Source organism: Synechococcus sp. CS-197, from assembly GCF_025128215.1.
Taxonomy (GTDB): Bacteria; Cyanobacteriota; Cyanobacteriia; order PCC-6307; family Cyanobiaceae; genus Synechococcus_C.
On the sequence record NZ_JAHLZC010000021.1, the window covers coordinates 382,291 to 427,328 of the forward strand.

The window sequence follows — 45,038 nt, forward strand, 5'->3', positions numbered from 1 at the left end:
AATAACTGGATCGACCTGAAGTACGAGGAGGTGCAGCAGCTGCGTCAGCGTCCACACCCCCACGAGTTCACCATGTACTACGACGCCTGAACCCAGGCTTCAGCGGTGCCGCAGCTGGGCGATGGCGCTGTCATGGAGATGCTTCTCGTGCAGTCTCCGACGCGCCCACACTTTCTGCTGAGCAGCGGCACTGCGTCGTTCCACTGGCTGTGGATGGTCATGCTGCACAAGGGTTGCCTGTGTGCGTGCAACCTCATGGGCATGGCGATCAGCCCAGATCATGTACTCAGCGGCTGCGCGCTGACGCCTCTCCAGAACGTTGTTGGAATAATCCAGGCTGAATGCGGCAGCTTGCGTTTGTTGTCCCATCCCGTGCGCTCCGTCTCAACGGATTAATTCTGTAGCAACAGCTACCATTTTTTCTTGTTCTTCACAGTTCTTTCCCTGGAGGCCCGAGCCACGGCCACGGCGAGCCTCAGGATCGGCTGAAATAAACCTGCTTGATCAGGCTCTTTCGCATGGCGCCCAGCTTCACCGAGATCGCGTATCGGACCCTTCAGCAGGGTCGGAGCCTCGCTGGGCTGGTGCACAAGGAGTTGAGCACCAAGGTGATGGAAGTGGTGGCACCGGACGTCGTTCCGCAGACCGAACCCGTTCCGACTGAAATGATGGCAGCTCTCCGCCAGTCGCTCAACACGCTCCACGACCGCGACTGGCTGGACGCTGAAGAAGGTCTGTACCCGCAATCGCTTCTCTTTGATATTCCATGGCTGGACTGGGCTGAGCGCTATCCCCGTGTCTGGCTCGATCTTCCTTCCAATTGGGCCCGTCGCAGAGCTAGAGACGTCCAGGATTTACCAGATCTGTCGGATCGCGACTTCTATCCCGACTACTACCTCCAGAATTTTCACCATCAAACGGATGGTTACCTGTCAGATCACTCAGCGGAGCTCTACGACCTGCAGGTTGACATTCTGTTCAACGGCGCCGCCGATGCCATGCGCCGCAGAATCCTTCCCGCCTTGCTGGATGGCTTGAAGCACTTCTCCAACCGCTCCCAGGCCAATCTGCGCATCCTCGATGTCGCCACCGGAACGGGGCGCACACTCCACCAGATTCGTGCTGCACTTCCCCAAGCCACCCTTGTCGGGGTGGATTTGTCTGAGGCTTACCTGCGTCAAGCCAACCGTTGGCTGAACCAAGGGCGATGCAGCCTCGTGCAGCTCGTGCAAGGCAATGCTGAACGCATGCCCTTTGATCAAGGCGGTTTTCAAGCCTTGACCTGTGTGTTCTTGATGCATGAATTGCCCGCTGATGCCAGGCAAGCCGTTTTGCAGGACTGCTACCGCCTTCTCGAACCCGGCGGTGTGCTCGTTCTCGCCGACTCTGTGCAATTGAAGGATTCGCCCCAGTTCGATGTGGCTATGGACAATTTCCGGCGGGTGTTCCATGAGCCTTACTACCGCGATTACATCAGTGATGACATCGATCAGCGGCTTCTGGATGCTGGATTCTGCAACGTGCAAGCCGAATCTCATTTCATGGCCCGCGTTTGGAGTGCCACCAAACCCGACTCCGGCACGAAGTGATTCCCTGACAGACGGCCTTGCGTTGGGGGTGGAACCCCATAAGGTGCAAACACTTGAATGTCCGCCGATGACGAATCCGTTCAGGATCCGCTGGTTGCAAGGCTGGACTTTTCAGCTGGTGCTCATGGAAGGCAAGGTGCAGGTCGAAGCCCATGGCTTCGGTATTTGCCTGAGAACTGCAGTGCATCCTGGTGAAAGTCCCAGATCCGCGGCAGATCGCCTTGTCCTTGCTGAAGACCGCCGGCGTCGAGCGCTGCACCAAGCCTGGATCAAAGGCCAGATGCTTCCAGACAGCAGTGCCTCGGAACTTCCTCCCCTTGATGGAGCTCAGCCTGAACCCCCCGATTCGTTGGTGGTTGTCCAGCAGTCTCCTGTCGCAGCCTGATTCAGCTTCGCCCTAGCCACCACCCGATCAGAAGCCCTGGTCCACCCCAGCGCAGGGCTTTCCAAAGGAGTTGTCCCCGTTCCGGGATGAACAGCCATTGCAAGGCTGCAGGGTCTGCTTCGATGCACTGCTGAATCAAACGGCGCTGCTGCTTCCGCCGTTTTGATCTGCGATCCGAACCCTCCCAGGTTTTGGGCTGCAACCCTGCAAGCCCACCCAACTGGTGGAGATAACGCTGATGAAACCGCCCCGGTTTGGTCACCGTCGTTATGCGTTGTTCATTCAGATTAGAAAGGGTTCGCGTAGATATCGGCGTGACTGTGAATCTCTGGCCTGACGGTGCGGTGGAGCAAGCCAAAGCGTTGCATCAATCGCTGACTATTGGGGATCGGGAGTGGCACAAGCTCAAGTCCAATGCGGATCGTCGGGGAGCCGAGCTTCTTGCAGCAGCACTCACCCAGCTTCTACAGGATGGTGAGAAGCGCGATGTGGAAGCGATGACCGAGCAAGCGTTGGGATGGATCAGACGAGAACTGAAAGATCCTGGTTGCCCCCATCGCTGAGCGTTCCTGCAGGCTGTCCTGGACGGCGACAGGCCAGCTGCACGCGATTGCCCCGCGAGCTCCAGCGAATGTCATCAAAACATTGATGCATCAAGAACAAGCCACGTCCATGGTTGGCATCGAGCTGTTCAGGCAAACAAGCGAGCCGTGCAGAACCAGGCAAACCCTTGCCCTCATCTTGAATCTGCCAAATCAACCAATTGGGAGTGAGAATCCGCCGGATGCGCAAACATTTGCCGGGGTCACCGGCATTGCCATGACGCACGGCATTCACGATCGCTTCTTGCAACCCAAGCTGAAGCCTGCAGGAGGTTTCCTGGCAATCCACCGGTTCAAGCAGCAACTCCAAAAGAGGACTCAGCTGCAGCGTGGAGGGGAGGATGAAATCAGCCCACCGAAAGATGGGTCGATAGCGGCTGAGCATTCGGACTGAACCATCCTGCTTCGACCATAACGAGGGGAGTCGGCCCTGCCAAACACAAGCGCTCCCGTGAACTCCCAGGGGTTCATCCCCTTGGCTGAAGACCTGGATGGGACAGCAGCGCGTCCATCAACCGCACACCACGGAGTTGATTGACCAAGGGCATGTGCCCTTCCGGTGCCTCCATGGACCATTGGAATGCACCTGGATAACGGGTCCAGGCGCCATCGATTTTCCAGCCGATCCGAGGCCAGAGCCTGTCGTAGCGACCGTCCAAAGCCTTCAGGAGTCGTGCTTGAACAGTGAATCCGAAACGACCCTGCGAGTAGGCGACCCAGAGACGATCCAACGTGCACAGATCGACTCCCTCCATGGGGGGGACCTCGCTGAAATACACGTAACCGCGCTTCACGGCCTGCTCTCCGGCCAACTCACGCAGCACACAGCTGGTCAAACGATCAGCCTCTTCGAAGTCCTCGTCCAGCAACGCCTGCTGCATGGCGCTGTAATCAATGCCTCGCGCTGATGGCGTCTCGAACCAGCCACCCGCAGAAATGCCCGGAATCTGAGCCAAAGCGTCGGGCTGATGTCGGCGCAAAACCTGCAGAATCCACCCGGCGGCCCAATCGTCACCACTGGCTTGATAAGGCTTCAGAGCTTCAGATCCAACAGAAGCCAGGGCATCGGCTGCTTTCTCCAAGGCAACCGCTGTGGTGCGCCGCTGCCGGGCTGACCCGCTAGCGAGGCGTTCGAGGAGCTTGTCGATGCTGAGATCTTGAGCTGGAGTTCTTCCGGAGAGCATGTCGTCCTGCCGGCTCGACAGGGTCGGCGTTGGCCCACTATGTCAGGCATGGGCATCACGACCGCAGCCAGTGTCGAGACATTCCGAGCAGCGGCAGGTCCGCTGGTTGACGTTCGCACCCCTCAAGAGTTCCGTCAGGGACATTGGCCAGGCGCCATCAACATTCCACTTTTCACAGACGAGCAGCGCCATGACGTTGGCCTGACCTACAAGCAGCAGGGTCGCCATGCCGCCATTCAACTCGGATTGGCCCTTTGCGGCCCACGCCTTGCTGATCTCTCGGAGACCCTCACGCAGACCGCTGGTGGCGAGGCACAACCGTTGCGCCTCTACTGCTGGCGCGGCGGGATGCGCTCCAACAGCATGGCCTGGCTGGCGGGCCTGCGTGATCATCCGGTGTCCTTACTGGAAGGCGGATACAAGCGCTACCGGCAGTGGGTGCTGCAGAGCTTTGAGAGTCCTTGGCCCCTCATGGTGCTTGGAGGACGGACAGGCACCGGCAAGACGGATCTGCTTCTGGAGCTGGAGAGCCTGAACGTGGCCGTGGTGGACCTCGAAGGACTGGCCCATCACCGAGGTAGCAGCTTCGGCAATCTCGGTCTGCCTGAGCAACCAAGCACGGAGCATTACGAGAATCGACTGGCAGAGATCCTTGAAGAGCATGCGCGCCGGCGAGCCTCGGAAATCTGGCTCGAAGCCGAAAGTTCTCAGGTGGGCCGCTGCAGAATTCCCAGGGCCCTGTTTCAGCAGATGCAGATGGCCCCTGTTCTTGAGATCCGCCGTAGTGATCAGGAGCGGGTGGATCGTCTCGTGGATGTGTACGCCGTGCACGACGCAACCGCACTGCGGGAGGCGACTGAACGAATCCAGCGACGCCTTGGACCTCAGCGCACCCGGGAGGCCCTTTTGGCGATCGACCAACAGCGCTGGAGCGATGCCTGCATGGCGATGCTCGCGTACTACGACAGCTGCTACGACCGAGAGCTGGAACGCAAGCCAGCCTTGAGAACCATTGACCTGGAGGGAGTGGATCCCAAAGGAGCAGCCAAACTTCTGGTTGAAGAAGGCATCGTGAGAGCCATGGTCTGCTCTTAAGATCGCGTCTTGCGCGGACGATCGATCCATGGCAGACGGCGACAAGGCAGCGATTCAGTTTTTCCGCGGTACAGATGAACCCGTCGTACCTGATATTCGACTCACCCGCAGCCGTGATGGACGGACCGGCCAGGCCACATTCATTTTTGAGCAGCCTGAGGCACTGGCTCCGGAAACGTTGGGCAATATCGCCGGAATGTGGATGGTGGATGAGGAAGGTGAATTGGTGACCCGTGAGGTCAATGGCAAGTTCGTGAACGGCAAGCCCTCAGCTCTGGAGGCCACCTACACCTGGAAAACAGAGCAGGATTTTGAACGCTTCATGCGTTTTGCTGAACGCTATGCCGAAACCAAAGGACTGGGTTATTCCAATAACTCGGGTAACAATGAGGGTGCCGACGAAGCGTCTGAAGGGTGAAATTTCAGCACTGGCTCGGGTTTGCAGCATTGCTGATTTCCGGGCTACTGCTCTGGAGCCTTCGCGACGTCCTGATTCACCTGTTCGCGGGTGTTGTGCTGGCAATGGCTCTCTGCACGTTGGTGGGGGCTCTGCGTGAGCGCTGGACCTTGCCCAGGCCTCTGGCGCTTCTGGTGTGCTTGCTCGGGTTGGCGTCGGTGGTGGCCATCGCCGTGGCCGTGATTCTTCCTCCGTTTTTCAGCCAGTTTCAGCAGCTCCTGATCCAACTCCCCACTGCCGCCAGGGAACTGCAGCAGATCATCACCGGATGGATCAGTTCGGCTTCAATGCTTGTTTACGGCCAGAACACACAGCCGGCGATCACCCCATCGGATCTCTCCAATGGCCTCTCAGCGCTCCCAAGCGGCTCCGCGCTCGCTTCTGGTGTGTCCGGGAGTCTGAAGGGATTGCTCGGATTGGCAGGCAACCTCGGCAACGGTCTTGTTCAGCTGTTGTTCGTGTTCGCCGTGACTCTGATGGTGAGCATCCAGCCAATGGCGTACCGCGAGGTGGGTATTCAGCTGGTGCCTTCGTTCTATCGACGCAGAGCAAGAACCATTCTTCTCCAGTGCGGCGATGCCCTCAGCAGCTGGATGATCGGCGTGTTGATCAGCTCCTTCTGCGTTGCCGTGCTTGCTGGCATCGGACTGACGCTGCTCGGCGTGAAATTGGTTGTGGCGAATGCACTCCTGGCAGGGCTGCTGAATGTGATTCCCAACGTGGGCCCCACACTCAGCACGGTGTTTCCAATGTCTGTTGCCCTGGTGGATGCCCCTTGGAAAGCACTTGCTGTTCTGGTGCTCTACGTGGTGATTCAGAACGTTGAAAGCTATGTGATCACCCCATCAGTGATGCAGCACCAGGTGAATCTCCTGCCTGGTCTCACACTCACAGCTCAATTCATCTTCACCGTGCTGTTCGGCCCCCTGGGGCTTCTGATGGCGCTGCCGCTTGCCGTTGTACTGCAGGTGCTGATCCGTGAAATCGTGATTCACGACCTTCTCGACCCCTGGAAAAAGCGACGGGTTAACGCATGAGTCCCCGTAACCTTCTGGCAGCCCTCACCCTGGTGGTGCTGGCCCTGCTGGTCTGGCAGTTGCGCTGGGTTCTGTTGGTCCTCTTCGGTGCTGTGGTTCTGGCCGTCGCCCTGGACGTCCCAGTGCACGGGCTGATCAAACGCTTCAAGATCCAGCGCCCCTTGGCACTCCTGGTTGTGGTGCTGGCGCTGATGGTTGGTGGACTGGTGGTCATCCGCCTGCTTCTTCCAGAGCTGATCACGCAGTTCGGACAGCTCACATCTCTTCTGCCAAGCCTTCTTGGCAAAATTCGCACGATTCTGGCCAGCCAGCCTCAACTGGCGGAACTGAATCAAACCATTCCTGACCAGATCAGTTGGGACAAAGTTCAACCTGTGGGATCCCAGCTGCTGGGATTCGCCGGAGGAGCGGCCAATGGTGTCATCCAGGTTCTGCTGATGAGCCTGCTTGCAGTTCTCCTTGCACTCGATCCCCAGGCCCATCGGGGCATGCTGATCGCTGCAACACCGAGGCCCGCAAGGGCCGCAATGGCTGAAGTGCTCAATTCCTGCAGGGCCGCTCTCGGAGGTTGGCTGGCAGGCATGACCCTGTCGGCGACCGCCGTGTTTCTTCTGACCTGGGCCGGTCTAGCAGCACTGAAGGTGCCATTGGCTCTGCTCAGCGCCTTGCTCTGCGGTGTGCTCACCTTCGTTCCCACGATCGGTCCGACCGCTGCCACCTTGCTCCCCCTGGGGATCGCTCTGCTGATCTCCCCAGCACTGATGGTGCAGGTGCTCGTCCTGCGGTTGGTGATTCAGAACCTCGAAGCCTTCCTGCTCACACCCCTGCTTCTGCGCCGAACGGTGAATCTGTTGCCAACGGTGGCGCTTACGTCCCAGCTCAGCCTGGGCGCGTTGCTGGGTCTTCCTGGGGTGTTACTCGCACTCCCTCTCGTTGTTGTGCTTCAAGTGGGCATGCAGCAGGTCGTGGTTCAGCGAATCATGGATCGCTGGACTTAGAAACGTGTGCTCCCCGCAGCTCCAGTGCTGCGGGGACGCCTCTCGGGTTGATTGCGGAGAGTTCGTTTAAGAGGGCTATGGAGACGTTCGCGGAACCACGATCAACCGCCGTATTGCCATCCCGTTGGTCCCAGTTCAAGAGCAGGGGCATCGCGATGCAGCACTGAAGACTTCACTTCCCCAATGAACACTGTGTGATCACCATGGGCGAGCTGGCCAACCAGCTCACACTCCACGCCCCCTAAGCCATCGTTGAGGATCGGTAAGCCAAGAGGCCCAAGCTCATAAGGTGCTGCTTCAAAGCGGCCACCCACGGCTGCCTGGGGCTTGAAGAACACAGCAGCCAGATCCTTCTGGTCGCTGGCGAGCACGTTGAGTGAAAAACGGCCTGTGCGCTGAATCATTCCGTTGCTGGTGCTGTCTGCTTTGACAGCCATCACCACGAGGGGTGGCTCAAAGGACCCCTGGGTGACCCAGCTCGCCGTGAATCCATTCACCACATCTCCCTCGGCAACTCCGCAAATGAAGAGTCCATGGGGAATTTTGCGTAGCAGCGTTTTCTTGGCCTCGAGATCAAGAGTCATGGCTGTCCCTCCGTTCTGTCTGAAACCACCCTAGGGGGAGCAAATTCACTGCTTAACGGCAGACGGGTGAGTTATCCGCACTGAACTGCTAGCTTTCCGCTTCATTCAGGCTCAAGTGTTGGAGAGGCCCTCCTCCCTCGTTGTATTCGCGACAGTGGCGGGAAGTGCCGTGATTGGACTCCTCCTCTACGCCGGTCTCTTCTACGCCAACGCCCGACGCTCAACATCCGGGCCTGACGCTGAGACAGTCCTCCCTGACTATCCCTCCAAGGAAGCTGCCCAGGCCGAATCCGAACGCTGGATTATGGAGGGTGGAGACATCGTCGTGAGAACGACACAACGGACCCGCCGGTCCGTCCCTCTGAGCAAGCAGGAGCGGCTCAAATTGGAAATGCTTGCCGATGAGCGCCGTCGCGCGCGCATCGAAGCGGACTATGCCGAATGCCTCGACTCAGCTGACAACGACCTAGCCAAAGAACTCTGCTCATTCCAACAGAGCAGCGAACCGGCCCAAGGTTTAACATCTGCCAGCGATGGCGGCAAGATTCCCAAAACAAAGATCATTGAAGATGTTGATGTAGTCACCAACAAAGAGCCAAGGAGAACATGCACATTTGTCGAAGATTACCGTCGATTCAATTGTGTCGAACTGGCCATTGATCGAGACGAAGTAATTGATGCCTCTCAGAAAGATTCTTTAGAAATAAAAACCTACAAGCAATTCAGATACTAATTTTTTCGAGCAATCGTTCGCGCGGTGAGGTGAGTCCAGCGCGATTATTCGACAGATCGATGTTGGATTCGGGTGCGTCGATAATGGAACCAGAGAGATGGTTGAAGCATGAGCACAACCACCGCAAGCGTGTGCTGTCGAATGGTGTAGATCAGGGCTGTCAACGTGATGTGATCCAGAAGCAGCCGGAGTTCGATCCGTAGATCGAGGAAAGCCAGGATCAGGAGTAACAGTGGAACCCACTGCTGAGACGGCTCTCGCTGGCCTTTTGTCACCTCAGGCACTGGCCTGGGCACCGCTACGCGAGGGCCAGAGGCTCAGCAGCGACGGGGCCAAGGCGATGCTGGACCAGCTACCCACCACAACACCGAGAGCCAGGGCGACCGCGAACCAATAGAGGGTTGACCCCCCAAAAAGAATCAGAGCAATGAGAGGCAGCAAGGTGGTTCCACTGGTGTACAGCGTGCGCGTCAGCGTTGCGGATACAGCACGGTCCACTTGCACCGTCAAAGGAAGATCACCGTCCTCTCGCTGACGTTCGCGAATGCGATCGAACACCACCACGGTGTCATTCACCGAATAGCCCGCAATCGTTAGCAGAGCAACAGCAAACAGACTGTCAACCTCAAGCCCCGTGAGCAGTCCAAGCCAAGCGAAGACGCCGCAAACAATCACAATGTCGTGAGCGAGTGCCACAAGGGCCAAAAACGCAAAGCGGCGGTCGTAGCGGATTGTGATGTAAAGAGCAATCCCTGTAAAAGCAACCAGAAGCGAAATCAAGCTGCTGCGCAGCAACTGAACGCCCAGACTGGGTCCAATCGTGTCGACCGATTGGCCTCCAGCTTCAAGGGGCCCGGCAACGGGTTCAAGAGCCTGGATCACCGCCTGACCCTGGGATGCCGTTAAAGCTGGCATGCGCAGAACAACCGACTGGCCACGATCAAGAAGCTGAACCCTTGCAGTGTCCAGATTGGGAGCCCGACGGCCCGGTTCCACAGGCAGCTGAAGGGAGGTCAGCGTGTTGTTGATGGAGCTGACGCTCAGATCAGGACAGGCATCCGCACAGCGGCGCTCCAACTGAATCTTGGTCCCACCAGTGAAATCAAGCCCAGGTTTGAGGGGGGAACGGATCTGGGGGTTGGTCCAGCTCAGGGCAATGCCAGACACGCTCAACAGAACCACCAGCACTGAGATCCACCAAACCTGCCGCCTGCGACTCGTGAGTGGCAGGCGAAGAGAACGATCCGGATTGAGGTTGGAATTGGCCATGGCTCAGGCGGCAGACGTCGGAAGTTGCCCGGCGGGCAGAAAATTAGTGGGTTTACGCAGACCCTGATAACTCATCAGGAAACGCAGAAGGGTGCGCGTGCAGGTGAGGGCCGTGAACAGGCTGAGAACAACACCGATGCCGAGGGTGGCCGCAAAACCTTTCACCAGGCCAGTGCCAAGAAAAAACAGCGCCCCACAACTAATCAAGGTTGTGATGTGACCATCGAGGATCGACGAAACGGCCTCTTTGAAGCCGTTATCGATGGAACGGATCAACGTGTTGCCTCGCCGCAACTCGTCCTTGATTCGCTCAAAAATCAAAACGTTGGCGTCCACCGCCATGCCGATGCTGAGGATGAACCCCGCGATCCCCGGAAGCGTGAGTGTGACTGGGATGAGGGCATAGGCCGCCAGGTTGAACAGGGCGTAAAGGCCGAGAGCCATCACGGCCACAAGGCCGGCAAGGCGATAGGTCACCACCATGAACACACCGACCAGGAGAAGACCTGACAAGGCAGCGATCAGGCTGCGCCGTACGTTTTCGGCACCAAGGGTGGGGCCAATGGTGCGGACCTCAAGGATCTCCACAGGCAGCGGCAAGGAACCACCGCGAAGCTGAACTTCGAGGTCTCTGGCTTCCTCAGCAGTGAAATTGCCAGTGATTGTGGCGGCTCCACCAGCGATTCCAGCGGCCTTGAACTCAGGCCCCACACTGGCTTCACTGATCGGACGTCCATCGAGAACGATGCCAAGGAGTCGATCGGTTCCGGCAATGGATTGGGTGAGCTTGGCGAAGCGATCTCCGCCTTCAGCATTGAACCCCAAGGTGACCTCCCATCCGGTCGAGTTCTGGCGTTGCTGACGCCCTGCTGTAACCAGATCTTTGCCTGTGAGAGCCGCAGGTTCAAAACGATCGACGATCTCAGCATTGGTGCGCTCGAGCAGCTGCTCCAACTGCTCCTTTTCACTGCTGGCGCTTCCGTCAAGGCCAAGGGCCTCTTGAACCTTGGCCAGTTCTTCGGAATCGATGGAAGCGTCATCGGTTTCGGATGACTCAGCCTTGGCAGCCAACACACTCCTGAGCTGGGCGCGGAGCTGCAGAAGGCTGCGCATCTCTTCTTCAGTGCCAGGTTTCTGCGCCCTGAACTCAAGCAGCGCCGTGCTGCCGAGAACACGGGCAGCACGGCTTGGATCGGTCACTCCCGGCAACTGCAGAAGCAACTGGTCGTCCCCGACGGTTTGCAGGGTGGATTCAGCCACACCCAAGCCGTTGACGCGACGCTCCAGCACAAGCTTCACCGCATCCAGTTGTTCAGGCTTGATCGCAGTGATCGCCCCAGCGGGTTGCACTTCCAGAGTGAGTTGGCTGCCGCCGCGCAAATCAAGACCGAGTTGCAGAGGGAAGCTGGTCAGAACAGACGCTGCCGCGATCGTCAGCGCGAGAATGAGGGCAAACCAGCCCTGTTGGCGGGCCATCGATCAGAGCCCCTGACGAACGATGGTCTGGGCTGCCTCAACGATCTGATGGGGCTGAATGATCGTGAGGTTCTCGAGATTGCCGTTGTATGGCGTTGGGATGTCTTGGCTCGACAGGCGAATCGGCCTGGCGTCGAGATCATCGAAACAGTGCTCGGTGATCAGTGCGATCAACTCGGCTCCGATACCGCCGGTCTTCATGCACTCCTCCACCACGATCACGCGATGGGTCTTGCGAATCGACCGGGCGATCGTCTCCATGTCGAAGGGCTTGAGGCTGATCAGATCAATCAGTTCCGCATTGATCCCATCGGCATCAAGCTGTTCCACAGCCTTGAGGCAATGGTGGCGCATGCGTGAGTAGGTGAGAATCGTGACGTCGCTCCCTTCCTTCACGAGGTCGGCCTGATCAAGGGCGCAGGTGTAATCGCCTGCTGGGAGCTCCTCGCTGAGGTTGTAGAGGAGCACGTGCTCAAAAAACAGCACGGGGTTGTTGTCGCGGATCGCGGCTTTCATCAACCCCTTGGCGTTGGTCGGGGTGCTGCAAGCCACGATCTTGATGCCTGGCACAGCGTGGAAGTAAGCCTCAAGACGCTGGCTGTGTTCGGCTCCAAGCTGGCGACCCACACCACCGGGCCCGCGAACCACTGTGGGGATCGTGAAATTGCCTCCACTGGTGTAGCGCAGCATCCCCATGTTGTTGGAGATCTGATTGAAGGCGAGGAGCAGAAACCCCATGTTCATGCCTTCAACAATCGGCCGAAGACCCGTCATGGCTGCTCCGACGGCCATGCCCGTGAAACTGTTTTCAGCGATTGGGGTGTCCAACACCCGGAGTTCGCCGTACTTCTCGTAAAGATCCTTGGTGACCTTGTAGGAGCCGCCGTACTGGCCGACGTCCTCACCCATCACACACACATGGGGATCCCGAGCCATTTCTTCATCGATGGCTTCACGAAGTGCATTGAAGAGAAGCGTCCCTGCCACGGCGTTGCTGCAATCCCGGCCATGCCGGCGTCAGCGGCCAAGCTATCTCAATCCAGGCAACTTCACCCTCCGGCCGCGAAAGTGGTCAGCAGGAGCACGGACAAAAGCAAGCCGGGAGACAGCAGCAGAATCAGCTGACCAAGATCGTGAAGGGTCATCGAAAGACCTGTTCTCCACCGACGCTAGGCAGCGTCACCATCGGGTCTTGTGAAAAGACTGCGAAGAAACACCAGGAAAAGGCCAAGGCCGATGAACGCGAAACTGAACGTGGCCAGAAAACACATTCCCGTGAACAAGGTCTTCAACGCTGAAGCAATGCTCTGGGCGATGGCATTGCTGAACGAGGGGGGATGGGCCGCGAAATAAGCCACCATCCCCTTGCTGAGACCAAGGCTGAGCCAGGCCAGCAGGAGACTGGTGAGTGACCCAGAGAGAAAACTCAATGGCCCCTTGCGGGGTCCGGGTTCAACCACCGACTCAGAACTGTTGTTGATGGACGATTGGGCCTGTTCGGCCGGCTGGCGCTCGGTCATGCCATCAGCTTGACCCCGTGGGGGATCAACGAGCAACTCCAACTGCGTAAACCCAACTGATCCAATTGGGTCTGCACCTGGTCCTTGGCACGATCCGCCTCACCCCGGTTGTGAAACAGCGCAAAACAACTGGGCCCCGAACCGCTCATCGCCGCCTGAAGGCAGTTTGGTAAGGACGCAAGACACTGCAACGCATCGCGCACAGAGGGCGTGAGGGGCTCCACCACGGTTTGGAGATCGTTGCGCAATGGCGGCGCCTCCCCACCGAGGGGATGCAGCCACTGCGCCGCCCTGAGCGCTTCACGACGTGCTTCAAATGCAGCTTCATCTTGGAGATAGGTGCTGCCACGTTGGCGGCGGCACTCGCTGTACGCCCAGGGAGTCGACACACTCACGTCGGGATCTTTCACAAGAAGAATCCCTAGCTGAGCCTCCAAAGGCGGCAGAGGTTCCAGTCGTTCACCGCGTCCAAAGCACAGTTGTGTCCCACCGGCAACGCAAAACGGCATATCAGAGCCCAGCTCAGCAGCAAAACGCTCCAGTTGGCTTGCATCCAGGCTCAACCCCCAGAGCTCATTGAGTGCCACAAGAGCCGCCGCTCCATCGCTGGAACCACCCGCCAGTCCTGCACCGATTGGAATGTGCTTTTTCAGATGCATCCGTGCTCCCAGTTCACTGAAACCTGACCGTTCCCTGAGCAATCGGGCAGCGCGGACAATCAGGTTGTCTTCACCACAACTGAGTTCAGAAGCATCACACCGCAGGGAAATGCTTCCGTCTGAGGTGTTTTCGCAATGCAGCTGATCCTGAAGGTCGATGCTCTGCATCACCATGGCCAGCTCGTGAAAACCATCGGCACGCAGGCCAAGCACCTCAAGATGCAAATTGATCTTGGCGGGTGCAGTGACGCAGACCGGAGCCGTCATAAAGAGGACGCAGCGGAGTCGGCTTGATTCAAACCCCTGGCGAGCTCCACCCAGGCATGGGGTGCCACCTCTTGGGGACGCTGGCGTAGATCAATACCGGCCTGCTGCGTGATCGTTTCCAGCTCACTGAGGGGCTGGGACACCGTGAGAGTGTTGCGCAACATTTTCCTGCGCGCCAGGAAAGCTTGCTTGAGCAAACGTTCCACCCGTCGACAGATGACTGGATCCGGCCGTTGTTCCAGGGGGAGGGGATCAAGGCGGATCACCTCTGAATGCACTTTTGGTGGAGGTTGAAAACAGCGAGGGGGAACGGGACAAACGCTGCTGCACTTGGCAAGCAATTGCATGCGAACACTGAGAGCGCTGAAACTGCTCGCTCCAGGTCGGGCACGGATCCGTTCAGCGACTTCCTTCTGCACAAGCAGCACCAGGCGCTGGTAAGGAGGATCAACGGGCTGATCCAGCCGACCGATCAGGCGCTCGAGAAGAGGACCTGTGATGTTGTACGGAATGTTGGCAACGACCTTGGTGGCGCGTTGACCATCGGGAAGGGTCAGCGGCACCGCAAGCACATCGCCTTCGCGTAGCGAGAACCGCGGGGAGTCACCAAACCGATCCTGAAGTCCTGCGACAAGGTCACGATCCAGTTCAACGGCATGCACCGCAGCAGCTGAAGAGGCGAGAAGTCTCTCTGTGAGTGCTCCACGCCCTGGACCAACCTCCAGGACACGATCGTCGTCTCCAAGGTCGGATGCGTCAAGAATTCGATCAAGCACCCGTTCATCGCGCAACCAGTGCTGCCCGAAACGCTTGCGTGGCGTGTGGCCTCCGAAACTCATCACATCGCTGCCATCCCATCACTGTGCATCAGCAGGCCTGCCGCTCCTGACGGTCCTAGGGCGAGCCTTCACAATGAGCATCAGCCGCTCTGAGATCCGCTGAAGGGATCGCTGTTGCCTTTGATCTGTATCTGCGGGCCGTCGGCTGCAGGCAAAACGCTGTTTGCCGGTTTGCTGGCTTCAGCCCTGCAAAACGCAGACATCAAAGCGATCGTGATTGGCTGCGACGACTACTACCGCGAACACTGGACACCCGACCCCTTCTTTGGTTTCGACACCGTTGAGGCCATCGACTCCGAAAGCTTGATCAACGACTTGAGAGCCCTGCGATCGGGGGAGCTCAAGCGCCTTCGCCGTTACGACATGGGCACACGGGCCGTGCATTGGACCCGTCTCGAGGCGGAAGCCGATGTGGTGCTTCTGGAGGGCGCGTTTGGACCTCAACTGCTTCTGAACAGCTGTCCTCCTGATCTCCTGATCTACTTGGAGGAGTCCCTGGCGGTCAGGGCACTGCGCCGACTACGCCGAGACATCCGAGAGCGGCAACGCACGGTGCTTTCTGTGCTTAAACAGATGTTCAAGCAGATGATTCCTGGCGAACGGCGTTTCATCCAACCGTTGAGGGAGGAGGCGGATGTGGTGGTGAGGCACGGCGCTAGGGACTTGTCTGAAGCCCTTGAGCCAATCATCAGCCTCTGCTCGTCTAGGCGCGCACAGTGAGGCATTGTCGCCTCGTTAGCGTGGTGTAGAGCCTGCTGTGAATGGCGTGCTGGTCTGGACCTTGGTCACGGGTTTGCCCCTGCAAATAGCGTCCCACCCCGTGGCGCCGCCTCCGGTGCCCATCGAGCCGAATCGAACCGAGCGGATTCAGGAACAAAGCATCAATTTGGAGGACTTCTCCCTTGAGATCGACGGTCGCAATGTTGAGTGCGGTGCGGCTGAATTAGGAACTGGCCGCAGGGCCCCCTTCGCGTACAACCCTGAGAGTTCAGACCGCAGCCGAGAAGTGACATTTCAGGCGACCACCTGTCGCTTTCGCTTTTGACGTCAGGCCTCGCTTCAGCGATTGGGTTCAACGAGATCAGGCACTTTGAGCCAACGCACAGGTCGATGATTGGGCGGAAGGGGAACCAGGGCCAGAACCACCTCAAGCTGACAGCAGGCGTGTCGCGGATTGAGAGCGATCCAATAATTCAGTGTCAGGGCCAATCGCTGGCGCTTGCGGGCATCAAAAGCGGCAAGCCCCCAGCCATCCGGCCCACAACGCCGGCGACCTTTCACCTCAACGGCCAGTAACCGGGGAACGGGCGCATTCGCTTTGCACAGCAGAAGGTCGATCTCTCCATAGCGGCATGACCATCGCTTCTCCAGCAGGGTCCACCCCCTGCCTTGCAACAGACGCAGAGCTTTCGCCTCAGCCCAGAGTCCGGTTGTCGCCGTCGTCAACTTTGCGTTCACCCACTGATGACGTTCCTGCTCCCTGAGCATTCCCCGAAAGCACCCAGATCACCAGGGATCATCGTTGTAAAGCGCATCATCAGGACAGGGATCCTGACCACGACCTCCAGGAAGATCCTCATCGGTGACGATGTCGTCGAGGTAGGCAGCGCACAACTGCTCGGGCGTGAGGCTGTACACCCAAGACTCCCAGCCACCGCCTGCATCAGCTCGACCTGGCAAACCGTGCCAGAACGCGATCAACATCAGCGCGGTGCAGGCATGGGAGCGCATGGGCGTTGCGTCGCGGACAAACCCAGTGTGAATGCTCTTCAGTTCAAAGAGGCCAAGGGATCGGGGATGCTTTCACTCGGAGCTTCAAAACGCCCTTGCAGGACGTATTCAAGGCGCAGCTTCATGAACGTGATGAAGGTGGAATCAGTGGATACCACAGCAGCAAAGGGTTCAGGCAGCTCACGCTTGATGGCCGAGAGCTCCGGGCTGTTGAGAAATGCAGGGCTGCGAATCAGCCAGAAGTCAATGTCCTTCCCTTCCTCCGCGTAATGACGCCGGCGTTCCTTCAGCACTTCTTCAAGCGGCTCCTCTTCGGTGAGAAACCGCTCGCTGGCCGCAACGAAGTGATAGGTCGTCATGATCAATAGCTTCCGAACAGTGGATCCCGTCGGGGATTCTGAACCAAGGCCTTCATCTCCCGAACAGCCTGCTGCAGGCCCACGGCCACGGCCCTGGCCACGATCGTGTGACCGATATTCAGCTCCTCCATCCCTTCAATCGCCGCAACCGGCTCAACGTTTTGATAGGTGAGGCCATGGCCGGCATTCACCCGTAAACCCATGGCACGGGCCAGGGCTGTTGCTTCGGTGAGGCGTGCCAGTTCAGACGGTTGATCAGTCCATTTGGCCTCCGCATAGGTGCCGGTATGCAACTCAACCCAACGGGCACGGCAGTCTCGGCAAGCCTCGAGCTGCCCCCTCTCCGGATCCACGAACAGGCTGACGGGAATCCCCGCATCCTGCAGGCGACTGATTTTGGACGTGAGATCGACGCGCTGGCTGGAGACATCCAGTCCCCCTTCCGTCGTGACCTCCTCCCGCCGTTCAGGAACCAGCGTGACCATGTCGGGCTGCACCCGCAGCGCAATCAAGACCATGTCCTCAGTGGCTGCCATCTCCAGATTCAGGCGGGAACGCACCGTCTGACGCAACAGATCCACATCCCGGTCTTGGATGTGACGACGATCTTCGCGGAGATGAACCGTAATCCCGTCCGCTCCACCGAGCTCCGCCAGAAGTGCCATGGGCACTGGATCGGGTTCCACTGTTCGCCGTGCCTGACGCACGTTGGCGATGTGATCGATATTGACCCCGAGGCTGGCCACGGCGGGACGTTCCAAAACTGAATCCTATGGAGGCAAGCCAGGAGATCGGCCGCAGTATTAACTGCCCTGCCTGTGGCGACGGACTGCAAGCCAAGACCTAGCTTTTTCCTCAGATGATCTGCGGCTCAAGGCGGTGCCCAGCAGCCTGGCAACAAGAGCGACAGCCCTACAGACGGGAATCCAACCCTTCTGGGCTGCCTTGGCCATGGTGGCCACGCAGGACCTCGCGTTGCCTGGATACTTTCGGAAACGCTTGGTGCTCGGAGGCGAACACCTGCCGATGAAGGGTCCAGTCCTGTTGGCCCCAACCCATCGCGCCCGCTGGGACGCCCTCATGCTCCCCATGGCAGCGGGACGTCGCATCTCCGGACGCGACTGTCGCTTCATGGTGACGCGGACGGAAATGACTGGACTCCAGGGATGGTTCCTCCATCGCCTGGGATGTTTTGCCGTTGACCAGGACAAACCGTCGCTCACCACGCTGCGATTTGCGCTGGATCTTCTCGCCAGTGATCAGCAGCTAGTTGTTTTTCCTGAGGGACGGATCAATCGCGACGACGATTCAATCGTTCTGGAGCCAGGCCTAGCCCGCTTGGCCCAAATGGCTTTGAGACAAGGGGTGCAGGTGCCCGTTGTCCCGGTGGGTCTGGCCTACAACCCGGCTCGTCCCGGTCCCCGCAGCCGAGCTGCGATCTGTTTTGGACCGGCACTGCACGTTGCAGGGAGGGGGCGAGATCACACCGATCACTTCAACCAACGTCTTGTGGAGGGGATGCAGGCGGCTGAACAAGCGGCAAGGAGGGCCGTTGGTCGGCCCATGGAATGCCTTTAAAGTCCGCCCACTAATGATCAAAGTCATGCGCTCCCGCCTCATCTGCTCGGCGCTCGCTCTGACGGCCGGACTGTTCGTCAGCCCAGCGATGGGTCAGACCGCGACGGACGCAAATTCGACGTCTGTCAATAAGGTTCTCGCCTCAAGCGGTGCAGGATTCAATGTTGCAGCAGTTGAGTCCCTGATCCAACGCGGTGACTCCGCCGTGTCGGCAGGAAATCTCGACCAAGCCAAGAAGGACTACGACAGTGCTCGCACTGCCGCGAAGCAGCTGCTGGCGTTCTATCGCGATCTGAGTGGTGCCTTCCGTGGTCTTGACGCCAGGATTCCCCGCGAAATGGATGCCAAAGGGCGTCAAGCTCTCTCGCTTGTGGCTCAAGCGAACCTGAGGCTGGCTGCCCTGTTCCGCCGCCAGAACCAACCCGAAGTGGCCGTGCCCGTCCTCGTTGAAGTGGTTCGGTTGATGACACCGGCAAAACCGGAGGGCCAGAAGGCCTATCAGAGCTTGGTTGAGCTCGGGTTTGTTGACACGCCGTTTCGTGGTGGTCAGAGCACACCAGGTAGCTGACCCGTCCAAGAGCGTCATTGATCTGCCAGCATCATTGTTGTTGTTTTTGGACCTCATGGTTCAGCCCGACGCCGTTGGCGCTGCCATACGCCGTGCCCTCCCCGATGCACAAGTGAGCGTGGAAGATCTCACCGGCGGGGGGGATCATCTCCAGGTGAGTGTGGTGTCGTCCGCTTTCAACGGATTGAACCGCATTCGTCAGCACCAGCTCGTCTACAAAGCTCTGAAAGATGAACTGGAGAGCGAAGCAATCCACGCCTTAGCGCTCAACACCTCCACACCAGCCTGATCTCTACACCCCCTACACCGTCGACCCATGGATGCTCAGACCAAATCCCGCATCGAGGCTCTTATCAGTTCCAGCCCCGTTTTTGTGTTCATGAAGGGCACGAAGTTGATGCCTCAGTGTGGTTTCTCGAACAACGTTGTTCAAATCCTCAACGCTCTCGGGATCACCTTTGAAACCTTCGATGTGTTGTCTGACATGGATGTGCGCCAGGGCATCAAGGAATTTTCTGATTGGCCAACGATTCCCCAGGTCTATGTCAAAGGAGAGTTCATGGGTGGCTCAGACATCCTGATCGAGATGTACAACAACGGTGAACTGAAAGAAAAGCTCGAAATCGCTCTCGCCAGCTGATTTCAATACTGCTGAGGATGTTCATAGAGCGTTCGGAGATCTCCATCAGGCCCGATAAAGCTTGAAGGATCCATAATCCAACGCTCAACGAGCATTTCCAATTTGGCAAGCTCCCTTGAATCCAAATCAGCGGCCCGACGCAACGCGTGCAGGTAACCGTCCGCATAAAGACGCAACTCAGATGGGCTGTGGAAGCGAGTGGTCAATTCCTGACAGGCATCACACAGCGATTGGAAATGACGGATGGCCTCCGGATGCTGAAGGGATGTCATCTTTCTTGAGGTCGGCAGCCTCTGCTACCAGATTGCCAGAGAATTGGTCCTAGCGTAGATGGGCCTGACGATCGCGTGTGACTCCCCCTTCCAGAGATCTGATCGCCAAAGCATCCGGACTCGTGCCGGCTCAGCAGACTCCCCCAGCGGCCTCGCCGGCGAAGGAGCCTGCGCGCGTGCTGGTTGTTGAGCCCCATCCAACCTTGCGGACCGTTCTTGTTCAAAGACTCCGCCAGGATGGCCATCTCACGGCAGCTGTCGCCTCCTCGTCTGAGGCCATTGAGCTTTGCCAGGAACAAACTCCTGATCTTCTAATCAGCGCAGAGCTGCTCGAAAAGAGTTCGGCGCTCCGGCTCGGCCAACAGCTGCGCTGCCCTGTGATCGTTCTCACGGCCCGGAACGGAGCAGAGCCTGTGGTGGGCCTGCTCGATGACGGAGCCGACGACGTGCTTCGTAAGCCCTTCGGCCTTGAGGAACTCGCCGCAAGGTGCCGAACCCTGCTCAAACGCGAACGCAGTGGCCTTCAAGAACGGGTGAAGGTGGGGCCGCTTGAGGTCCACCTCCTGCTTCGCCAGGTCACCCTGCGCGAAAAGCCCGTTGAACTCAGTCCCCGTGAGTTCGCACTCCTTTGCGCCCTCTTGATGCCTCCAGGGATGGTGCGCAGTCGTCAGGAGTTGTTGAGAATGGCGTGGCCCCCCTTCAGCGGTGGGCCACGCTCCGTGGACACCCAAGTGCTCACGCTCCGGCGCAAACTTGAACAGGCCGGCCTGGGCGACGGAGGGGGGATCACAACCGTTCGGCAACAGGGCTATCGATTCAGCCTGGATACGCTGCCGGAAGAGTCATCCAGTTCATCTGAACTGCCGTAGCGATCGCCAATTCGGTAAGGAGCATCAGCACAGCGAGGGCTGCAAGCAACTGGTAAGTCCAGGGAGGCGTCAGCCTGCCGATGGCACTGGTATCAATCCCGGTTCGTTCCTGAAGGATGGACAAAAATTGATCGAAACGTTCCAAGCGTTGGGGAAGCAGACGATGTCCGTCATTGGCTGTTTTGAGGTAGTAAACCGACCCCCCCTGACTTGTCCCCACAGGGACCACACGGCGAATCTGATCCCAACGCAGCTGCCATCCGCGACGCAACAACCAACGGCACCATGGGGGATGACCGACCACGAGCCCCGATTCGTCCACCGAAACCTGCTCGCTCAACATCGCCAAAACCACGAAAAGACCCAGCGGAGCGGCAATCCAAAGGGTGATCCGTAGGGAAGGAGGAGCCATCAAAGGCAGTGGCACCACAAGGGCCAGGTACACGCAGATCAGGGTTCCCCGAATCAGGCTCGAAAGGCGGAAGCAGTCACGCATGGTTCAGCGATCTTCAGGGGAGCCCGGCAGGGGTTCGATCACATCCGAAGGGCTGTAACCACCGGAGAAAACCTCGGCTTCACGGCCCTTCCAGAATTCTCCAAGGCGCATCAAATCGGCGTGAGCCTCTTGCAGGCTTTCGATGTAGGACTCAGGCGACATCGAGGCTTTTGCTTCTTTGAGCTTGGCCAAGCGCAGCATCTGCAGCATCCAGGGCTTGCCGATCTCCCCGCGCTGCTCAATGTACCGAGCCAGATCCGCTGCGCTTGGTTGGGGCGCCGAGGCCATGATCATTCAGTGAGAGCTTTAAACCTTAAGCAGCGGCAAAAAACTCCGTGGTTTTTAGGCCGGCAGCGCCCAGGCGTTCAGGCCTAAATCAGCGCCGATGCGATGGCTGCAGGCATAACCACTGAACGCCACAGCATTGAGACCCTGACCTGGGAAACAGGAATCACCCACGCAGTAAAGACCTTTGAGTCCGGTTCTGTTGAACGGCATCGGCAACAATCCCGGTAGGCGCATGGAAGGAATCGGGCCATAGCTTCCTCCCATCCGTCCAAGAAAACGTCGATGGGTTCGTGGTGTTCCCACCTCCCGAAGCTCAATAGCCGCTTCAAGTCCCGGAAGAAGCGCCTCCAAACGCTCAATCAACCTGGCGGCATCAGCCTCTTTTTTGGCTTTGTACTGCGCAGGAGACAAGCCAGACCAGGCGGAGATCTCGCTCATGGTGAAGGTGTGCACGATGTGGCGACCTTCAGGCGCCAGAGATGGATCCAGCAAGCTGGGGATCGATACGAAAATCACCCCCTGTTCCGACTCGAGCTCATTCCAGTCTTCAAGAAGAAGGTGATGACAGTGCAAGCCGTTGGGAATGACATCAGCCCTCACGCCGAGATGCAACGACAAAAATGAACTCGAGGGTTGATAACGACGGCGCCAGGTTGCCTCTCGAGCGGGCGTATGGTCCGCATCCACAAGCGTTGTTGAAGGAGACCCATCCCCTGAGAACGTGTCCCAGCGTGTGGCGTTGCTCACCACGCGCCGGGCAAAGAGCTCCTCTCCATCAGCGAGACGTACGCCAACGGCTTGACCAGCTTCGATGATGACGTCAGTCACGCGCGATCGGTAGCGAATCTCACCGCCATGGCTTTGGAGGCCGGCCACCAGTTTCTCCGCGATTGTGCCGACACCACCCTTCGGATAATTGATTCCCCCGGCGTGACGGTCTGAGAACACCATGCCTGCGTTGATCATCGGTGTGCGATCGGCAGGCATCACAGACCAGCAGAAACATTCCATGTCAATCAAACGCAGAAGCTCCTCGTCGCGGATGTGCTGACGGGCCACATCTCCAACGTTGAATGGAAGCCAGCGAGCAAGACCGAGGCAGGCCAGAGGAGCACGAAAAAACACTTTGGCCAGGTAGGCAGGATCCTCGAGCGACAACAGCGGCATCGCATCGAGACAACGAAACACCTGCCAGCAGGTGTCGTAAAACGCACGGATGCCCTTGGCTTCGTGCGGGAACCGCGCCGCCATCCGATCCATGAATCCGCCGTAATCCCGGTCCACCTGCATGGTGAGACCGTCGGGCAGGTGGTATTCAAGCTGTACGGGATCGGGCACTGTGTCGCAGCTCTGGCCCACATCCGCCAAAGCCCGAGTCAGCAGATTCGTATGGCCGTGCTCTCCGAAGCCGAAAATCATCGAGGCGCCCACATCGAAGGTGTAGCCGTCCCGTTTGAAGCTTCCCCCAGACCCACCTGGAATCAGATAGCGCTCAAGAACGAGCGTCTTTGCTCCTTTCACAGCCAGCTGGGACGCTGTAACCAGGCCACCGATTCCAGAGCCGATCACGATCACATCCCAACCTGGCTTGGACCTTGAGACCACGTTCAGGATTCGCGTCAGCGTTCAAACTTAGGAGGGCTCGCCCGATGTGAAGGGCGGTGTTGCCGTCAAAATCACTTCAGTCCGCACAGGCCGAGCCAGCAAGTCGCCGCAGCGCTCATCAATTCGGTGACGGATGAGATCAAGGGCGGCTCCATCCATGGGCTGGCTGGGATTCAGATACACCACCACAAAAGCCGTACGACCCACCTCATACACGGTGAGATCAAGCAACCAGCACGACAGTCCCGCGAGTAGATCCTCCAAAGCCAGACGCGTGCTTCGAATCAAATCGGATTCAGCAGAAACCCCAGCAGCCTGACCCAAGGCTGTGAGAAAGCCATCGAGAGGTTCGCGCAGCACAGCGACACTCACCACCAGCACGAGCAGTGAGTCCATGATCGGAATCAAAACCGCCAGCATCGTGCCCCGGAGCAAGGGAGTGCCCAAGAGAGCCAATCCCGTCAAGCCACTGATCAACCCATCCACACGGGCCGCTTTCGCTTCTGTGAGCAAAATCTGCGAATGCCGGCCGGTGATTGCCCAGTCGTGTTGATGACGCCAGGCCAGGCCCCAGCAGATCACCACCATCGCCAAGGAATACCAAGCCACAGGACCGAGACGCACAGGCATCACGGGTCGTCCATTGGCATAGTCCACCACCGTGCTGAGAGCCGAAATGGCGGCAAACGACAGCACCCCGATCAGGACCAACGAGCGAAAGAGCACGTACAACGCTTCCTGACCGTCGTATCCATAGGGGTAGGCCCTGTCGGGAGGGCGCACCACATTGCGACTGACCCGTGCTGCCACAAGTCCGGACCCCACCATCACTGCGGAATAGAGGCCATCAAGCAGCAAGGCATAGGACCCGGAAATCACATGAACACCGATCCCTGCAACGGCCATCACGGCACTCGCCATCACGCCGACTTTGAGGGAGCGACGTTCAATCAGTCGGTGTTCAGGCCGGACAGGGGACATTCCCGAGAGCTTGTTCCTCTCTTGCTAGCAGTAGATCCGCCAATGCCCTGTCCCGATAAGCCCCGTAGCGAGCTCGTTTGTCGCGGATGCGCTCAGGCAGCTCAGGCAGGAGGCCGAAGTTGGGGGGCATCGGCTGAAACTTGCCAGAGGGCGCTTCGCTTATGAAGTGCGTCAAGGCCCCCACCATGGTGGTGCGGGGGAGATCGATGGGGCGCTCTCCGCGAACAAGGCGCGCAGCGTTAGTACCCGCCAGCCAACCGCCGGCAACCGCAGCGGCATAACCCTCGGTACCAGTGATCTGTCCAGCAGCCAGAAGGTTCGGTCTGGAGCGGAACTGAAGCGTGGCATCGAGCAAGGCCGGAGCCTCCAGGAACGTGTTGCGATGCATCACGCCAAAGCGAACAAACTCCGCCCCCTCCAGACCGGGAATCATCTGCAGAACACGTTTCTGCTCTCCCCATTTGAGATTGGTCTGGAAGCCCACAAGGTTCCACAGCCGGCCATCTTTGTCTTCCTGACGCAGCTGCACCACGGCATAGGCGCGTTTGGCCCGGCGCACATCCCGATCATTGACATCGCCCCAGCGCGGATCCCAGAGGCCGATCGGTTTAAGGGGGCCGTAGCGCATGGTGTCTTCACCGCGCCTGGCCAATTCTTCGATCGGTAAACAGCCTTCAAAGAATGTGGCATTCCCTTGATCGAAGTCTTTGAGCTCCGCTTGTTCGGCCGCCAGTAAGGCGTCACGGAACCCCAAATACTGCTCCCGGTTCATCGGGCAGTTGATGTAATCCGCGTCTCCTTTGTCGTAGCGGCTGGCCCGAAAGGCCTGGGTCATATCGACGCTGTCACCTTCAACAATCGGGCTCGCTGCATCGAAGAAATGACAGTCAGCACGTCCGGTGAAGCGACGCAGATCCTCCGCGAGAGCGTCGCTCGTGAGCGGCCCTGTGGCGAGCACCGTGACCTGGTCGGTGGCAGGCAGCGCAATCTGCTCCTCACGTACGAATGAAACCCGAGGGTGCTGCTCAAGCAATTGAGTCAGGGATGCGCTGTAACGGCCGCGATCCACGGCGAGGGCACCGCCCGCTGGAACCGCATGACGATCGGCCATCTGAATCACAACGGATCCAAGCCGCCTCAATTCTTCCTGAAGCAGTCCAGCCGCTCTGTCACTGCTCAGTGCGCCAAAGCTGTTGCTACAAACAAGTTCAGCGCATTCCGAACTGTGATGAGCAGGGGACCGACGGATAGGTCGCATCTCCACCAACTGCACATCGAGACCGGCCTCGGCGACTTGCCAAGCAGCCTCTGTGCCGGCAAGGCCAGCACCGATCACTACAACGGATGGAGCTGCCAAATGGATCGGGGCGATGGATCTCAACCCTATCGATCCAAGTGGTCGCGTTGGATCAGGCCCGACTGCGCTTGATCATCAACTGCAGCTGGCCCACAGCGGCACGACCGATGTTGAAACCGGCCCAGCCCAAGGCAAGCAGGATGGGTGATGCCACGAGGACGAGCCGGAGATCCATGAGTCCAGACAGGAGGATTGGGAGATCTTAAGGATTGCAGAGCCAAGAGAGGCTGTGTTGCATCACTCCGTTTGGATTTGCAGCATTCGAGCCCAAGTGCGTGCCAGTTCGGCGTAGCGGCGAGCATGGTCCCTCTGCGCGGCGCGAGCGTCAGCATTCAGCTCTCGTTTCACCTGCGCTGGAACACCAGCAACGAGGCTGCCGGGAGGAACATCCTTCGTGACCACGGCTCCTGCCGCCACAAGGGCGCCCTGACCGACGGTGACGCCATTCAGGACGATGGCACCGATGCCGATCAAGCAGCCGTCCTCAAGGGTTGCACCATGCACCACGGCTCTATGACCAATGGTGACATCAGCGCCAATGGTGACGGGCGCATCGGGATCACCATGAAGAACGGCGCCATCCTGCACGTTGCTGCCCGGGCCAATCGAGATCGGCGCCATATCCCCCCGGGCAACCGCCAACGGCCAAAGGCTTGCGTCAGCGGCCATCTGCACATCCCCCATCACCACAGCACTTTCAGCAACCCAAGCCCCAGGATCAATCTGAGGCGCAGGAAACATCGCGCTCTGCGGGCCGCTCCGGTCAGTCATCAGGCCATCTGCCGATGGAACCCATGATCCCAGCTCCATAACCATCCTCCACGGGCAGCCCCTTGGACGAAGGTTCCCCCGGGTGATACTTTTCACAGGTGCTTCACGGCACACCCTGTACCTGTCTCGATAGACCGGCACAGAAGGGTCGCTAGCTCAGCGGTAGAGCACTCGGCTTTTAACCGATTGGTCCTGAGTTCGAATCTCAGGCGACCCATGCGTGTTTCATTTGTTTCGTTGCCTGGGCTTCCGTGAGCGATGGCTGATCAATTCGTTGTTGCAGTTGTGGACGATGATCCACGCTTGCGCCAATTAATCCTCGAAGAGCTCACGGATGAGGGGGTTACGCCCATCCCCTGCGAGACAGGGCAACACCTCCTCGATCTCCTTCAGACACAAACAGTCGACCTGGTTTTCTTGGATCTGATGATGCCAGGGATGGATGGTTTTCAATGTTTAGCGGAACTCAGAAAGCAATCAGTTCCAGTGCCTGTGATCGTCGTCACCGCACTCAACGACGAGATCAATCGCCAGAAAGTTCATGATCTCGGCGCAGTTGACTACATCCTCAAGCCCGACCTGTTTGAGCATCTTCCCGAGCTTCTGGATCAACATTTACCAGGCCCTCGCAACGTGATCAATCGGGGGCAACCACTGGAAAGCGAAGGGTGACTGAGTCATAACCATTGATTGAAGTCTCCATAGGCGTGGAATTGCTCAGGAGCATCCCTCCCATTCCTGCTACAAGATTGTTAACAACTGAAAATCCGAGATTACTGGCGTTCCAATCCCCTTGAGCCTGCTCTGGTTCATCCGAACTGAACCGACTCCCTTGCCTAGAGAGCTGCTGATTGCCAGCCATCTCAGCTGAATTGAAGCCAACGACCACATCCACGAACCCAGACGAACGACACTCATCGACACAAAGAACTAGCCCCTCTGATCCATCAATCAAACTGTTTTCAAAAAGGGTATTGAGAATTCGAGTCAGAGCAACTTGATCAAGATCGACCCAACATGTAGATATTGATTCATTGATTTGTAAAGACACACTGGGACGCTTGTCAGGCTCAAGTGAATGAAGCCATCGATCGAGAAAATCTCTAAGAGGAGCACGCTTTAGGTTCCAATGGAAATGATCAGTATCCAGTTCGGAAAGAATCAAGAGTTTGTCAACCAGCGCTGCCATCCGCTTGGTTTCGTCGATGGCGTCGCCCAAAGCACGATCCAATGGTTGCGCCAAGTCAGACTTGCGCTCAAGGCGACGCAAACTTCCGGTGAGAATGGCCAGTGGCGTGCGCAACTCATGAGCCAGGGTGTTGATGAAAGCACGCTGTTGCTGGAGCGACTTTTCGAGTGGCTCGAGATCTCTGAAAGTCAGGAGTGTGAAAACACCACCTAACTCAGAGATCGGCCGCCAAGACACCATGCGTTGAAGAACATCCGATTCATCTCCCGCAAGCGCCACAATCGCTTGCACGAGCAAGGAGGCCTGTCCCTCACCCAGCCTGGCCTGATTCAAAGGGTGCTGCGGATCAGACAATGTGAGCAAGCGTTGATCGAGATGGCGTAAGCGAAGCAGAGCCTCCAGGGGCTTTCCGACCACGCGTAAGGGAAGACCACCACCCCATAAGTCAGCGGCTGTTTGATTCACCCAGCGCACCTGATGCCCGGAATCAACAATCAGCATCGCCTCGCCAGTGGCATCAAAAGCCACCCTCAGCAAACCCAGGGATTGACGCAGCTGCTTCACGAGTGCGGAGGTCTCGGGATGCGGCTCGAATCCTTCAGCAGGCATGGGGGCCTTCCAGTGGCCTCAACGTGGCCGCAAAACTCCAGCCTTCCTTTGAATCCTTTTCCGCCACGATGAAATGTTCACTGCGGATCACCGAGCCGTCAGCACAGATCGTGGCCAGCTCCAGTGGGTGGTTCACCACCTGCGATGACTCCGTGATCTGGAAACGGGCAAATCCGGCGTGGTGAAGTTCGCGGAACTCTTCGGGAAGGATCATTCCAAGAGTCTCTCCAAGGAGGGATGAATCCCATCCATAAATCGTGCCAAATCGATCGTTGAACTCAACCACGAGCCCTTCGCGATCGGCACGTACAAAGGGAAGGTCGAAACGCTCCCGTAGGGCCGCAACCGCTCCAGGGGTCCAGTCCATTCAAAGGATCAGCGTCTCTTTGCAGGTTAGGCCTGAGTAGCGCTGACGAGCGTTGGCCAACAACCAGTGCACGCCCAGGTCAACAATTACAATCTCAGAAACGGGGCGTGGCGCAGTTTGGTAGCGCGGGTGCTTTGGGAGCACTAGGTCGCAGGTTCGAATCCTGTCGCCCCGATTGTCTTGTTGTTCTGGCATCAGTAGCTGTTGAGACGGTTCCAATCGCCTCCACCGTCCAAGCTCCCGACAGTTACCAAGAACCAGTGGAAGTTCTCACCGCTCTGGCCATCCTTCCTTTCTTGGCCGCACTCGTCGTCGGCGCCCGAGAAGCGGAAGATGCCAGCCGCAACAGCTGATCGCCATCGGCCTTGACGGTTCGACTGTGAAGGATCGGCTCCAAAGGACCTTGTGTCCGTGGTGCTTGAACGACGTTCGTTGCTAAGCCGGATGCAGAGCCGGATACTGCGATGCGCTGGACGCTGGTCCTAACAAGTCTTGTTTTAGGTGGTTTTGCAGCGACAGCCAAGGCCGACAGCACACGTGTGGTTCTGCAAAGCGGGCAGTCCATCGTCCAAGCCAATGCGTCTCTCACAGCATCGGGATGGCTCCCCGCACCCCAACGTCCAGCCCTTGACTTTGAGAAGTCCCTGTCTGGAACAGACTTGCAAGCCTTGGCGTCCTGTTCAGGGACAGGTCCGGGCTTTTGTCGATACGACTATCAACGTGATGGTCAGCGCCTCTTCGTGGTCACGGTTGCTGACGGCGCTCAACCGCAGAAAGCGGGCATTGTGACCCGCTGGTGGACTGAACCTTAGGGCCGGCCTGATTTCAAGCCAATCCGTTCACAAGACGGAGGGTGCCCCAGAGATCAAAAACGCAGAAGACGATACCGATCACAATCAGGTCCCAGGCTTTATGGCGCAGGGCCCAAGGAGCGAGAAACACTTCGGCAACGCCGTGCAGAGCTGTTCCCAAAGCGATGTGCTCGAGCACCAGGAGTCCATGGGCCAGAAGGAAGAGCCCACTGGCGACGAATCGCATCAACACCGTCCAGGAAGCTGACACCCTCGCCCTCAAACAGGCATCACATTATCGGGTTCACCCTGCTGCTTGCTCACAGGCCGACCAGCGCATGAGGCGCTCCTGCACAGAACCATCCTCCATCAGATCGAGCAGGCGACCGCCGGGATCCCAGGCCCTTCCGAGCGGACAGGGCTGAACTGGATGAAAGGACACCAATGTCGAAGGGCAACCAAGCAGGCTGAGATCTGAGCGGGGAGCCGCCATTCCCTTCCAGTGCTGATGGATGTGACCAAACAGCACAACCCGAACCGCAGGCCATCGCTTCAAAGAGTCCATTAATTGCTCACCATCAGAAAGCCCGATGGTGTCCATCGAGGCATCACCAATCGGGACTGGAGGGTGATGAAGAGCCACCACCACAAACTTTCCAAGCGTTTCGGCCTCCCTGAGTTGGGTGTTGAGCCAAGACAGTTGAACGCCACCGATCACTCCAGCGCACCCCCCTGCTCGGTGACTGGACACAACAAGCAAACGCCAGCACCCCGCGTCCATCACGCCGGGAGCAACAACCCAATGGCGACCCAGCACGGCACGCAACCTCTGGGGATGATCATGGTTGCCTGCTGTGAAGCCAAGGCAAACTGTGCGTGCAGCCTGTTGCTGGATCGCAGCATCAACCGCATCACGCAGACGCACGTAACCGCACCAGGTTTCGTCATGGCAGCAATCTCCGGTGACCAGCAGCAGATCCGGCTGTTCCTGCAGGGCTTGGGCGAGTGCCTTTTGAAAGAGAGACAACGCTGAACGTCCGCGCACACGCCCCTCAGCACGCGCCACCAGGTGTGGATCACTGAGTTGAATCAGTCTTGGCATGAGCAGCGTCAGGAAGGCCAGCGCCAGGCACTGCGTTCCAGCATGGTCTGTTCAGGAATTTCTGTGGATCCCAATTCACGCACCAAGTGCACGCGATGACAGTCATCACCGCCTGACAAGGCCTCGATGAGACGCGGGGAGTGGGCGATCACCCACACCTGCGTCCGTTGGGAGCAGGAGCGGATCAAACGGGCGAGAGGCAACAGCAAATCGGGATGAAGGCTGCCTTCCGGCTCGTTGAGAACCATCAGAGGCGGCAGTCTTGGACTGAAGAGCGCAGCTGTGAGCAGCAGGTAACGCAGGGTGCCATCGGACAGCTCCGCAGACTGGAGGGGACGAAGAAGGCCAGGCTGATGAAACTGCAGCCGGAACAAGCCATCGCCATGGTTCACCGACACGTGGGCACCAGGGAATGCATCGTCCACAGCCGCTAAAAAGGCCTCACCATCCCCGCTCTCAAGAATGGTTTGCACCGCAGCGGGTAAATCGCGACCATCAGCGGCCAGAGCGAAGCAGCGAGTACCCACCACAGGGCAACGGGCGGGAGCCTCAGGATCCGTCCTGAAGCTGTCATAAAAACGCCAGCTCAGAATTTGCTCACGCAGAAGCAGAACCTCGGGTCGCTCCTGCGGATCCACGCCCACTTGAAACAATCCACGGTCTGGATCACGCTCCCCGGAATCGGAGCACAACAGAGCACGGGGGTGAAAAGGCGATCCGGCCCAGATCCATTCCCCCTTGCGTTCAGGGTCGAGGGCAAAGGCGGTCCGTCGTTCCTGGGGGTAACCAAGCTCAACGGCATAGGAGAAGGGATCTGCTGCAAATCCCAAACGCAAACGAACTGGCTTGGCGCGAGGTCCACCCTGAATGGGGGCGTCACCCGAGCGCATGCCCCGGCTCAGGGTTTCGGGTCCGGCCCACATCACCGCAGGCAATCCACCCTCCCGGGCGAGACAGCCCATCAGATCTCCACGAGCAGCCGCAACAATCAGCTTGAGGGAACGGAACAGATTGGATTTGCCGCTGCCGTTGGCCCCGGTAATCAGCGTCAGGCGATGCAGAGGAATCACCACATCCCGGAGAGAGCGATAACCAGACACCGCCAGGTGCTGCAGGGTCAAATCTGGACTCCAGTCTCAATAAACACTACTATTGAGAATGATCAGCTGGATTGGGATGCCATCAGTGTCCATGCACCCTGAGACTGGCGGATCTCTGCAGCAAGGGCTGCATCAAGACGGACGTCGACTGACACCCCAACGCAGGCGGATCCTGGAGTTGTTCGAATCGCTTGGAGGTGGACGGCATCTCAGCGCCGAAGACGTGCATCATCAATTGCTGGATCGTGAGTTGAGAGTTTCACTCGCCACGATTTATCGCACACTGAGGCTGTTGGTGGAGATGGGGTTTCTTCAGGAATTACAAACCAGCAACGGCAGCCAGTTCGAACTGGCTGACGCCGAGCACATTCGCCACCACCACCTGGTTTGTGTGCGCTGCGGGCGCACGGAGGAGTTCGAAAGTGAAGAGGTTCTCAATGCTGGCTTGCAAGCCAGCAACAAGTTTGGCTTCGACCTCATCGGCTCCAGCCTCACGGTGCGAGGCATTTGCCCGCAATGCCGTTGAAGAGGAGTCAGTGATGCTCCTGCGGATGCTCCAAGCAGGGCATCCAGTAGTTCCCCATGCGGTGTGCACCCTTGCAGCCAAGGCTCTTGGCCTGTTCTTCGGCAAGCTCTCGGGTTGGGTAAGCAAGCGTGCGGGGATCATCCCCATTCAGGGACCCTGATCCTTCAGCGCCGTGATGGGCGTGGTGATCGTGATCACCTGGTTTCGCTCCGATTCGCACCAGGCCCATGCTCATGGGTCCTGCGGTCCAAACCCCCATGGTGTTCACTCCAACCGCGAGCAGTCCCATGCCAACGATCGAGAGATTGATCACACCCATGGCCACAATGCCAATGGAGACCACACCCATCGGCACGATTCCGATGCAGACGACGCCCATCGGAACGATGCCAATGGACACCGTGCCCAAAGGGGCAACGCCGATGGCAAACCGTTTGGGTTTGCTGCCGCAGTGGGCAGGGCCCTGATCAGTAGGTTGCATTGCATTCATCCGTTCATGATGACGTTTGCTCCCAGCGCAGCTTGCTTGAGCCAAGCTGAGTGTGATGGATGGTGATCTTCCCGAAGGATTTCACGAGGTGCTCGTGATCACTCCCCTGCTCTTCGAGCAGGGAGCGGAAGCGGTTCTGGCCATTCGCGAGCAGTGCACGGTGGTGCTGAATCTCACGGCCATGGAGCCATCATTGGCCCAGAGGACAGCCGATTTCGTTTCCGGTGGAGTCAGGGCACTCGACGGCCAGGAGCATCGCGTCGGAGAGCAGGTTCTGCTCTTTGCGCCTGCCAACGTTGATGTGAATCTCAGCTGAGCGACCCACCACAACTGGATCCCTGTCCGGCAGTGCAGCCGAAGCAATGATCCGCAACAGCAATGGGCTGATCCTCCAAACCACCCTGCACCGTTAAAAGGTCGGCGAGCACGGCAGGCTCTGCGCCGGCTGCACAACCGAGTTGTTGATTGAAATCGCAGTCATGAAGTGCTCCGGTCCAGCTCACGCTGATCAACGTCCGACACATCACCTCATCAAGATTGGCAGGTCGATGCGCCTCACGCAGGAGAGTTTGATATCCCTCGAGTTCTCCGCTGACCTCGAGATCGCGAGCAAAACGCTTGATTGGCATATTGGCGATTGTGAGCAACTGATGAAACGAAATCCCATGGGACTTCATCAATTGCTCCCTGTATTGCGCCTGTAATGATTGCTGCGGTGGTGGCAAAGAGGGCCCGGACGGGTTGTAGACAAGATCCAGCTCCAGTGGCGAACCGGGCATTCCATATCCCAACTGATTGAGCCTTTTCAACGCATCAAGACTGCGCTCGAATACACCGCGACCGCGTTGTCGATCAACGCGATCCTGTTCGTAGCAGGGCAGTGAAGCCACGATGCGCACACCTGAATCAGCGAGAAATTCAGCGAGTGTTTCTTGCCCCGGTTCCATCAAAATCGTGAGGTTGCAGCGATCAATCACCGCGACGCCCTGGGCGCGGGCCTCACGCACAATCTCCCTGAACTGCGGATGGAGCTCGGGGGCACCACCTGTTAAATCAAGGGTCTTCAAGTGACAGTGCTGCAGAACCTGCGCAATCAGCTTCACCTGATCGGGCTCCATCATTTCTGTGCGCCAAGGCCCTGCATCCACATGGCAATGACTGCAGCTTTGATTGCAGCGGTAGCCGAGGTTCACCTGCAATGTTTCAAGGCGACGTCGCCGAAGGGATGGGAAGGGCGAGGGCAGAGTCTTCATCGCATCAGGCTGGATTCTGACTGACCCCGCCATCAAGGTTGTGCCGCCATGCGGTCGAGTAGCGCCACAGTTAAATCATCGCCTTGGGTTTGAAGGTAGGCATACCCCTTTCCATCGGAACGAAGGATCGCTGCATACACGTAATTCACCCCCCGGGCATCTTGCTGACGAATGCGCCCGACGCAATTGTCGTCTTGTAGGAAACGACCCTGATAAGCCGCGACTTCACCGGCACCGTCATACGACGACACAGCCAGCCCCGCCATTTGCCATGCCGACCAGATCTCACGTTGAATCACGGCATTTGGCGTCCAAGCTCCATTCGCGAACGTCATCCCCATCTGACGACTGAGCACGGTGCCATCCATTGCAGAGGGCTTGCAGGCGCCAGCAGGCTGGGGCAACCACTGCTCGGTCACGACATCACCAACCTTCGTACTGATGCCAAAACGGGGGGTTCCCTGATCGGAGAGCAGCACACTGCTTGCACTTCCCTGCTGGTCACGGGTCACGGTGAGGCCGCAGGCGGACACTTTTTGCCAACGCCCCTGATAGCGGGTTTCGCTGTAGCGACGCCCGACGCGCAGAAAGCGTCGACCACGGACCGATCCATCCTCCAACCAGGTTTCAAGCTGCAAACCACCCAGAGGTGCCTCGCCACGCTGGCCTTGGCGAATCACCAGATAACTGCCGGGACGAGGAGCGGCACACTCCATGGGTTCCGGTTGATTCGCCCGCACCGATGCCGGCACGCAAACAGCCAAGGCAATGGACCCAAACAACAGCGAACGCATGCTCACGATTCCACTGAACTCAGTGTGCAGACTTCGGCGAGTTGAGCCATCATCGTTCAGCGATCTGAGGCTTCAGTTGTGCGCATCTGGCCGCTGATAGCCCTCGGTGTGTTCGCCGGGATCGCCGGAGGGATCAGTGCCCGCCTCTTCAGTGGTGGATCGATGCACTGGCCGGAGCCGCCTGCCCAACTGATCTTGAATCCGCGCGAGGAGCCACCGCCGCAACCTCCATCACGGGATGAAATTGCGCGCTTCGTGCCTGATCAACGTGCCGAACTCATTCGCGAGAACGGAGATTCCATCGCTGTTGAATACAGCAGCGTGATTTTGGATCCGCGCTGGATCGATCTGGAATTTTTCGGAGGTTGGAACCGGGAATTCGAAGCCAACGAGGACTCAGAGGCCCTGCTTTTTTTCACCGGCCCAACCTTCGAGAAACAATTCGGTCGCGGGGACTTGGATATGGCGCTCCATGGCGATCTGATGCTCAGCAATGGAACCTGGCGAGCTGGAAACCGAGCAGCGGCAGCGGGCCGGGCCTACATCGCTGTTTCTGAAAACGGAAACCTGGAGTTCGGCTACGGGGATCTCACACCGAGCCGAGAGGAAAGATTCCGTCTTTTCATTGGTGGGTTGCATGCCTTCAGTCACAAAGACCAGATCCCTCCAAGCAGCTATCGCGGTGTCTACGGAGAGATGCGGCTTGCCGACGTACGCATCGTCTATGCACTACGAAGCGATGGCGCGCTTGAGCTGATTGAAACCGCCGATGGCGTTCATTTCAATGATCTCAAGCTGCTGGTGGAGCAGCGCAACTTCAAGGCAGCCTTTCTTCCAGACCATGCCTCGAAATCCCGGCTGATCGTCCCGGGCCTCCGTCCTTGGAGTGAGGAGCAGGCCATCTGGGTGAGTGGGGGCAAACCCTCAATCACCCAGCTGCCCTTCATGCTGAGGGTTCTGGCCCGTGATGCGCTTCCGCAAGTGCAATGAACCAGTTCACGTAGCGTTCCGGTCCTTCAGGAATACAAACATCAAACCGCAGTGAGTCGTTTGGATCACTGATCCCTTCGAGAGAGCCATCCAGTAGGGAAGGTCGATCCACTTCCCCAGCGCTGCTGTCCACGAGAACGACACGGTTGCAGTGCCCATAGCTCTCACCGAGCTCCTGGAGAAGGGTGAGAAATCCGCGGTCACTGCCACCGCGTAACCATCCATCCCCTGAAGGGCAGGGTGTTGACGTCACAGTGTCACCGACACCGACGAGGTGTGGCATCTGGTCTTGGGCGATGTGCTCATGACAGAGCGCAAGCAGTGCCCCATGGTCGTGGGGAGCTGTACGCACGTTGAAGTCGTCACCCAACGGTGCCGTACCGGTGCGATCGGCAATGTGGCGATTGATCAGCACCAGCAAGCCAACTTCCTTGATCGCTCCACGCAGCATGAACTGAATGTCGGTGCTCCCCACATCACCGGCCTCCGCTGGTTTAAGGCGTTCGACCCCCTCCTGATCACGTCCAAGGTTCGGAGCCACATGCAGAAAGAAGGAGTTCGCCAGGCCTTCGGCTGCAGCCATCGCCATCAGCTGATCCATGAGCTCCTGAAGCATCACCTGCAACTGCCGTTGCCGTGCCACATCATTGGGAATCAGGCTGAACAGGCTGTTGAGATTGATGGTGGGCGAGACCTGGGTGTCGAGGATCGCGCGCTCAATCTCCGCGGCGATGGCCTCGTTTCCAAGCTCAGGCATGACGGAGGGAAGTCTCTCGGCAAGAAGACCCTGCATGCGCGTTGGCACATTGGCGAGAAACGTCATCTCGGCATCACTGACACCCGGATGGGTGAGATGCCCGTAACAATCTTGCAGCTGCACACCACCAGCTGCCAGTCCTGGCAGGTAAAGGCCCTCCCGTGCAGCCGTTTCGGTGTCACCAAGGGCAGCCTCCACAAGCCGGTTCACACCACGGCGGCCTTCATGCTCACCGTTGGTCAGCACCTGAAAGCGCCCCTTCAACGTCGCTGCTGCTCGCACGTAATCGGCCGGCATCCTGCGGGTGAGCGGGTCCTTCACCAGCGGCATGCACACTCCGTCGAGGTCCTGAACAATCAACAGATCCGAACTGGCGAGCAGCTCCTCTTGAAGTTGGGCGAGATCCATCCGAAACACCTCGATCGCTGAACCGGTCGTCACGATCCCACGATCAGCCCATCCAGCCAATCACGCCCAGCAGAGCAAAGACGGCAACTGCCAGGATTTAAACGAGGCCACTGCCTAGTGTTGAAGATCAAGGCTTGATCACAGGAGACTGCGCCGATCGCATGGACACGGCCCTGAACAGCAATGGATTCTTCCCTCGCAGCTTGGATGCCGACCTGGTGCGGCAACGCATCCGCGAGCTGGAAGCAGGGAAGGTGGGTTTTTACAGCGTGGGGTTGTACCCCGCCTCACTCGCTTACAACTGCGCCATGCAGCAAGAGGAACCTGCTTCATTGCTTCTGGCGGCCCGCCCTGGCCGACAACTTCTTGGGGCCTTCTCCCAGGAAGCCCTCGAAGGCATGGACCCAGATCACGTTGCCACCGTGGAGCGGATGGGAAGCCATCTTCAGAACGGTCAGCGCTGTCCGAACACCCTGAAAGACCTCTTGCTGCGCTGCGAGCTGGTTGTGCTCAGCGCAAACAGCAATCACGTGGAGGAGGATCTGCAGGAAGCCTGCCGCTTGCGTGCGGAACTCGGCCGTGACCACGTGGTTCTTGCCTGCCTGGCTGGGTCATTCAGCCATGACCACATCGCCAACGAGTCGTATGTGCTGTGTGAGAAGGTCCCCAACCTGGGATTCTTCTCCGGATTTCATCGCCACGGGGCACTGCGCAATCCCCACGACAGCTTCACCGCCAATTTCTGCCATCCCAGTGCCCTCACAGCCCTGCTGGCAGCACGAATGCTGGATCGCCTCTCACCGAATATCCAGGTATCGCCTGGGGTTCACAACGTCGAAGGGCAATACATCAAAGCGGCCAAAAACATGGCGTCGGTGTTTGCCGGGTTTGGCTACACCTACCACTACGACAACCCTGGGGTGCTCCCCACCTTGCTCACCCTGCTGCTGGATCAATGCCTCGATCAGGCAGCCACGGTGTCGATGGCACGCCGAAACAGGCAACGCCTCTACAACCGCCAACCGTTCCCCCTCACCGAACTCGGCTACGGCGTCCAGAGAATCGAAGCCGCTCTTGTGAGAGGAGGGGATATGGAGAAGGTGCGCGATCACACGTTTGCCCAACTCACAGCGATGGTCGCCGATGTGCGCGGCAGCATGATGCGTCCTGTTTCCGGAAAGCCAACGCGCAATTTCCAGGCAGGCCAAGTGCTCGCCGAACACATGCGCGTGGAACAACGCTGCCCGAACTCCATGGAGGAACTGGAAAGCTGGTGCGAAGACGCTGGCTTACGCAAAGGGGGGCTTGAGGGACTCAAGGCCCTGCGCTACTGGCCTCAGATCGCCAGGAAGTATGCGATTCCAGTCCATGACGCGTCCATGGTCAACTTGCTGTACATGGCGATTTACGGCCAATCCAGCACCAAGGATGTGGCCTTTTCGGTGATGACCGAAAGCCGCGAGCTCTCGAACTACTGCCAGGAATCCGTTCGGCCCACCCACAGCCGTCGCTACGCCGAAGCACTTCAAAACCTCGATCAGCAAGAGGCGATGGACTTAGTGGTCAATGCCGTGATTGCTGATAATGCTCGCCGTTTGATTAGAGACGACTCCGGTGTGGAGGAGACGGAGGCCAACGCCGAACCCCCCGCCTATCTCAAAGCGATGAATGTGATCGAAAATGCGCTTTAAACCGTTGGCTCAAGAGAGGGGAGCATGACGCAGGCATCAGCGATGTCGCGATACGGGTCCGGATCACAACTCAGAACCACCACCTGAAGCCCAAGATCAACAGCCTGCCGCAACATGGTGAGCACTGAAGCCAACCGCTTCGGATCGGTGTTGGTGAAGGCATCGTCGAACAGCAGGGGTAGGCAACCGTCATGACTGCTGCGGAGCGTGTCGGCGATCGCCAAACGCAGAGCGGCGTTGAACTGCTCCTTCATGCCTCCGCTGAGCTGGGCGAACTCAAACAACCGCCCGGATCGTTGCAATTGCAGCGCATTCAAACCCTTTGTGGGATCCAGATTGAGCTCACAACCATCAGAGGCCTCCAGAAGCAGGGGAGCCAGGAAGTGATTGATGCTCTGCTTGAGGGGCATGGAATAGCGCCTGGAGAGATCGCGTCGTGCCTCCTGGAAACGCCTCAGCAACAGCTGGCGTGCTTCCGCCACCAACGTTTGCTGCTGTTCAGCCCGGATCGCCAGATCCATCGCGGCTGCAGCCTCCTCGACCAGCGCGTGCAAATCGCTGCGCCCGAAACGATCGCAGCGCTCCAGCAGCCCCCCCTGTTCACGATTGAGATCTTCACGCCGACGGGCGAGGGTCAGCTCTTGCTGTTCAAGAGCGGCCAACTGCTTGTCAACATCAGCCTCCCGCTCCAAACCAGCCTCAGCAGTGAGCGCAAGAAGCTTGGACTGCTGAAGACAGATGGTCTCCATCAGACCATTCAGCTCCTGCTGAATCTGTGCCTGTTCACCGTGAGAGTCGACAAAGGTTTGCCGCTGTTGGCGGCGCTGAAGCTGTTGGGCTTCCTGGCGTTCAACCGCGACGCGTCGCTCCTGTTGATTCGACTGAACAGTGCGCAAGGTCCGCTCCAGTGCATCGAGCCCCGCGCGAAGCGCCCGGGTCTGATCTTGAACGGATTTGTAGGTGGCCCGGCAGTCGAGAAGTGCCTGATCCAAAGCCGCGGAATCCATCGTGAACGCTGTCTCCAGGCCAAGGTCCTGCTGGAGGGCTGAGCGTTTTTGCTGCAGTGTTTCCAGGGATTCGGTCCCGTCAGCATGGGCTGGATGCTGCTGATCCAACTGCTGGAGGCGCGCTGTGACCAGAGCGAGCTCCTGGCTGAGTTGTTGCCGTTGGAAGAACTGCTCCTTGGCCTCCTCCAGGGATTGGGCGCCCCATTGCCGCAGCCCTTCGTTGACTTGGGTTTGGAGTTGGGAGCGTTGTGTGGTCAGCGCAGCGATGCCAGTGCCCTCTCCGGGATTCACCTGCACCATCACCCCCTCACCGACCTGCAGCCGAAATGGCCCGGAACGCTGCAGTGTCTGTCCCTCAGGCAACGCGACACCATCCAGCACCACCTCCTGGTCAGCCGCTTCCAGGTGAATCGACGACGCCATACTGTTCAGTCGGATCTCCAGTTCGCGAAGCCGTTCCTGCCAACCTTGCAGGGCCGACAGAGCCTCGCTGGTTTGGCTCGGAGCAGCAGCAAGCTTGTTTTGGAGTGATCCCTGTTGCGCGAGCAGGCGAGCCCGCAGATCGGCACGTTGTTGATAGTCGCGAATTCGGGTTTCGAGGGTTCGGATCTCCTGCTGCCGACGCAGTGAATGACCGCGCTCCTCAAGCGCTTGTCGCTGCTCTTCCAAAGCGTTGAGAGACGCCTGCCTGGCTTTGAGCTGTTCGGACTGCTGGGCGACCTGGTCCCCCGCTTTCTCCAGGTCACGGCGATGGGCCTGGATTGAGCGGTCTGTCGACTCCGTTTCAGCATCGAGAGACATCAGAGTCTTGAGCTGTTGCTTGCGCTGTTGTTCCTCCTGAATGAGCGGCGCCAGCGAACGCTGCAAATCGCGCAAGGTGGTGAAGCGTCTGCGCTGTTGTTGAAGTGCTGGAGCCTGGACGGTCTCAAGATCTCGGAGCGCCTGCTCATTGCGATCGAGCTCTTGGCAGGCCGCTTCGTACATCTCAAGCTGTTGACACGCATCCCGGTGCCGCTGCTCAGCCTGCTGTAACTCCTGGCGTCGCTTCCAGAGTTCGCTTTGCTGCTTGACACCACGCGAAGTGAAGCTGGAGGCGACCAACACCTCGAGCTGATCGTGAATGTGTTGATCCAGGGGTGATTGCAGGGAGTCCGAAGCCTGGTTCTCCAGGGCAGCAATGAGGCCGTTGAGGTCGTAATGGCTGCCATCGAGATCGAGGAGATTGCGGCCTGCAAGTCCTTGCATCACCCAGAGATGGGCCCAACGACTGGGCAGAATTCGATTGACCTGTCGACTGCCGATGATCTCTTCGACACCGAGCAGTGCAGCCAGGCGATCCTCCGCATCTCCACCCAAGTGCGCGGGCTCCCCCAGCCGGCTGAGACGGCAGGTGCCACTGGAACCACTGAATGATTTCTGCAGCGACCAGTGATGCCCCTGGGCTTCGAAGTCGAGCTCTGTCTGGGGATGACCGGCATGCACCGTAGAGCGCAGATCACGCATCGCGGCACCGGTCGCTGTGGCACGCACGAACAGCGTGCGATGCATGGCCTCCACCAGTGAGCTCTTTCCGGTTTCGTTACCACCGCCAATCAACGTCAACCCCGGCGCAAACGCCACCTCCAGTTCTCGATGGCGGCGCACACTCTCCAGCCGGCAACGAATCAGGCGCATGGCGAGTCGACGCAGAGCTGATGGAGTTCGATCAAAGCCTGCTCGATCAATGGGTCACCATCCCCCTCGAGCTCTTGTTTCAAACCGGCAGCAATGCTGCTGAGGAGCGGACCGTCGCTCCGGTTTAAGCAGTGATCGAGTTCACCATCGATTGGATGGCGGCGCAGTTCACCTCGCAAGCGCAGGTGCAGAAGCTGTTCGGAAAGCTCATCGACCATTGCCTGCAAACGACGATGGGCGTCCAAACCAAGACGTCCGTTCAATTCAAGTCGCAGCAGATCGCGGCCCGCACGGCTGCCGATGCAGGCATCAAGTTCTTGGTTCAAGCGTTCCAGATCGGGAAGCCCCTGGAGCTGCATGGTGATCCGATGCCAAGCCACCCGCCCAGTCGTGATCGTTTGCACCCGCGGATCGTCCCCCCGCATGAGGTCGGCAAGAATCACTTGCGATCGCTGATCCTCTGGCCCCGACGGGAAACGATCAGGCTCCGGTGTACCGCTGTACCAGGCATTGCTCTGAACCTGCATCAATCCATGCCAGTCACCAAGAGCGATGTAATCGACCTCTCCTGGAGGAAGTTGTTCAAGGTTCAAGGCATTGACATCAACCCCAGAGCCGAATCCCTGCACCGATCCATGGGCCAGCAGAACGCGTGGAGCCTCTGAATCCAGGTTCTGCCAGTTGAGCTGTTCAATCCAGCGCATCGGCCCGACATTGTCGTGCCGCCGAAGCAAGGGACAAGGCAGCAGGGTCAACCCCGCTCGGCTCGTGGGCTCAGGTTGGGTGAGAAGCTCCAGATTCGGGGCCCGCTCCCGCATCCGGCGCAAAAGATCCTCTCGACGCCAGATGCCCCCGGCGCCGCCATGGTCGTGATTGCCGGGAATCACCAGGACAGGGCACGGCAGCGCACCGATCAGCTCCATCACTTCCAAAACCTCAGAGGCCGGAACGGTGGAGGAATCAAAAAGGTCGCCTGCCACGAGCACGGCATCCACCGATTCGTTGCGGGCCACATCGCCGATGCGGCTCACGACCTCAACGCGTTCCCGCTGAAGACGAGCTTGTTTCTGAGGATCAGAAATCCAGCGGTAAGGCTTGCCGATCTGCCAGTCAGCCGTGTGAAGAATGCGGGGCACGCGCTCCCTTGATGCCGTCGGAGCCCATGCTGCCGCCTCCCCGGCTGTTTTTCCGCACACTCTTCACTGGCAAATCAGGGAGAAGACGGCATGGTTTCGCTGTGAGACCCAGGCGATACACCGTGACCAAGGCTCCCTCAGGCTCCAGCTCCCCCCTGGAGACCATTGCCGGACTGTTCCATCCACCGGAACAGATCAAGGCAATCGATCAACTTGGAGCTGGAAACGTGAATGACACCTTTCTGGTCACCCTCGAGGGAAACGCTGCAAGGCAAGCCTTCGTGATGCAGAGACTCAACACGGATGTGTTCGAGAGCCCGGAACTGGTGATGCGCAATCTCCTGCGCCTTGGTGATCACGTCGAGCGGCGACTAGCGCAAGACCCCCCTGAACTTTCGGGGAGACGGTGGGAGATTCCCAGGGTTCTGCCCACCCTTGATTGCGACGGGCACTGGGTTGAGCACGAGGGTGAGTTCTGGCGCTCGATCTCCTACATCGGAGCGGCCACAACCGCCGATGTGATTAAAGATGAGGCCCATGCCTGGGAGCTGGGTTACGGGCTCGGGATGTTTCACCATTTGATCAGCGATCTGCCCACTGAGGAACTGGCAGACACCCTTGAGAATTTCCACATCGCACCGGCGTATCTGGATGAGCTCGATACCGTTCTCGATAGCGCGTTGCCCATCACTGACGCGCGGGTGACTGACGCGCTCGCCTTCGTGGATGCGCGCCGTGAAGGACTCGATGTGCTTGAACAGGCTTGCGCCAGAGGGGAACTGAAACGCCGCCCCATTCACGGAGATCCGAAGATCAACAACGTGATGATTGATGATCTCAGCGGGCATGCCGTGGGATTGATCGATCTCGACACGGTGAAGCCCGGATTGCTTCATTACGACATCGGCGACTGTTTGCGCTCTTGCTGCAACCGCCTCGGGGAGGAAACCACAACGCCTGAGAAGGTGGTGTTCGATCTTGAACTCTGCCGCTCGATCCTGGAGGGGTACCTCAAGGTGGGGCGATCCTTTCTCAGCGATGACGATGTGCGCTACCTGCCAGCGTGCATCCGCCTAATCCCCTTGGAATTGGGTCTGCGTTTTCTCACTGATCACCTGTCAGGCGACTGTTATTTCAAAACGGAGCGAGCCGGCCACAATCTGGATCGGGCTTGGGTGCAGTTCGCGCTCGCGCGTTCAGTGGAGCAACAGTGGGATGAGCTGGTGTCCTTGATCAACAGCCTTCACGGAGGGAACTGACATGGCACGCCATCCCGTGATGGTGCGTCAGGTTTGCCCGCTGGTCCCGTTCTCTGCCAACACATCCCCGCTGCTCCTGGCCAGTGCGGAATTCGTTTGGGAAGAACACAACACCCTCGAATTGAGCTTCAGCCTGAGGCCATCCCAATCGGGTCAGCCGCTTCCCAGGCTGGCTTACAGGGATGCAGCGCTCCGCTCGAACCAGCGCGGCGGGCAGCGCCTCGATGGGCTCTGGAAACACACCTGTTTTGAAGCGTTCTTTGCCCTGCCAAACCGCGACCGTTATTGGGAACTGAATGCGTCACCCAATGGCGACTGGAATCTTTATCGATTCGAGACCTATCGAGGTGAGGGGACCCGCGAACAAACGTCTGCACCCCTGATCCACTGGCAAAGCTCCCGGTGGGATTGCCGCTGCACCATCGCGTTGCCTCTTGATCCCTGGTGGACTGCGGTTCAACTTCCTGAGCTGGCGATCGCGATGGTGCTTGAGGACATGGACAACAACCTCAGCTACTGGGCTTTGTCTCACCACGGAGACGAGCCAGACTTTCACGACAGGCGTGCCTTTCTCACCGCATGACCAGGTTCCTGATCCGTCGCCACCGCTGGACGACTGTGCTGCTCGGTCTGCCGATTCTGTTTACACCTCTCACCGTTGCCTGCCGGCCGCTGAACACACCAACGTCGAAGCGTCCAGAAGCCGTCAAGCCAACGGTGGCTGGCACCAGCATTGAACTGCCAACCCGCTCAGGCCTTCCAGTGGCACCGAACGGGCGCCATTACCCCCTGGTTCCGGTCGAGGCCAACAGCACAGCAACTCTTCTGGTTGGCATCGAAACCGCCTTGGTGGATCCGAACCACGATCCAGCGGAAATCGCTCAACTCGCCCATCAACAGCAGGTCATCTACCGAGTGCTGTCCCACCAGCCTGCAGTTGCTGCAGCGGTGAGGGATCAACTGCCTTCGCAGCTGCAATGGGTGTTCGATCAACACATCGCAGCAAGACGCTCGTTCCTGGCCATGCACCGCGGACCGGCATCCACGACCCTGCCGGCGTGGCGCATCCAGAAACCTGCCTCGCAGGATGTTCTTCTCAAGGCCTACCGAAGCGCAGCGACCGCCACCGGTATTCCCTGGGAGGTACTGGCTGCTGTGAATCTCGTAGAGACCGGAATGGGCCGGATCGATGGTGTGTCTGTCGCCAATGCGCAAGGGCCCATGCAGTTCCTCCCGACCACCTGGGCCGAGCCCGGAATTGGCCGAGATGGAGACATCCGCGATCCGTGGGACGCCATCCATGCAGCGGCGCGTTATCTGGTGCGACGTGGCGGCCTCAAGGACATCCGCCGCGGTCTCTGGGGATACAACAACAGTGATCATTACGGCAAGGCCGTGATGCACTACGCCGCATTGCTCCAACGGGAGCCACTCACCTATCGAGGCCTCTACAACTGGCAGATCCATTACGCCGCCTCTGCAGGTGACCTCTGGCTGCATGAGGGCTATGCAGCCTCGTCACCTGTACCCGTGAGCGTGCATCTGAAGCGGTATCCCCACAGTGCCCCCCCTCAGCGTGCAAAACCCAACTGAACCCTTCACGATGGCGACCAGACAACGATCGTTCCTCGCTCTTGAACGTGACCACTGAGTCAACTGGCAAGCCTTCGCCGATCGCTGCCGCGA

The 45,038-nt window shown here is 58.6% G+C and carries 58 protein-coding genes, 2 tRNA genes and 1 pseudogene (1 of these 61 running past the window's edge); 26 read left to right on the forward strand and 35 right to left on the reverse strand.

Annotated features, from left to right (window positions below):
• Window positions 1-90 carry the 3' portion of a type I glutamate--ammonia ligase gene (gene glnA / locus KQ296_RS12395; RefSeq protein ID WP_011933251.1) on the forward strand. The gene continues 1,332 nt to the left of window position 1, outside the view, so 90 of the gene's 1,422 nt are visible here — the last part of the coding sequence; the start codon falls outside the window, past its left edge; it ends in the stop codon at window positions 88-90.
• Between the two features lie 9 nt (window positions 91-99).
• Here glnA and KQ296_RS12400 read toward each other — a convergent pair whose 3' ends face one another.
• On the reverse strand, window positions 100-369 hold the full coding sequence (locus KQ296_RS12400) for a hypothetical protein (RefSeq protein WP_011933252.1): 270 nt from the start codon (window positions 367-369) through the stop codon (window positions 100-102).
• 149 nt (window positions 370-518) lie between these two features.
• Here KQ296_RS12400 and KQ296_RS12405 point away from each other — a divergent pair, with 149 nt between their 5' ends.
• Both KQ296_RS12405 and KQ296_RS12410 read left to right on the forward strand, forming a co-directional pair.
• Window positions 519-1,589 carry a class I SAM-dependent methyltransferase gene (locus KQ296_RS12405; RefSeq protein WP_011933253.1) on the forward strand — a complete coding sequence of 357 codons (1,071 nt, stop codon included), beginning with the start codon at window positions 519-521 and terminating at the stop codon, window positions 1,587-1,589.
• 67 nt (window positions 1,590-1,656) lie between these two features.
• On the forward strand, window positions 1,657-1,974 hold the full coding sequence (locus KQ296_RS12410; protein ID WP_011933254.1) for a hypothetical protein: 318 nt from the start codon (window positions 1,657-1,659) through the stop codon (window positions 1,972-1,974).
• Window position 1,975: 1 nt separating this feature from the next.
• Here the strand turns inward: KQ296_RS12410 and KQ296_RS12415 are convergent, their stop codons facing one another.
• Window positions 1,976-2,236, reverse strand: a complete 261-nt coding sequence (locus tag KQ296_RS12415) for a hypothetical protein (protein WP_041428506.1) — start codon at window positions 2,234-2,236, stop codon at window positions 1,976-1,978.
• 7 nt (window positions 2,237-2,243) lie between these two features.
• On the opposite strand from KQ296_RS12415, the gene KQ296_RS12420 reads away from it, so the two are divergent.
• On the forward strand, window positions 2,244-2,537 hold the full coding sequence (locus KQ296_RS12420) for a DUF6439 family protein (RefSeq protein ID WP_011933255.1): 294 nt from the start codon (window positions 2,244-2,246) through the stop codon (window positions 2,535-2,537).
• Here the strand turns inward: KQ296_RS12420 and KQ296_RS12425 are convergent.
• Window positions 2,497-2,961 (reverse strand): ATP-binding protein, encoded by a 465-nt coding sequence (locus KQ296_RS12425; RefSeq protein ID WP_011933256.1) that lies wholly within the window; start codon window positions 2,959-2,961, stop codon window positions 2,497-2,499. The two genes, KQ296_RS12420 and KQ296_RS12425, sit on opposite strands and share 41 nt — an antisense overlap.
• 82 nt (window positions 2,962-3,043) lie before the next feature.
• Window positions 3,044-3,760, reverse strand: coding sequence for a GUN4 domain-containing protein (locus KQ296_RS12430; RefSeq protein WP_011933257.1), 717 nt, complete (start codon window positions 3,758-3,760; stop codon window positions 3,044-3,046).
• A gap of 39 nt (window positions 3,761-3,799) precedes the next feature.
• On the opposite strand from KQ296_RS12430, the gene mnmH reads away from it, so the two are divergent.
• From mnmH to KQ296_RS12450, 4 genes are read left to right on the forward strand one after another with little or no spacing between them, the layout of a single operon-like run.
• A complete protein-coding gene (mnmH, locus tag KQ296_RS12435) occupies window positions 3,800-4,855 on the forward strand; it encodes a tRNA 2-selenouridine(34) synthase MnmH (RefSeq protein WP_011933258.1) in 1,056 nt (351 codons plus the stop codon).
• 28 nt (window positions 4,856-4,883) lie between these two features.
• A complete protein-coding gene (psb28, locus tag KQ296_RS12440) occupies window positions 4,884-5,273 on the forward strand; it encodes a photosystem II reaction center protein Psb28 (RefSeq protein ID WP_011933259.1) in 390 nt (129 codons plus the stop codon).
• Window positions 5,270-6,349, forward strand: coding sequence for an AI-2E family transporter (locus tag KQ296_RS12445; protein WP_011933260.1), 1,080 nt, complete (start codon window positions 5,270-5,272; stop codon window positions 6,347-6,349). Before psb28 ends, KQ296_RS12445 begins: the two co-directional genes overlap by 4 nt.
• Window positions 6,346-7,347: an AI-2E family transporter gene (locus KQ296_RS12450; protein ID WP_011933261.1), complete on the forward strand. Its 1,002-nt coding sequence runs from the start codon at window positions 6,346-6,348 to the stop codon at window positions 7,345-7,347. The genes KQ296_RS12445 and KQ296_RS12450 overlap by 4 nt, the downstream gene beginning before the upstream one ends.
• Before the next feature lie 101 nt (window positions 7,348-7,448).
• On the opposite strand, the gene KQ296_RS12455 is transcribed toward KQ296_RS12450, so the two are convergent.
• Window positions 7,449-7,931 carry a flavin reductase family protein gene (locus KQ296_RS12455; RefSeq protein WP_011933262.1) on the reverse strand — a complete coding sequence of 161 codons (483 nt, stop codon included), beginning with the start codon at window positions 7,929-7,931 and terminating at the stop codon, window positions 7,449-7,451.
• A 169-nt stretch (window positions 7,932-8,100) separates the two neighbouring features.
• On the opposite strand from KQ296_RS12455, the gene KQ296_RS12460 reads away from it, so the two are divergent.
• Window positions 8,101-8,664 carry a hypothetical protein gene (locus KQ296_RS12460; protein WP_259726514.1) on the forward strand — a complete coding sequence of 188 codons (564 nt, stop codon included), beginning with the start codon at window positions 8,101-8,103 and terminating at the stop codon, window positions 8,662-8,664.
• Between the two features lie 276 nt (window positions 8,665-8,940).
• Here KQ296_RS12460 and secF read toward each other — a convergent pair whose 3' ends face one another.
• The 6 genes from secF to rsmA all read right to left on the reverse strand — a co-directional run bounded on the left by secF (window position 8,941) and on the right by rsmA (window position 14,694).
• A complete protein-coding gene (secF, locus tag KQ296_RS12470) occupies window positions 8,941-9,933 on the reverse strand; it encodes a protein translocase subunit SecF (protein ID WP_011933265.1) in 993 nt (330 codons plus the stop codon).
• Between the two features lie 3 nt (window positions 9,934-9,936).
• On the reverse strand, window positions 9,937-11,409 hold the full coding sequence (gene secD, locus KQ296_RS12475; protein ID WP_011933266.1) for a protein translocase subunit SecD: 1,473 nt from the start codon (window positions 11,407-11,409) through the stop codon (window positions 9,937-9,939).
• Between the two features lie 3 nt (window positions 11,410-11,412).
• Window positions 11,413-12,396 (reverse strand): pyruvate dehydrogenase complex E1 component subunit beta, encoded by a 984-nt coding sequence (locus KQ296_RS12480; protein ID WP_011933267.1) that lies wholly within the window; start codon window positions 12,394-12,396, stop codon window positions 11,413-11,415.
• Window positions 12,397-12,578: 182 nt separating this feature from the next.
• Complete coding sequence (locus KQ296_RS12485; protein WP_011933268.1) at window positions 12,579-12,929, reverse strand: DUF3082 domain-containing protein; 351 nt, start codon at window positions 12,927-12,929, stop codon at window positions 12,579-12,581.
• Window positions 12,926-13,855, reverse strand: coding sequence for a 4-(cytidine 5'-diphospho)-2-C-methyl-D-erythritol kinase (gene ispE / locus KQ296_RS12490; protein WP_011933269.1), 930 nt, complete (start codon window positions 13,853-13,855; stop codon window positions 12,926-12,928). Before ispE ends, KQ296_RS12485 begins: the two co-directional genes overlap by 4 nt.
• Entirely contained in the window at window positions 13,852-14,694 is an 843-nt protein-coding gene (rsmA, locus tag KQ296_RS12495; protein WP_011933270.1) for a 16S rRNA (adenine(1518)-N(6)/adenine(1519)-N(6))-dimethyltransferase RsmA, read from the reverse strand. Before rsmA ends, ispE begins: the two co-directional genes overlap by 4 nt.
• Window positions 14,695-14,808: 114 nt before the next feature.
• On the opposite strand from rsmA, the gene KQ296_RS12500 reads away from it, so the two are divergent.
• Complete coding sequence (locus KQ296_RS12500) at window positions 14,809-15,414, forward strand: uridine kinase (protein WP_259726516.1); 606 nt, start codon at window positions 14,809-14,811, stop codon at window positions 15,412-15,414.
• A gap of 46 nt (window positions 15,415-15,460) precedes the next feature.
• Window positions 15,461-15,739, forward strand: coding sequence for a hypothetical protein (locus KQ296_RS12505; protein ID WP_259726517.1), 279 nt, complete (start codon window positions 15,461-15,463; stop codon window positions 15,737-15,739).
• Between the two features lie 14 nt (window positions 15,740-15,753).
• Here KQ296_RS12505 and KQ296_RS12510 read toward each other — a convergent pair whose 3' ends face one another.
• The 4 genes from KQ296_RS12510 to KQ296_RS12525 are packed head-to-tail and all read right to left on the reverse strand — an operon-like array spanning window position 15,754 to window position 17,530.
• Window positions 15,754-16,182 (reverse strand): YraN family protein, encoded by a 429-nt coding sequence (locus KQ296_RS12510; RefSeq protein WP_011933272.1) that lies wholly within the window; start codon window positions 16,180-16,182, stop codon window positions 15,754-15,756.
• An 18-nt stretch (window positions 16,183-16,200) separates the two neighbouring features.
• Window positions 16,201-16,425: a hypothetical protein gene (locus tag KQ296_RS12515; protein WP_011933273.1), complete on the reverse strand. Its 225-nt coding sequence runs from the start codon at window positions 16,423-16,425 to the stop codon at window positions 16,201-16,203.
• Window positions 16,426-16,463: 38 nt separating this feature from the next.
• On the reverse strand, window positions 16,464-16,784 hold the full coding sequence (locus KQ296_RS12520) for an MgPME-cyclase complex family protein (RefSeq protein WP_011933274.1): 321 nt from the start codon (window positions 16,782-16,784) through the stop codon (window positions 16,464-16,466).
• 2 nt (window positions 16,785-16,786) lie between these two features.
• A complete protein-coding gene (locus KQ296_RS12525) occupies window positions 16,787-17,530 on the reverse strand; it encodes a pyridoxine 5'-phosphate synthase (RefSeq protein WP_011933275.1) in 744 nt (247 codons plus the stop codon).
• A gap of 133 nt (window positions 17,531-17,663) precedes the next feature.
• Here KQ296_RS12525 and KQ296_RS12530 point away from each other — a divergent pair, with 133 nt between their 5' ends.
• Genes KQ296_RS12530 through grxD form a run of 4 tightly spaced genes read left to right on the forward strand, consistent with a single transcriptional unit; the run spans window position 17,664 to window position 19,570 of the window.
• A complete protein-coding gene (locus tag KQ296_RS12530) occupies window positions 17,664-18,362 on the forward strand; it encodes a 1-acyl-sn-glycerol-3-phosphate acyltransferase (protein WP_083833636.1) in 699 nt (232 codons plus the stop codon).
• 25 nt (window positions 18,363-18,387) lie between these two features.
• A complete protein-coding gene (locus tag KQ296_RS12535; RefSeq protein WP_011933277.1) occupies window positions 18,388-18,930 on the forward strand; it encodes a hypothetical protein in 543 nt (180 codons plus the stop codon).
• A 55-nt stretch (window positions 18,931-18,985) separates the two neighbouring features.
• Window positions 18,986-19,219, forward strand: a complete 234-nt coding sequence (locus KQ296_RS12540; protein WP_011933278.1) for a BolA family protein — start codon at window positions 18,986-18,988, stop codon at window positions 19,217-19,219.
• A gap of 27 nt (window positions 19,220-19,246) precedes the next feature.
• Window positions 19,247-19,570 carry a Grx4 family monothiol glutaredoxin gene (gene grxD, locus KQ296_RS12545; protein ID WP_011933279.1) on the forward strand — a complete coding sequence of 108 codons (324 nt, stop codon included), beginning with the start codon at window positions 19,247-19,249 and terminating at the stop codon, window positions 19,568-19,570.
• Between the two features lie 2 nt (window positions 19,571-19,572).
• Here the strand turns inward: grxD and KQ296_RS12550 are convergent, their stop codons facing one another.
• Window positions 19,573-19,842: a DUF6761 family protein gene (locus KQ296_RS12550; RefSeq protein WP_011933280.1), complete on the reverse strand. Its 270-nt coding sequence runs from the start codon at window positions 19,840-19,842 to the stop codon at window positions 19,573-19,575.
• 77 nt (window positions 19,843-19,919) lie between these two features.
• Here KQ296_RS12550 and KQ296_RS12555 point away from each other — a divergent pair, with 77 nt between their 5' ends.
• The gene (locus tag KQ296_RS12555) at window positions 19,920-20,711 is read left to right on the forward strand and encodes a winged helix-turn-helix domain-containing protein (protein ID WP_041428512.1); all 792 of its coding nucleotides are present in this window, start codon (window positions 19,920-19,922) and stop codon (window positions 20,709-20,711) included.
• Here the strand turns inward: KQ296_RS12555 and KQ296_RS12560 are convergent.
• The 7 genes from KQ296_RS12560 to KQ296_RS12590 all read right to left on the reverse strand — a co-directional run bounded on the left by KQ296_RS12560 (window position 20,659) and on the right by KQ296_RS12590 (window position 26,209).
• Entirely contained in the window at window positions 20,659-21,207 is a 549-nt protein-coding gene (locus KQ296_RS12560; RefSeq protein ID WP_011933282.1) for a hypothetical protein, read from the reverse strand. The genes KQ296_RS12555 and KQ296_RS12560 overlap by 53 nt on opposite strands.
• 3 nt (window positions 21,208-21,210) lie before the next feature.
• Window positions 21,211-21,495: a hypothetical protein gene (locus KQ296_RS12565; RefSeq protein WP_011933283.1), complete on the reverse strand. Its 285-nt coding sequence runs from the start codon at window positions 21,493-21,495 to the stop codon at window positions 21,211-21,213.
• A 54-nt stretch (window positions 21,496-21,549) separates the two neighbouring features.
• The gene (crtH, locus tag KQ296_RS12570; RefSeq protein WP_186471304.1) at window positions 21,550-23,100 is read right to left on the reverse strand and encodes a carotenoid isomerase; all 1,551 of its coding nucleotides are present in this window, start codon (window positions 23,098-23,100) and stop codon (window positions 21,550-21,552) included.
• Between the two features lie 27 nt (window positions 23,101-23,127).
• Window positions 23,128-24,081, reverse strand: coding sequence for a cation transporter (locus tag KQ296_RS12575; RefSeq protein ID WP_041428514.1), 954 nt, complete (start codon window positions 24,079-24,081; stop codon window positions 23,128-23,130).
• The gene (trmFO, locus tag KQ296_RS12580) at window positions 24,062-25,438 is read right to left on the reverse strand and encodes an FADH(2)-oxidizing methylenetetrahydrofolate--tRNA-(uracil(54)-C(5))-methyltransferase TrmFO (protein WP_041428842.1); all 1,377 of its coding nucleotides are present in this window, start codon (window positions 25,436-25,438) and stop codon (window positions 24,062-24,064) included. The genes KQ296_RS12575 and trmFO overlap by 20 nt, the downstream gene beginning before the upstream one ends.
• A 52-nt stretch (window positions 25,439-25,490) precedes the next feature.
• Window positions 25,491-25,613, reverse strand: coding sequence for a photosystem II protein Y (locus KQ296_RS12585; RefSeq protein ID WP_011933287.1), 123 nt, complete (start codon window positions 25,611-25,613; stop codon window positions 25,491-25,493).
• Between the two features lie 62 nt (window positions 25,614-25,675).
• Window positions 25,676-26,209 carry a gamma carbonic anhydrase family protein gene (locus tag KQ296_RS12590; RefSeq protein ID WP_041428843.1) on the reverse strand — a complete coding sequence of 178 codons (534 nt, stop codon included), beginning with the start codon at window positions 26,207-26,209 and terminating at the stop codon, window positions 25,676-25,678.
• Window positions 26,210-26,354: 145 nt separating this feature from the next.
• On the opposite strand from KQ296_RS12590, the gene KQ296_RS12595 reads away from it, so the two are divergent.
• Both KQ296_RS12595 and KQ296_RS12600 read left to right on the forward strand, forming a co-directional pair.
• Window positions 26,355-26,426, forward strand: a tRNA-Lys gene (locus KQ296_RS12595).
• A 41-nt stretch (window positions 26,427-26,467) separates the two neighbouring features.
• A complete protein-coding gene (locus KQ296_RS12600; protein ID WP_041428516.1) occupies window positions 26,468-26,881 on the forward strand; it encodes a response regulator transcription factor in 414 nt (137 codons plus the stop codon).
• Here KQ296_RS12600 and KQ296_RS12605 read toward each other — a convergent pair.
• The 3 genes and pseudogenes from KQ296_RS12605 to KQ296_RS12610 all read right to left on the reverse strand — a co-directional run bounded on the left by KQ296_RS12605 (window position 26,847) and on the right by KQ296_RS12610 (window position 28,374).
• On the reverse strand, window positions 26,847-27,761 hold the full coding sequence (locus KQ296_RS12605; RefSeq protein WP_259726518.1) for a sensor histidine kinase KdpD: 915 nt from the start codon (window positions 27,759-27,761) through the stop codon (window positions 26,847-26,849). The genes KQ296_RS12600 and KQ296_RS12605 overlap by 35 nt on opposite strands.
• Before the next feature lie 27 nt (window positions 27,762-27,788).
• Window positions 27,789-28,007 (reverse strand): annotated as a pseudogene (locus KQ296_RS12730) (PAS domain-containing protein); the annotation flags it as partial.
• A complete protein-coding gene (locus KQ296_RS12610; protein ID WP_011933291.1) occupies window positions 27,997-28,374 on the reverse strand; it encodes a PAS domain S-box protein in 378 nt (125 codons plus the stop codon). The pseudogene KQ296_RS12730 and the gene KQ296_RS12610, both read right to left, overlap by 11 nt.
• A 101-nt stretch (window positions 28,375-28,475) precedes the next feature.
• Here KQ296_RS12610 and KQ296_RS12615 point away from each other — a divergent pair.
• A tRNA-Pro gene (locus KQ296_RS12615) sits at window positions 28,476-28,549 on the forward strand.
• Between the two features lie 650 nt (window positions 28,550-29,199).
• Here KQ296_RS12615 and KQ296_RS12620 read toward each other — a convergent pair.
• The 3 genes from KQ296_RS12620 to KQ296_RS12630 are packed head-to-tail and all read right to left on the reverse strand — an operon-like array spanning window position 29,200 to window position 31,388.
• Window positions 29,200-29,436 (reverse strand): hypothetical protein, encoded by a 237-nt coding sequence (locus tag KQ296_RS12620; protein WP_011933293.1) that lies wholly within the window; start codon window positions 29,434-29,436, stop codon window positions 29,200-29,202.
• Window positions 29,437-29,469: 33 nt separating this feature from the next.
• On the reverse strand, window positions 29,470-30,267 hold the full coding sequence (locus tag KQ296_RS12625; RefSeq protein WP_011933294.1) for a metallophosphoesterase: 798 nt from the start codon (window positions 30,265-30,267) through the stop codon (window positions 29,470-29,472).
• 8 nt (window positions 30,268-30,275) lie between these two features.
• Window positions 30,276-31,388: an AAA family ATPase gene (locus KQ296_RS12630; RefSeq protein WP_011933295.1), complete on the reverse strand. Its 1,113-nt coding sequence runs from the start codon at window positions 31,386-31,388 to the stop codon at window positions 30,276-30,278.
• 55 nt (window positions 31,389-31,443) lie between these two features.
• Between KQ296_RS12630 and KQ296_RS12635 the strand changes: the two genes are divergently transcribed.
• Window positions 31,444-31,893, forward strand: coding sequence for a Fur family transcriptional regulator (locus KQ296_RS12635; RefSeq protein ID WP_041428849.1), 450 nt, complete (start codon window positions 31,444-31,446; stop codon window positions 31,891-31,893).
• A gap of 7 nt (window positions 31,894-31,900) precedes the next feature.
• Here KQ296_RS12635 and KQ296_RS12640 read toward each other — a convergent pair whose 3' ends face one another.
• Window positions 31,901-32,374, reverse strand: coding sequence for a hypothetical protein (locus tag KQ296_RS12640; RefSeq protein ID WP_011933297.1), 474 nt, complete (start codon window positions 32,372-32,374; stop codon window positions 31,901-31,903).
• 64 nt (window positions 32,375-32,438) lie between these two features.
• Here KQ296_RS12640 and KQ296_RS12645 point away from each other — a divergent pair, with 64 nt between their 5' ends.
• Window positions 32,439-32,699, forward strand: coding sequence for a cell division protein SepF (locus KQ296_RS12645; RefSeq protein WP_011933298.1), 261 nt, complete (start codon window positions 32,439-32,441; stop codon window positions 32,697-32,699).
• Here KQ296_RS12645 and arsS read toward each other — a convergent pair.
• Window positions 32,692-33,636 (reverse strand): arsenosugar biosynthesis radical SAM (seleno)protein ArsS, encoded by a 945-nt coding sequence (gene arsS / locus KQ296_RS12650; protein ID WP_011933299.1) that lies wholly within the window; start codon window positions 33,634-33,636, stop codon window positions 32,692-32,694. The two genes, KQ296_RS12645 and arsS, sit on opposite strands and share 8 nt — an antisense overlap.
• 32 nt (window positions 33,637-33,668) lie before the next feature.
• Complete coding sequence (locus KQ296_RS12655) at window positions 33,669-34,430, reverse strand: hypothetical protein (RefSeq protein WP_011933300.1); 762 nt, start codon at window positions 34,428-34,430, stop codon at window positions 33,669-33,671.
• A 78-nt stretch (window positions 34,431-34,508) separates the two neighbouring features.
• Between KQ296_RS12655 and KQ296_RS12660 the strand changes: the two genes are divergently transcribed.
• Window positions 34,509-35,420 (forward strand): hypothetical protein, encoded by a 912-nt coding sequence (locus KQ296_RS12660; protein WP_011933301.1) that lies wholly within the window; start codon window positions 34,509-34,511, stop codon window positions 35,418-35,420.
• Here the strand turns inward: KQ296_RS12660 and stpA are convergent.
• Window positions 35,374-36,585 carry a glucosylglycerol 3-phosphatase gene (stpA, locus tag KQ296_RS12665; RefSeq protein ID WP_041428850.1) on the reverse strand — a complete coding sequence of 404 codons (1,212 nt, stop codon included), beginning with the start codon at window positions 36,583-36,585 and terminating at the stop codon, window positions 35,374-35,376. The genes KQ296_RS12660 and stpA overlap by 47 nt on opposite strands.
• Before the next feature lie 161 nt (window positions 36,586-36,746).
• Here stpA and KQ296_RS12670 point away from each other — a divergent pair, with 161 nt between their 5' ends.
• On the forward strand, window positions 36,747-38,276 hold the full coding sequence (locus KQ296_RS12670; RefSeq protein ID WP_011933303.1) for a hypothetical protein: 1,530 nt from the start codon (window positions 36,747-36,749) through the stop codon (window positions 38,274-38,276).
• Here KQ296_RS12670 and KQ296_RS12675 read toward each other — a convergent pair.
• Both KQ296_RS12675 and KQ296_RS12680 read right to left on the reverse strand, forming a co-directional pair.
• The gene (locus KQ296_RS12675) at window positions 38,273-40,957 is read right to left on the reverse strand and encodes an AAA family ATPase (protein ID WP_011933304.1); all 2,685 of its coding nucleotides are present in this window, start codon (window positions 40,955-40,957) and stop codon (window positions 38,273-38,275) included. The two genes, KQ296_RS12670 and KQ296_RS12675, sit on opposite strands and share 4 nt — an antisense overlap.
• Entirely contained in the window at window positions 40,948-42,093 is a 1,146-nt protein-coding gene (locus KQ296_RS12680; RefSeq protein WP_011933305.1) for a DNA repair exonuclease, read from the reverse strand. Before KQ296_RS12680 ends, KQ296_RS12675 begins: the two co-directional genes overlap by 10 nt.
• A gap of 122 nt (window positions 42,094-42,215) precedes the next feature.
• On the opposite strand from KQ296_RS12680, the gene KQ296_RS12685 reads away from it, so the two are divergent.
• The 3 genes from KQ296_RS12685 to KQ296_RS12695 are packed head-to-tail and all read left to right on the forward strand — an operon-like array spanning window position 42,216 to window position 44,945.
• Window positions 42,216-43,352 (forward strand): phosphotransferase enzyme family protein, encoded by a 1,137-nt coding sequence (locus KQ296_RS12685; RefSeq protein WP_011933306.1) that lies wholly within the window; start codon window positions 42,216-42,218, stop codon window positions 43,350-43,352.
• Window position 43,353: 1 nt separating this feature from the next.
• Window positions 43,354-43,935 (forward strand): DOMON-like domain-containing protein, encoded by a 582-nt coding sequence (locus KQ296_RS12690; RefSeq protein ID WP_011933307.1) that lies wholly within the window; start codon window positions 43,354-43,356, stop codon window positions 43,933-43,935.
• Complete coding sequence (locus tag KQ296_RS12695) at window positions 43,932-44,945, forward strand: lytic transglycosylase domain-containing protein (protein ID WP_011933308.1); 1,014 nt, start codon at window positions 43,932-43,934, stop codon at window positions 44,943-44,945. Before KQ296_RS12690 ends, KQ296_RS12695 begins: the two co-directional genes overlap by 4 nt.
• The last annotated feature ends 93 nt before the right edge of the window (window positions 44,946-45,038 follow it).

Excerpts from the sequence above, each read along its gene's own strand:
- KQ296_RS12400 (WP_011933252.1), bottom strand. The coding sequence starts at position 369 with ATGGGACAACAAACGCAAGCTGCCGCATTCAGCCTGGATTATTCCAAC.
- KQ296_RS12405 (WP_011933253.1), top strand. The coding sequence starts at position 519 with ATGGCGCCCAGCTTCACCGAGATCGCGTATCGGACCCTTCAGCAGGGT.
- KQ296_RS12410 (WP_011933254.1), top strand. The coding sequence starts at position 1,657 with ATGACGAATCCGTTCAGGATCCGCTGGTTGCAAGGCTGGACTTTTCAG.
- KQ296_RS12420 (WP_011933255.1), top strand. The coding sequence starts at position 2,244 with ATGCGTTGTTCATTCAGATTAGAAAGGGTTCGCGTAGATATCGGCGTG.
- KQ296_RS12425 (WP_011933256.1), bottom strand. The coding sequence starts at position 2,961 with ATGCTCAGCCGCTATCGACCCATCTTTCGGTGGGCTGATTTCATCCTC.
- KQ296_RS12430 (WP_011933257.1), bottom strand. The coding sequence starts at position 3,760 with ATGCTCTCCGGAAGAACTCCAGCTCAAGATCTCAGCATCGACAAGCTC.
- mnmH (WP_011933258.1), top strand. The coding sequence starts at position 3,800 with ATGTCAGGCATGGGCATCACGACCGCAGCCAGTGTCGAGACATTCCGA.
- psb28 (WP_011933259.1), top strand. The coding sequence starts at position 4,884 with ATGGCAGACGGCGACAAGGCAGCGATTCAGTTTTTCCGCGGTACAGAT.
- KQ296_RS12450 (WP_011933261.1), top strand. The coding sequence starts at position 6,346 with ATGAGTCCCCGTAACCTTCTGGCAGCCCTCACCCTGGTGGTGCTGGCC.
- KQ296_RS12455 (WP_011933262.1), bottom strand. The coding sequence starts at position 7,931 with ATGACTCTTGATCTCGAGGCCAAGAAAACGCTGCTACGCAAAATTCCC.
- secF (WP_011933265.1), bottom strand. The coding sequence starts at position 9,933 with ATGGCCAATTCCAACCTCAATCCGGATCGTTCTCTTCGCCTGCCACTC.
- secD (WP_011933266.1), bottom strand. The coding sequence starts at position 11,409 with ATGGCCCGCCAACAGGGCTGGTTTGCCCTCATTCTCGCGCTGACGATC.
- KQ296_RS12485 (WP_011933268.1), bottom strand. The coding sequence starts at position 12,929 with ATGACCGAGCGCCAGCCGGCCGAACAGGCCCAATCGTCCATCAACAAC.
- ispE (WP_011933269.1), bottom strand. The coding sequence starts at position 13,855 with ATGACGGCTCCGGTCTGCGTCACTGCACCCGCCAAGATCAATTTGCAT.
- rsmA (WP_011933270.1), bottom strand. The coding sequence starts at position 14,694 with ATGAGTTTCGGAGGCCACACGCCACGCAAGCGTTTCGGGCAGCACTGG.
- KQ296_RS12510 (WP_011933272.1), bottom strand. The coding sequence starts at position 16,182 with ATGCTCAGGGAGCAGGAACGTCATCAGTGGGTGAACGCAAAGTTGACG.
- KQ296_RS12515 (WP_011933273.1), bottom strand. The coding sequence starts at position 16,425 with ATGCGCTCCCATGCCTGCACCGCGCTGATGTTGATCGCGTTCTGGCAC.
- KQ296_RS12520 (WP_011933274.1), bottom strand. The coding sequence starts at position 16,784 with ATGACGACCTATCACTTCGTTGCGGCCAGCGAGCGGTTTCTCACCGAA.
- KQ296_RS12535 (WP_011933277.1), top strand. The coding sequence starts at position 18,388 with ATGCGCTCCCGCCTCATCTGCTCGGCGCTCGCTCTGACGGCCGGACTG.
- KQ296_RS12540 (WP_011933278.1), top strand. The coding sequence starts at position 18,986 with ATGGTTCAGCCCGACGCCGTTGGCGCTGCCATACGCCGTGCCCTCCCC.
- grxD (WP_011933279.1), top strand. The coding sequence starts at position 19,247 with ATGGATGCTCAGACCAAATCCCGCATCGAGGCTCTTATCAGTTCCAGC.
- KQ296_RS12550 (WP_011933280.1), bottom strand. The coding sequence starts at position 19,842 with ATGACATCCCTTCAGCATCCGGAGGCCATCCGTCATTTCCAATCGCTG.
- KQ296_RS12560 (WP_011933282.1), bottom strand. The coding sequence starts at position 21,207 with ATGCGTGACTGCTTCCGCCTTTCGAGCCTGATTCGGGGAACCCTGATC.
- KQ296_RS12565 (WP_011933283.1), bottom strand. The coding sequence starts at position 21,495 with ATGGCCTCGGCGCCCCAACCAAGCGCAGCGGATCTGGCTCGGTACATT.
- KQ296_RS12575 (WP_041428514.1), bottom strand. The coding sequence starts at position 24,081 with ATGTCCCCTGTCCGGCCTGAACACCGACTGATTGAACGTCGCTCCCTC.
- KQ296_RS12585 (WP_011933287.1), bottom strand. The coding sequence starts at position 25,613 with ATGGATCTCCGGCTCGTCCTCGTGGCATCACCCATCCTGCTTGCCTTG.
- KQ296_RS12590 (WP_041428843.1), bottom strand. The coding sequence starts at position 26,209 with ATGACTGACCGGAGCGGCCCGCAGAGCGCGATGTTTCCTGCGCCTCAG.
- KQ296_RS12600 (WP_041428516.1), top strand. The coding sequence starts at position 26,468 with ATGGCTGATCAATTCGTTGTTGCAGTTGTGGACGATGATCCACGCTTG.
- KQ296_RS12610 (WP_011933291.1), bottom strand. The coding sequence starts at position 28,374 with ATGGACTGGACCCCTGGAGCGGTTGCGGCCCTACGGGAGCGTTTCGAC.
- KQ296_RS12625 (WP_011933294.1), bottom strand. The coding sequence starts at position 30,267 with ATGCCAAGACTGATTCAACTCAGTGATCCACACCTGGTGGCGCGTGCT.
- KQ296_RS12635 (WP_041428849.1), top strand. The coding sequence starts at position 31,444 with ATGCCATCAGTGTCCATGCACCCTGAGACTGGCGGATCTCTGCAGCAA.
- KQ296_RS12640 (WP_011933297.1), bottom strand. The coding sequence starts at position 32,374 with ATGCAACCTACTGATCAGGGCCCTGCCCACTGCGGCAGCAAACCCAAA.
- KQ296_RS12645 (WP_011933298.1), top strand. The coding sequence starts at position 32,439 with ATGGATGGTGATCTTCCCGAAGGATTTCACGAGGTGCTCGTGATCACT.
- arsS (WP_011933299.1), bottom strand. The coding sequence starts at position 33,636 with ATGAAGACTCTGCCCTCGCCCTTCCCATCCCTTCGGCGACGTCGCCTT.
- KQ296_RS12655 (WP_011933300.1), bottom strand. The coding sequence starts at position 34,430 with ATGCGTTCGCTGTTGTTTGGGTCCATTGCCTTGGCTGTTTGCGTGCCG.
- stpA (WP_041428850.1), bottom strand. The coding sequence starts at position 36,585 with ATGGATCTCGCCCAACTTCAAGAGGAGCTGCTCGCCAGTTCGGATCTG.
- KQ296_RS12670 (WP_011933303.1), top strand. The coding sequence starts at position 36,747 with ATGGACACGGCCCTGAACAGCAATGGATTCTTCCCTCGCAGCTTGGAT.
- KQ296_RS12675 (WP_011933304.1), bottom strand. The coding sequence starts at position 40,957 with ATGCGCCTGATTCGTTGCCGGCTGGAGAGTGTGCGCCGCCATCGAGAA.
- KQ296_RS12690 (WP_011933307.1), top strand. The coding sequence starts at position 43,354 with ATGGCACGCCATCCCGTGATGGTGCGTCAGGTTTGCCCGCTGGTCCCG.
- KQ296_RS12695 (WP_011933308.1), top strand. The coding sequence starts at position 43,932 with ATGACCAGGTTCCTGATCCGTCGCCACCGCTGGACGACTGTGCTGCTC.